Origin of the sequence: Wolbachia endosymbiont (group A) of Acrocera orbiculus (assembly GCF_947250015.1) — a bacterium.
GTDB classification, from domain to species: Bacteria; Pseudomonadota; Alphaproteobacteria; order Rickettsiales; family Anaplasmataceae; genus Wolbachia; species Wolbachia pipientis.
The window spans coordinates 576,716-634,386 of sequence record NZ_OX366272.1; the positions used below are offsets into that span (position 1 = coordinate 576,716).

Consider the following 57,671-nt stretch of genomic DNA (forward strand, 5'->3'; position numbering starts at 1 on the left):
CTTCGGTGTTATCAATGCCAGACTCATCTATATACACTAAGTTTTTAGGTTCTTTTGTCGCTATAATTTTCAAAAATTCAGCACGTTTTTCTTCGTTTCTTTCCTTGTATCCATATGTCTTTTTTTGCGCGTAAATCCAATTTTTTTAAGGGCTCGATAGATCGTTTGGATACTAACGTTGTTCCAAAGTTTAGCCATTTCCGATAGAGTCTTTCCTCCGTGTTCTCTGGCAAATTTGGCAAAGGTATCCCAGTCGGTAATTTTGTGATTGTAACCCCCATTTCCAAGTTTTTTTGATTGAAAGTCTCCTGTTTCTTTTCTTCTTTGCTGCCACTCCCATAAAGTAGTTCGTCCAATCTTAAATCTTGCTGCCACTGTTTCTCTGCTTTCTCCTTCGTCTAGCGCTTCCATTGCTTTTTTTCTTAAATCATAACTATATGCTGCTGGCATTCAACCTCCTTATCATCATCTATCCTTATCCTATCACATCCGGACTTTTATCGAAAGAGCTATAAATCTTCTATTAGCTCGATTGCGGATTACATAAAAACTACCTAACGTCTCAGCCACCCATAAAAATTTGAAGATGTCTGCTTCCCTATCACCAAGGGTAACAAGTTGTACATTTGGAGGAAGGTTGTTTATAGTTTCTTTGAGAGCTGTTATCCACTTATAACTTTCTTTTTCTTCTATGGAGGTACGGTATTTTCTGTTTGCCTTTTCTTGTGCCGTTTCTTCTTCCCTAATAGAACGCGCCCAACATTGTTGGGAAGATAGACCTAAAGGTAATCCGTCTTTGCTAGGCACTATGCAACAGTAAACCCATTTTATGCTTTGTATAAGCTTTAGAAATACTGCCTAGTCTCTTGGTCTTTATATGAGAGTCAAAATCCAAATAACTGGATTCCAGTGTCAAGCACTGGAATGACACCGTTATAAAGGAACCAGTGTCAGCTACTTGAATGACACAGTCTTTGCTTAAACCCGTAACGTTCGTACATTTTGCTAAAAGTTCAAATATCAACATCATGCACGTTGAGTGCATTGCTATTAATAAAATCACGGCGTGGTTCAACTATATCACCCATTAGTATTGAAAATATGGAATCAGCTTCTTCACAATCTTTTATTTCAACCTTTAGTAAAGTTCTAGCCTCAGGATTTAACGTAGTATCCCATAGCTGATCAGCATTCATTTCACCAAGACCTTTAAATCTCTGCAGAGTTAAACCCTTTTTACCATAGTCCATTATTATTTTTGCAAGCGTACTTGGAGAAGTGATTCTTATTTCAGTTTCTTGTGACTTTAAAAATGAATCACCATTAAATAAATTACTTATACCATCAAGCAAACTTAATATGTTTTGCATATCTTTGCCTTCAAGCATACTAAGTGCAAATATATATTTGTCTGCCAATCCTTGAAACAATTTAGAGATATGAATTTCTTTTTCTTCATCTTTTATTTCCACTTCCCAAGTGTATTCGCTGTACATTAACTTCAAATACTTTAATATCTCATCAGCCGATGATAGAGCATTCTTTTTACTTAAAATTAGCAATGACTCTAAGAGATTTTGTGGTATTTCTCTATCATAATTTTTGCTAATATTAGAAGTGCTAACGCATTTATTCAAAATAAGGCGCAAGTTGTTAAATTCTGTAGCTGTACCACTTAGTGTTAATCTTTTAACTGCTGAGTTTATTATATACTCTTCAAAAGTTTCGTCATCTTTAATATAAGTGTCTTTGGCATTCTTTGTAACTTTATAGAGGGGTGGCTGTGCTATGTATAAGTAACCTTTTTCAATAACTTCACGCATATGTCTAAAAAAGAAAGTTAGAATCAAAGTTCTTATATGTGAACCATCAACATCTGCATCTGTCATGATGATAATTTTATGATATCTAGCTTTTTCAATATCGAAGTGTTCACTCCCTATTCCAGCACCAATTGCAGTAATTAAAGAGCCTATTTCTGCAGATGAAAAAATACGATCTAAACTTACACGTTCTACGTTTAGAATTTTTCCTCTTAAGGCAAGCACTGCTTGTGTTTTACGATTACGCCCCTGCTTTGCAGTACCACCTGCTGAATTACCCTCTACTATAAATAATTCCGATAACTCAGGAGCTTTTTCCTGACAATCAGCAAGCTTTCCTGGCAGAGTTGCAATATCAATATTGTTTTTGCTTTTAACTAGCTCGCGCGCTTTTCTTGCAGCTTCTCTTCCTTTTGCTGACCTGATTGCTCTTTCTACTATGCTTGCTGCCAATTTGGGATCAATTTCAAGGATTGTGCTCAATTTATCAGAAACTATACTTTCTACAACTGCACGTGCTTCAGAACTAACTAGTTTATCTTTTGTTTGTGAAGAAAACTTAGGATCAGGCATCTTAAGAGATAAAACACAAGTTAAACCTTCTCTAACGTCCTCTCCAGTTAAATTTACTTTTGCTTTCTTTAAAAACCCTTCATTAGTTGCATAGGTATTGATACATCTAGTTAGTGCAGATCTAAATCCTGCCAAATGCGTACCACCATCTCGTTGCCGTATATTATTAGTGAAACACAACATATTCTCATAGTAGGAATCATTCCATTCCATCGATATTTCCAAGCTGATGCCAAGATCTTCTGCATCTCCTTTCATACTGGCAATTTTAGTTACATGTGTCTTATTCTTATCTAAATACTGCACAAAATTTGCTGTACCAAAATTGTCTTTAGATTGATTGCTCTGATTGAAATGAGATTCTGTATATGGTTCATTGCGCAGATCACGTAAAGTAATGTCGATATTTGAATTTAAAAATGCTAATTCTCTTATACGACTTTCAAGCGTTGAGTAACTGAAATTAATGCCATTAAAAGTCTCTGTTGATGGCATGAACGTGACTTTAGTTCCTCTTTTGTTTGTATTTTCGTTGACTACCTTTAAAGGTTCAATAGACTCACCATCTTCAAAACGCATAAAGTGTTCTTTCTTATTGCGCCAAATAATTAATTCCAACCAGCTTGATAATGCATTCACAACTGAGATTCCAACACCATGTAATCCCCCAGAAACTTTATAGGTATTGCTGTCAAATTTACCACCAGCATGGAGTTGAGTCATTATTACCTCTGCTGCTGATATTCCTTCTTCTTCATGAATGTCAGTTGGAATGCCACGACCATTATCAGTTACAGATACTGAACCATCTTTATTTATGCTAACTTCAATTTGATCACAATATCCAGCTAAAGATTCATCTATTGCGTTATCAACAACCTCATATACCATGTGGTGCAAGCCAGATCCATCGTCAGTGTTACCAATGTACATACCTGGACGTTTCCTTACAGCATCAAGACCCCTTAAGATTTTTATTGCATCGGCATTATAACTATTTTCCATGGTATTGCTTCGTTTATGAATGTTAATTAATATTACATTCATATATGCTGATTAGCAACATTTTTAAACTGATAACCCATATTAAAAGCACAACTTTACGAATGTTTATTTTTGAAGACAGCAAATAGTGTCATTCCGATGTGTCTTCCATAACTGTACGAACATTCATTTTTGAAGGTAAATTGCACAACAGATGATGTCATTCCAGTGCTTGACACTGGAATCCAGAAATTTTGCTTATAACTGAGCTGATGAGCTAAAGGTAGTTGTCTTACGCTAAAACAAACGTTTTTAATTAAGTTGCATAGAAGCTGGATCCCAGATACTGTCTCTGCTGTCAAACAAATTATCCAACAAAATTACAATTAAATGGTTGATTATTTTTAAGAATACCAAAAAAGACATGCATTAATTTTCGCATTAACGCAAGAACTATGACTTTTGGACATTTGCCTTTACTTGCTAGACGCTGACAAAACTTTTGAAAATGATTATTATGGTTTTTGACTACTATAGCTGGCATATAAAGAGCTTTTCGAATACGCTCAGATCCTATTTTGCATATGCAACTTCTCTTACTTACTGACGATCCCGATTGATAATGTCCTGGATTTAGACCAGCAAAAGCTGTAAATTGTTTAGCATTGTCAAAGTTATCAACTGATGGCATTTCTGCGACAACAGCAACAGCAGTAAGATATCCTATACCTTTTATAGTCTTAAGGTTTTCCACCATATTTTTTAGATGTGGATAGTTATTTATATGCTCATTAATTTCTTTTTCGAGAACAATAATTTGCTCCTCTATTGCCAAAATTACTTTAGATATAGCTTCTTTGCAACTGGAATGCATATTTTTGTTTTCCAAGCGATTTGTCTGTTGCACCTTATCATCTTTTAGCGATTGCATGCAACGGTAAAGCTCCCTCAAATGCCTCATTTCAGGTGCAATGGGCTTCCAAAGAGCAGGTTTGTTGGCGATACAAAATCTAGCTATCATAGCTGCATCTGATTTATCTGTCTTATTTCTGAGCAGCTCACTTTTGCCAAAAGCTTTGATTTGGGCTGGGTTTACTATACTGACATTATGTCCTAAATCGTGCATAAAAGTAGCCAAATCTTCTCCATACCAACTAGTTGCTTCAAGACATAAATGAGTAAGATTTGCTCCATGGCCATTGCACCAAACTACAAGTTTTGCAAAACCATCTTGATTATTTTGAAAGACTTTGTGTCGTTTTTTACTGTCCACTAACAAACAAACATCAAATTTCTTTTTTGAAATATCCACACCCAAAATAGCATTTACTTGCATAAAATTGCCTCCAAGACTATAAATAAACTGAGAGTTTAGACTAACCTTGTAATACGGGATATAATTCCAAAAGATACTGTTCAGTCTTTAACTCTATGGGAGGGAAGCAAAATCTGGCTTAATGGCATTAGTGTCGCATCAGCTTCACCCTCCCTGTGAGGTATTTTAGCTCTAATGCCTCACATCATAAAGATACAAGTGTCACGCACTGGGATGACACCCCACTGGTGGGAATTGCTCCCAAACTACAACGTTCGTGCAGTTGTGTGTGTCTTCCCATGGAGATTGCTCTCAAATCATAATGCTCATGCAGTTGCATGCTCGACTAATTAACAGAAAAATCTATAATTCAGTTTACGTATTTTCTTATCTCAGCCAAAATCTTATCAGATTGACTTTCGTCTGAATTTAAATCAGCTGCAAAGTGTGTAACATATTTTCCTCCAGGGCCAATAAGGTACATTATTGAAGAATGGTTGATTTCTTCTTCTCCACCAACTTTGCTAGCATATACTTTATACTTTGCAATTACTTCGTCTATTTTTTCTCTTTCACCAGTTAACATTTGTATTCTGTGGTCAAATTGCTGCTGAAATTCTTTAAGTCTTTCCGTGCTATCGCGCTCAGGATCGACTGTGATGAAGAATGTTTGTAGCTTGTTGTTAGTTTTCTCATCTAACTTTGCAAGTGTTTCTGAAATTATTCCAAGGTTCATAGGGCAAATTCTTTTGCATGAGGAAAACCCAAAGAAAATCATCATGTATTTATCTTTAAAATCACTACTGCGCAAGATCTGTCCGTCCTGATTAATTAAAGAAAAATCTCCGCCTATCTTAACTTCTGCGTTGTGAATCGCTGCTGGGGCAAATATGCCTTTTTTAGTGAAATAACAATAACCTAAAAAAACAACTGCTAATGCTGCTAGCACATTAGATAATAATCTTATAAACCTTACCATTAGAATGCTCTCAGTAAAATTGAATTGTATCTTTATTGGTTAACCTATTCAATATATTTATTCCAAAGTGTATTGTTAATTTTGTCTAACAGTTTCTTATGTTCATCAATTTCTTCACTATTTGGTAAATGTTCTCTGGGAGTTAGATTACGTACTTTATGCTGAACGAATGTGGAGTTACTGTCCTGATTGCATTCATTATCAAACAGAAAGGTTTGTAACCCTCCTGTAAGTTCAACATATACCTTTGCAAGCAATTGAGCATCAACTAGTGCTCCGTGCAATTCTCTATTCTCTAGCGATATATCAAAACGCTTACATAATGCATTCAAAGAAGCAGGTGATCCTGCGAATTTTTTCCTCGCAAGAGGTAATGTATCTAGCACTCTGTCTGAGGAAATTAACCCAGCATTCAGCTTGCTTAACTCCATGTTAAGGAACTTAACATCGAATTCAGCGTTGTGAATTACCAAAATATCATTAGATATAAAGTCAAGAAATTCAAGTGCAACATCTGAAAATAATGGTTTATCTTCTAAAAATTCTTCACTAATACCGTGAATCTTAAACGAGTGATAAGGTATATCTCTTTCTGGATTAAGGTACCGATGGAATACTTTACCTGTTGGAATGCGGTTAATTAATTCCACACACCCTATTTCAATAATTCGATGACCAGATTCAGTGTCAAGACCTGTCGTTTCAGTGTCAAGTACTATTTCGCGTAGCTTGCTTTCCATTTCAAATAAAACTCATCTTACTTATCATTTGTCTTATCGTTACTTGTCTTTTTATAGTGAATAGAAACAAGCAACCAGCTCGGGTCTGATGAATTAACATTTTTTTTGAATTGCCATACATCCTCAACTTTATTAATAGTGGATGTACTACCTGATATTATATCTCCTTCATTGTTCTTAACGAAGTTAATTTGCTCTGAAAGGAAATATACTGCAATAAACACTGCGTTTTTTACTAGCTTTATTTCTAAAATCTTTTGTGAAACGATAGAAACAATTATAGACTCGTGCACCTCTTTACGATGTTTAATCTTCTCTGCAAAATTATCATATAAGTCTTTATCGAGAAGTGGTTTTAACTGAGACAAATTTCCTTGATTGAAACATTTTATTATTAATTCAAAAGCTATGCTTGAACCTTCTATAAAGTGGGAAATAGAAAAATCTTTGTTTTTTTTTAATATTTGTTTATAAGTAACTTTTATTGAATTTTCATCATTGCTATCAATGTAACCCTCAATGTTTTCTACTACATCTTCTCTACTTCGGCTTACATCCAATACATTAGTTAGCTTTTTTAGGTTGAGGTTGGCTGACCTTCCTAAAGAATTATACAAACGTGAAAAAATGAACGCCGCTAATAAAGCATATATTACAAGCTCTATCATAGTAACTCAACTCCTTGGCATATAAAGTATCCGAACATTATTAATTATTAATGAAAATATGTTTTTCATATCAACTTATAATCAGGTTTGCTATTCGTTTGTAAATGAATATATTATATAAGAAAGTATTAAATATCTCAACTTAATTAAAGGAGACGTAAGAAATGCCACAACAAAAAATGAGAATTCACGGTCAATATGTTAAAGATCTATCATTTGAGAATCCGAATTCGCCATTCCTTTCTTCTAGTAAAGCTCCAGATATTAATGTAATGGTTAATATCAATTCAGCAAAATTAGAAGGGACGAAAAACAAAGAAGAAGTGAATGAAGAAAAATCTTTCCATGAAATTACTTTGCATATAGAAGTCAAAGCAAAGGTAAAAGATGAAGGCATAAAGGATGGCGTAGCTTTCATTTGTGAAACGAAATATTGTGGCATTTTTTCAATAGAAAATTTAAAAGAGTTGAGTGAGGAAGAAGTAAGACAAGCTTTGTTTATTGGTGGACCTACTTTTCTTTTTCCTTTTGCAAGAGAAATAATTGCAAGAGTTACAAGTAGTGGTGGATTTCCCCCACTGATGCTAGATCCTATAGATTTTGAAACTATGTATGAGCAGCAAGGTCAACAACAAAAAAGTAACGGTAGTAATTCCAATTTTAACTAATATAGTGTGATAGGATGAACAATTCTTTAAACGCAAAAACGACTTTAAACATTGACGGGAAGTCATACAACTATTTTAGCCTAAGTAGTGCTAGTGAATTTTTAGGGACAGATGTAACTAAATTGCCCTGCTCACTTAAGGTGCTGCTTGAAAATTTATTGCGTAATGAAGATGGAGTAAACGTAAAGCTGGATGACATAAGAGTACTAGCAGACTGCGTTAATAAACACACTAATCACGAAATTAGCTATAAACCAGCAAGGGTGTTGATGCAAGATTTTACAGGGGTTCCTGCTGTTGTTGATCTAGCTTCAATGCGGAGCTATGTTAAGAAAAATGGAGGAAACCCGAGCAACATAAATCCTTCTGTACCGGTTGATCTTGTGATTGACCATTCTGTTCAAGTAGATAATTATGGAAGTGTTTCCGCATTCAGTAAGAATGTTGAGCTAGAAGTAAAAAGAAATTTGGAGAGATATCAATTTTTAAAGTGGGGAGAATCGTCCTTCACAAATTTTAGAGTAGTGCCGCCTGGCACAGGGATTTGCCACCAAGTGAATCTTGAATATTTAGCGCAAGTTGTGTGTAATAATGATGGAGTCATATATCCTGATACTTTAGTTGGTACTGACAGCCATACTACAATGGTTAACGGATTATCAGTTCTTGGTTGGGGTGTTGGAGGCATAGAAGCTGAGTCTGTGATGCTTGGTCAACCAATTAGTATGGTGATTCCAGAAGTAGTTGGATTTAAATTAATTGGCAGATTGTCGGAAGGAGTAACTGCGACCGATTTAGTGCTGACGGTTACCAATATCCTAAGAACAAAAGGCGTTGTTGGTAAGTTTGTAGAATTTTATGGTGATGGTTTAGATTATTTATCTTTGGCAGATAGAGCCACTATAGCAAACATGGCCCCGGAGTATGGCGCAACTTGTGGATTTTTTCCAATTGATCAAAAAACGCTAGATTATTTAAGCTTAACCGGAAGGCCAGAAAAGCTGATTAAGCTAGTTGAGGCTTATGCGAAAGAGCAAGGACTGTGGCGTAGTAGTGACGAGTTAGCATTTTTTGACACACTAGAGCTTGATTTATCAAGCGTGGAGCCAGTAATGGCTGGTCCCAAAAGACCACAAGATAAGGTTTTTCTTTCACAAGTGGCAGAGTCTTTTTCTAAATCATTTTTAGTTAATGAGTCAAAGGAAAGCGATAAACTCCAAGATGGAAGTGTAGTTATTGCAGCAATAACAAGCTGCACTAATACTTCTAATCCAAGTGTGATGATTGCTGCAGGTCTTGTAGCTCGTAATGCAATTAAACTTGGATTAAAATCAAAGCCTTGGGTTAAAACTTCTCTTGCTCCAGGGTCACAAGTTGTAACAGAATATTTAGAAAAGTCTGGATTGCAGGTAGATCTAAATGCTTTGGGTTTTAATCTAGTTGGATATGGTTGCACAACTTGCATTGGGAATTCTGGTCCACTTAATAAAGATATAGAAGATGGCATTAAAAACAAAAACTTAACCGTTGCTGCAGTTTTATCTGGCAATCGTAACTTTGAAGGAAGAATTCATCCGTTAGTCAAAGCTAATTACTTGGCATCTCCGCCACTTGTTGTTGCATATGCACTTGCTGGTACTGTGCAAATTGATCTGACAAAAGATTCAATATGCAAAGATAAGAATGGAAATGACGTCCATCTCAAGGATATATGGCCAACAAACAATGAAATCGAAGATTGTGTTAAAAATGTGGTAACACGTGAGATGTTTATACAAAAGTATAAGGATGTTTTTTCTGGTGATGAACATTGGCGAAAGATAAAGTGTGAAAAAAGTGAAATCTATAATTGGGATGCAAATAGCACTTACATACAAAATCCGCCCTATTTTGATAATTTATCACCTAAAAATAATAAAATCGATATAAAAGGTGCACAAATATTGGCAATGTTTGGCGATAGCGTAACCACTGACCACATTTCCCCTGCTGGAAATATTGCCTCAAGTAGTCCTGCAGGTATATATTTAAAAAATCTTGGAATTGAGCCACAAGACTTTAATTCGTATGGGTCTCGTCGTGGTAACCACAATGTAATGATGCGTGGGACTTTTGCTAACATTAGAATAAAAAATGAAATGGTAAGCATCGAAGGCGGCTATACAAAATATATTCCTTCTCAAGAAACTATGTCGATTTTTGATGCAGCAATGCGCTACAAGGAAGCTCTCATCATTGTGGCAGGAAAGGAGTATGGCACAGGTTCAAGTAGGGATTGGGCAGCAAAGGGTACTTTATTGTTGGGGGTTAAAGTTGTCATTGCAGAAAGCTTTGAGCGTATACATAGGTCCAACTTGGTCGGCATGGGTGTTCTTCCACTTATATTCCAAAATGGAATAACCAGAAAGATATTTGATGGTAGCGAGGTAATAAGCATAAAAGGTGAAATAGTGCCAGGTGGAAATCTAGAATGCATCATCAAAAGAAAGGATAATTCAAAGCAATCAATTCAACTCAAATGCTGTGTACAAACCGCAACTGAGACTAAATACTTGATGTGTGGTGGAGTGTTGAGCTACATACTTGCACAATCTTTTTGATTTAGTGAAGTTATTGCATGGACTTCTTTTAGCCAGCCCTGATCCCTTTGTAAATAGCAATTTGCTCTGCGCAAAGTTATGATATAATTTCACCATACATATGGTGTCGGAGTATTTTTTGGAGATAATTATATATGATAAGCTCTATACAAGAACCTAATGAACTCAGAAAACGTTTACAAGGATTTTATCGTACTGATGAAAAGAGTTATATACGTTATCTTGTAGAAAAAGCAGAGCTTTCGGCTGATTCAAAAAATAGAATTTATAATATTGCAAAACAAGTTATTGAAAAAATCAAACACAATAAATTAAGTATTGTAGATTCCTTTATGCAGCAATACTCGCTTTCCAATGATGAAGGAATAGCATTGATGTGCCTTGCTGAATCGCTACTTAGAATACCAGATGATTATACAATAGACGAGCTAATCAAAGATAAAATTGCCAATCAAGAATGGAGTAAATATTTAGGATATTCTTCTTCATTGTTCGTCAATGCTTCCACGTGGAGTTTAATGATAGGTAGCAGTATATTGAGAGATAATGAAGGCGATTCGAAGTTCTATTACGCAATTTCTAAGTTACTTAAGAATTTAGGAGAACCGATCATTCGCAAAGCAGTAAAACAAGCAATGTCTATGCTTGGTAATCATTTTGTTGTTGGAGAAACCATAGAAGAAGCTTTAAGGTACGCAAAACTAGATGACAATAGTAAGTTTTTATACTCTTTTGATATGCTTGGCGAAGCTGCTCACACAACTGAGGATGCAGAAGAGTATTTTAATTCATACATGCACTCAATAAAAGCTATAGGTGAATCCACTGAAATAAATGATTGTTTTAAATCCCATGGAATTTCAATCAAACTTTCTGCTTTACACCCACGTTATGAATTTAGTCAATTTGGCCGAATTGCTGGTGAGATATTCACTAAGGTTTTAGAGCTCTGCCGCGAGGCAAAAAAATACAACATTTCACTATGCATAGACGCAGAAGAAACAGAAAGGCTTGAAATTTCCTTAATCTTGTTTGAACAATTACGGCTTGATGAATCACTTTCTGAGTGGGAAGGGCTCGGCTTGGCTGTACAAGCATATCAAAAACGTGCTTTATCTGTTCTTGACTTTGTAGAGGATGTTGCTATTCGATCAAAGCACAAAATTATGGTGAGGCTTGTAAAAGGTGCATATTGGGATTCAGAAATCAAGTGTACGCAAGAATTGGGATTAAATGATTACTCAGTATTTACAAGAAAAAGCTATACTGACGTATCTTACCTCGTGTGCGCACAGAAACTTTTGAGTAAACCAAACAGCTTTTACCCATGCTTTGGAACTCATAACGTCTATACTTTTGCTTCTATCATGGAACTTGCTGATAAAAACCACCCTGGATTTGAATTTCAACGCTTACATGGAATGGCAAAAGACTTATATGATTATGCAATGTCAGAGCTTGCAACAAATGTTAGCTGTCGTGTCTACGCACCCGTTGGGGAACATAGTGACTTGTTGCCTTATCTTATAAGACGCCTTCTTGAAAATGGAGCTAATAGTTCGTTTGTTAATCAAATAAGTGATCCTAACGTTAAAATCGATGAGTTAATTTCAGATCCACTGGAAAAAGCTATAAATTTTAATTATGAACCTCATCCAGGCATTCCATTACCACAAGATATTTTGGGACCAGAAAGAAAAAATTCCTTGGGGATGGATATTAGTGATTCTGTGATAGTCTCACAATTTGCAGATGATATAAAGGGTTTTAGTGAAAAAAAGTGGCAAATTGGACCAATAATTGATGGAAAAGCACTATTTGATAATGCTGAATTTATCGAAGTAGTGAATCCTGCACATTTGGAAAATGTAATTGGAGAAGTGTCAAGTGCAACAAGCGATCAAGCTTTAAACGCTCTTGAAATAGCACACAGTGCTTTTGCTAAGTGGCAGAATGTTTCAGCAGAAGAGCGCGCTAAATGCCTTGAAAAAGCTGCAGATTTGCTTGAGGAAAGGATGAAAGAGTTAATTTACATTCTGATTGTGGAAGCAGGAAAAATTTTATCCGATGCAATAGCAGAAGTAAGAGAGGCAATCGACTTTCTGCGTTATTATGCAATGATAGCAAAAAATGAACTGAGCGACTGGAAAAAATTGCCGGGCCCAACAGGTGAAGATAACTTCATCTTTTTTGAAGGCAGAGGAGTTTTCTTATGCATATCACCGTGGAATTTTCCGCTCGCTATCTTCATTGGGCAGGTCTCAGCTGCACTTGCAGCAGGTAATGCAGTGCTGGCAAAACCGGCAGAGCAAACGCCGATTATTGCCTACGAAGCTGTTAAGATACTACATGAAGCTGGGATACCAAAGAATGTGTTACACCTCATTCCTGGAGATGGTGGATATTTAGGCAAAATATTAGTTCCAGACAATAGAATTGCCGGAATAGCTTTTACTGGCTCAACACAAACTGCTCAAATAATCAATAAAATGCTTGCAAATAGGGATGGTCCTATTGTGCCACTTATTGCTGAAACAGGAGGGCTCAATGCTATGATAGTTGATAGCTCTGCTCTTTTAGAGCAAGTGGCTATGGATGCTTTGCTTTCTGCGTTTCGTAGCAGTGGTCAACGCTGTTCTGCACTTAGAGTGCTGTTTATTCAAGAGGACATAGCAGAGAAGCAGATAAAAATGATATGCGGTGCAGCGCAAGAACTCAAGATTGGTGACCCAATACAACTTAGTACTGATATTGGTCCAATAATTGACAAAGCATCTATCGATATGCTAACTCAACATACGCAAAAAATGTCAGAGGACGAAGATTCAAATCTGTTATTTAAAGTACCCATGGATACAAATTCTCATAATGGTTATTTCTTTCCTCCATATATTTATGAAATACAAAAAATTTCGCAATTAAAGCAAGAAGTATTTGGTCCTATTTTACATATCATACGTTTTAACAAGTCACAATTAAATGAAGTTATAAGTGATATAAATAGTACTGGATATGGACTCACGTTTTCTTTGCAGAGTCGTATACAAAGTCAAATTGATACTATAAGTAAAAAAATATCAGTTGGAAATGTCTACATTAACCGTAACCAGATAGGTGCAGCAGTTGGGATACAACCATTTGGTGGTAGAGGACTATCTGGCACTGGGCCAAAAGCTGGTGGTTCTCATTATTTACAGCGTTTTTCTACAGAAAAAGTTGTAAGTGTTAACACTACAGCATTTGGTGGTAACACTACACTTATGTGTTTGGATTAATTTGCAGGCCCTAATTTTTCTTACCCCTAAACTAGACGTTCGTGCAGTTATAGCATTTCTCATAATAGTCCAAACAGGTCATAGGAAGGCAGAATCAACAGCACGAAGAAAGGATTCGAATAGAGGAATGTTTTTCCTGGCTCTGTTTTTTATAGCAAACCAATGATGCTCAATTTTGTTGAAATCTGGAGAATAAGGCGGCAGATACAAAATTTCTGCACCAACCCCTTTAGCAAGCTCGATAATCTTATCAGACTTATGAAAAGTAGCATTGTCAAGAATGACAGTCTGTCCAGGTTCCAAGATCGGTGTCAAAAATTGCTCAAACCATCCATTAAAAACATCCATATTACAGTGGCCTTCAAAGGTTAACGGAACAACTATCTTTCTTCCACTTAAGGCTGCAACCATACTGATTCGTTGAGTTTTCTTTCCAGATTTTAAGGCATAAAACCGCCGTCCTTTCTGGCAATATCCGTAGGGGTAGTCTTCGGTGTTATCAATGCCAGACTCATCTATATACACTAAGTTTTTAGGTTCTTTTGTCGCTATAATTTTCAAAAATTCAGCACGTTTTTCTTCGTTTCTTTCCTTGTATCCATATGTCTTTTTTTGCGCGTAAATCCAATTTTTTTAAGGGCTCGATAGATCGTTTGGATACTAACGTTGTTCCAAAGTTTAGCCATTTCCGATAGAGTCTTTCCTCCGTGTTCTCTGGCAAATTTGGCAAAGGTATCCCAGTCGGTAATTTTGTGATTGTAACCCCCATTTCCAAGTTTTTTTGATTGAAAGTCTCCTGTTTCTTTTCTTCTTTGCTGCCACTCCCATAAAGTAGTTCGTCCAATCTTAAATCTTGCTGCCACTGTTTCTCTGCTTTCTCCTTCGTCTAGCGCTTCCATTGCTTTTTTTCTTAAATCATAACTATATGCTGCTGGCATTCAACCTCCTTATCATCATCTATCCTTATCCTATCACATCCGGACTTTTATCGAAAGAGCTATAACTTTCTCACCACTAAAATTAAATATAGCATTTTCTATCTTCTCCTGGATTGAGTTAGCAGAGTGTTGCTGTTTTTGCCAACCAGAGAAATTACTACCATTATATTCTACCGTTATTTTGTATCGCACTGCATTACATCAAGCTCTATCTAAAATAGTCATTTTCTATCTTAACATAATTTATGGTCAAGCCTACAGTGCTGCCACTCCCATAAAGTAGTTCGTCCAATCTTAAATCTTGCTGCCACTGCTTCTCTGCTTTCTCCTTCGTCTAGCGCCTCCATTGCTTTTTTTCTTAAATCATAACTATATGCTGCTGGCATTCAACCTCCTTATCATTATCTATCCTTATCACATCCGGACTTCTATGAAAAGAGCTATATGTACACAGCGCTAAAATCCGAAAAGGACCAGCTCATGCACTGAAATAAATCGTATCCATTCAGCCAATGACGTCAACTTAAGAATTTTCATTAGCAAACTCTCCTAAAGACATGATGGCGTTTAGGCTTATCTACTTTATTGCGGCTGTCCCGGTCGGATTTTAACTTTAGCACGTATACTTAAAAAGGGCTTGAAAGTTTTTTGGCGCAATAAGTACCTGATAGAGTTTCTGTCTCATTACACTAAATAAAACTGAAAAATTTAAACGATACTCAGTAATTTGATCTGGGTTCCAAGGCCCTTGTGCATCACATATATGAAGCGATAATATATTGCACATGACCAAGTTTGCCCAAAATTCTTGTAATACAGCCTCTCCAGAAAAATTCTCTAACTCTGCTCCTACTTTGAGTCGTTTATAGCACTCCTCTATGTGCCACCTTAACACATAAGCTTTGCTCCAAAGTCTCGGTCAAAAACTCTGTTTCTCAGTTGGCTAATGTCAGCACTATAACTCTTACTTTCTGTCCTTTCATTTTATTTTTTAGCTTTTCATTTTCTAATATAAAATCAAAATCTAATTCGCCAGCGTTCCCATAGCTTACTATAATTTCTTTTTTGCAAGCGAAAAATAAAATCTACTTCCAAATCATAATGCTGCTGAATGAATTTTACTGAAGACGATCATAGATAAATAATAATTTCTCTTGATTTAATAAACGCATTTGAGTGATAACTTCGGGTAATTGCTCTGCCGCCAACGTTTGTTCACCTATATTCCAAGCTGCAAGACGAGCACTGCAAATCAATGAAGTACACAAATCAACAAACAAATTGCCAATGGTGCCTGTTGTTCCATTTGGTTCAAACTCGGATACAATTTCCCCAGAGCTGGGTAATCTCATACCAGAACCATCTGCTGCAATAAGTCTATAGCCTCTCCAACTCAGGTTCATCCTGATAGGCTGTTTGGATGCTTAAATTCTTGAAAGCCTGTATGGCAAATCTTATACCTTGCTTTAGAAAAAGCTTGCTTTGAGGGTACATGTCAATGGCTCCATAAGTTCACATTCTATTCCCAAACTTTTTTTAACTAACTTTAAAATCATAGAAAATACTTTCGAAAAAGGAAGTTTTCTTGTTCGTGTAAAACTCAACACAATGGATTTTCTGAAAAGTTTTCGAGTATATTGCATTTTTAATTTGTAGAATAAGGTTTTTTCCTTTTTGCATGTTTCACCTAAAAAAGACACATTTTAAACTTTTTTGTTGCAATAAAATAGAAACAAAAGTGCTGTTTCTTGCACTCTTTGGATAATTTAATGATAAAAAATTTAGAGAGAAATTTTATACACAATCTCTGACATTTTTCCTTAAGTTGACGCCATTGTGTGAACGGTTACGGTTTCCCGTCTTCACCATGCTATATAGAAAAAAGTCTGGATTCCAATTTGCATGACAATATGGAGTATCTGCTTCTTTCATCCCAGTGGGATCTTTTATTCCATTTTATCAACAGTTTGTTTTGCAGTATCAAACAATTTTAATCCTATAATCCCGAATGTAACTAAAATAAAGCATATTACTTCGAATAAATTAACTGGTTCATCAAATAGGTAAACTCCAAGTATCGAAGCTCCTATAGCGCCCACTCCAGTCCAAATTGCATAGCATACTCCGATAGGTATAGAACGTGTAGCGAGCGAAAGTAAATATGTACTAAGAGCCATGGAGAATATGCTAATTATTGATGGTACGAGATGAGTAAATCCACAACTATGCTTAAGTGTTATGACCCAGAACACTTCAATTAGTGACGATAAGAGTAAATATATCCAATTCATGCATAAACTTTAGGTTTAAATAGAGAGCTTTAGCCCTATGGTTCCTATTACAATTAAAACGATACATAAAACTTGAGATAAATTAATATTCTCTGTGAAAGTGGTTGCACCAATTATAGTTATTCCAATTGTACATATTCCAGAGGAAACTGCATAGCATACTCTAATAGGTAGAAAGCATGCTGCAAGAGATAAAAAATAAATGCTAATGATCATAATTACCAATGTTGCAATCGAAGGCACAACTTTAGTAAAACTGTTACTAAACTTTAGTGTTACAGCCCACAGTATCTCTAGGATACTAGACAGCAACAAATATAACCAGCACATTTTCGTAACACTTCAATCTTGTATTGTAACAGAAATTGTTAGTTAAAACTATACTAAAGTGCAATAGATCTCTCTTTCGAAATTGCTTTAATATTAAACTTAAAATAACATCCTAAAAAACTTTTCTACGAAATTCAATTCCTGCACGTCATTTGCTGCATAAAGTGGTGTAGTTTGTTGCTCAATACCTGGTATTTCTACAAAAACTTTGCCCACTTCTTGACCTTTTTTAATTGGTGCAGGTATCATATCTTTATATTCAATACGCACCTTAATTTGGTCATGCAATTTGCGGTTGTAAGTTATGGTAACATCGTTTGCAACTGTAATAGGCACTTTTTTATCTTTTCCATAGAGAACATTTACTTCCTCAACTACGCTATCCTTAGCGAATATTTTCTTGGTGTTAAAATGATTTAAGGAATATTGTATCAGTCTTTTTGCTTCTTCTATTCGCTCTTTCTCAGTGTTTAAGCCATTTACGACAGCAAAAATTCTCCTATCGTTTCGTTTTGCAGATGCTACAATGCCATAACCACCAGCATTTGTATAACCGGTTTTTAAGCCATCAACCCCAATGTCGTGAAAAAGTAGAAGATTTTTATTCTTTTGTACAATTTCATTATATGTCAAATATTGTTCAGAAAATAAATCATAATATTCAGGAAAATCGGTGAAAATCCTTTTTGCCAGCATTACCAAGTCTTTTGCGTTCATAAAATGATCTTCATCTGGCCACCCGCTTGAGTTGACAAAATGACTGTCATTCAGATTCAAATTTTGTGCAACTTCATTCATTTCAGCCACAAAATTCTCTTCTGATCCTGCAATGCCCTCGGCTAGTGTTATGCAGGCATCATTGCCTGAGACTATTGTAATTCCTTCAAGTAATTCCCTCACCGTAACGGATTGACCTTCTTTCAAAAACATAGAAGAGCCTCTCCTTTCCCACGCTTTTCTACTTACTCGAAATTTATCCTCCATGTGTATTATTCCAGCTTTTAGATAATCGAAGGCTATATATAAAGTCATTAGCTTGCTCATTGAAGATGGGGCCATTTTTTCATCAGAATTATGGTCAAAAATGAATGAGTCTGAAGCTAAATCTAAGACTACTGCTTGCTTTGCTTTGGTTCTAAACTGGTATGAGTATGAAGAAAAAGGAAGTATAAAAACTAATAGCAAAATTACCAATCTGCTTAACATATTTATAATTTTAAATTTACAGTGTACTAATTAATAGTATAATTTTACAGGGGCATTTCAATAGATCTCTTGCATAAAAATTCCTTGACAAACCTCGCCAGCCCCCTTATCATGAAACTGAAGCTATTTATTTATCTTCTCTGTACAGATTAAATGACAAAAAAACTCACGTATCTGGCGTCTCATGTTTAATTTTTTGCACTATGTGCACCTTATGTCTTTATAAAATTTCTAGGTTTTTACCTAATATAAGCTAAAATGCGCTTATAAAGCATTTAAAACATAAAAAAACGCCAACTTAAAAAATGGATAGTGAATAACTAGCTACCCTAGGGTTTCTTTTGCCTTTTTTTCTGTTTAGTAAATTTCTTAAACATTTATGACTAAAGGTTAGTTGCATTAAAAAGCAGCTAAATCGCGGTTATTAAGCGTTTAGAATAAAAAAACGCCATACTTGAAAGTATAATGTAAGTAATTAGCCAACCACGGGGCTTCTTTTGCCTTTTTTTTCGTTTGGTAAATTTCTTAAATATTTATAGCTAAACGACAACCGTCATCCCGCTACGTGTTAGCGGGATCTCTTGTTAGCGGCTGAGATACCGCGAATGAATCGCGGTATGACGGTTCGCGGTGACATGACGATAACCTCGTCATCCCGCTACGTGTTAGCGGGATCTATGTTAAGGTATGGCGGTTAAATAAGGGATCTATGTTAAGAGATACCGCGAATGAATCGCGGTATGACGGTTCGCGGCGGGATTCCAGTGTCTGGGCACTGGGATGACAGGAAAAGGGGCTACTTGGATTACAGCAGATCACCTCTTCACAAAGATTTTATCAGTAATACGCATATCAATAATACTCCAATCGCTGAAAGTAAAATCAGTTGTATTGTGTAAGTGGTTTAAATAGTCCCATGCACTATAAGGGTTATCTTCAGGCAGTTTTACTGTGGAATCGTTATCAAGTATGATATTCCATCTTCTATTCCCTATATAAGCAAAAGAAGAAATGTGGTCTCTTAATTGAGTTTTACTCTCCAACACATCTCTAACAAATTCTAGGTTTGATAACGAGTTTTGTCCTGTAATTACAACAAGATCATCTACTAGATAGTCATCTACGATCACTTTACCTTCAAAATCAATTACCGAGGTTTTGTTATTATCTTTCCAGAGAGCAAACGGTTTATGCTCATCTATATTAATGTGTAGAGTATTGGGCAAAATTCTGTGAACTCTTACGTGTTTTATCCATCTGCTTACGGATTGTATGTTACCGGCAAGTTTTGAAAGTGATATATACAGGATAGGTTGCGTTCTATCTGTCAAACTTAGAATATCCTTTTTGTTTGTAAATTTATTGCCGCTCACGACTACTTCGTCGATTGAAAATCCACTACTGAGTAATAAACTAGATAGGCAGTCATTATACCAAGTAAAGTAGTAATTAAATCGATTTATTATTTTATCAAGTGAGCTGTAAAGTATTAGCGTAAGAAAAAGTGCTGTGATAATAACCAAGGCACACTTACGCAAAAAACTCCTTTGGCTTCTAGTAATACTGCTCAACATGACTTAAATCCCTAATATTTTTGTGCTGCAAACTATCTTCAATAATAATTTTAACTAATTCATTAAAATTGATTCCTTTTGCCAATTTTGCAATTTCTGGCACTAACGATAACTCAGTAAAGCCAGGATGTGTATTAATCTCAAGCATTTTTAAAGTGTTATTTTTGGGATTATAACGGAAATCTGAGCGGGAAATAGTTTTGCATCCTAAAAATTGATGAACTTTCAGTGCGTGTTCCAAGGTCATTTTATATATATTGTTAGGAATTTCAGCAGGAAATATATGTTCTGCAAATCCATCTGTATACTTTGCTTCATAATCATAGAATTTATTTTTTGGTCGTACTTCTATAGTGCCAATTGCTTCATCCAGCAATACAGCAGTATGTAACTCTATGCCCGGTATGTATTCTTCTACGATCATCTTTTCCATTATAGTAGAACTATTATCTTTCAGTTCTAAGTAATCCTCGTGCGAGAAAATTATGTACACTCCAATACTTGAACCTTCATTAATTGGTTTTAAGACGTACGGATAATCAATTTTAATATTATTTTTTAGTAGATCTTCTCGGCTAATTACATAACCTTTTGGAGTATCAATACTAAGGGACCGGAATATATGCTTTGACATTGCCTTGTTCATAGCAACAGCCGAAGCCATAACTCCTGAGTGTGTATATTTTATGCCTAAGATTTCCAATAAACCTTGAATGCAGCCATCTTCACCATAAGGTCCATGCAGAGCTATAAAAGCAAGACCCGGATTAATTTTTTTAAGCTTTTCAGCAATATTGCTGTCAACATCTATTTCTATTGCATTATATGAAAGGCTATCAAGCGCCTTCTTGACTGCTTTTCCGCTCATAAGCGATATTTCTCTCTCACAAGAAAATCCACCACTTAAAATTGCTATAGTTGGAATCATAAGCATTCTATGTTTTGCTATATAGCATACATAATGGTTACATTAAGCTTATTAAATACCTACTTTGGCTAACTATAAACTTTCTTCAAGCACTTTTTTTATCCACTTCAAATAGCGTGCTCGGCAACGGTAGTGGCGTGTTTGCTGCACCTTTATACTGTTCACAGATAAGCTTTTCTAAATCCTCAGCAGATTGTTCTTTTGCTTCTTCTTTTTTCACTACTCCACTAGTTACTAAATCAATTAAGGCTGTAGTGTGTATTATCATTCGATTATTTAGCTCAAATATCTTTTTTGTATCAAGTGAAGAGTTTCTAATTAAGGCAGATAGTGCATGCATATATTTGTCTATATCAGAAAGACTTTTGCTTATATCATAGTTGCTAACTAACATATATTCCTTCAAACGCTCAATTTCTTCTGGAGTAAACTTGTAAACTTCATCAAGTTTCCTTATTAAAGATATAGTAAGTATTCTACTTAGAACTCTCAATTCTCTAATAAATTGTACTCCTTCTCCTTCAGGATAAGACATTTCTTCTTTTTTATATTTCTTAAATAATTCTTGATTATAAGACTTTCTGAGATCTGACGTCATTGCCAATGCTAACTCTTTTGAACCTAGCTTAAAAACTTCGTTGAAGCTGCTTGCGTTGGCATCTTGTGCACCGCCTGCAGTAATTCCACAACTCCAAGAAATCTTTTCAAACAAGCTATGATACTCTTTTATCATCTCTTCCAGCAATATTTTAATATCATCTTCGGTTAACTTTACTGTTGATAATAGATCACATGTTTTTTCAAGATTACCGTTCGCTTGAAAAAGTAACCCTTCAATCTTTTTAATGGTTTCTCTTGTATTTATACTCATAACTTACCCCCAAGATTTAATGCTAACAGCTAGTTTTATAATCAAATATTTCAAAAGTCAATAAGCCTTTTTCCTTAATCCTTAAATTAATCGATACTAATTTATCAGCATAACAACTTAGATAACGCAACTATTTTCAGCAACCAAAAACAATAACCCTGAAATACAAAAAGTTTCTTTTCCTTCAGCAGTATTATTCTAAATTTTCGTCAAAATAAGCTGTTTTATCCTTTTTTTCCTTATACTCTTCTGCAGTATAGAGAGGTTGCTTCTTAGCTGTGATATTTGGCCATTTTTGTGAGTATTCTACGTTTATGTTGTAAAATGATTTGAAGATTTTTTGTTCACTGTTCAGTAACTCTTCATCTAGTTCTAAAATATCTTTTATGGAATCATCAGTTACAATTGCATCTACTGGACACTCAGGTATGCACACTCCGCAATCAATACATTCATCTGGGTTAATCACGAGCATGTTTTTACCTTCATAGAAGCAGTCAACGGGACATACTTCCACACAGTCCGTATATTTACATTTTATGCATTTATCTGTAACAAAATGCGTCATAAAACACTGTATATTTGTATTATCTTGGGTACACTAAATTGGTAAGAAATTCAAGTCTTTTATGAAGATAAATAAATTGAACAACAAAGAATTAGAAGTATGGTTAAGCTTGGCTAGAACTATAGGACCAATAAAGTTTTTTAGTATACTAAGAACACATGGATCGCTAGATGAGGTGTTGAAATATCTCAATAGGGTGGCTAATAATAAGGTGTATGGCATTCAAGATGCACGAGAAGAAATCAATAATGCAGAAAGAATTGGAGCTAAAATTATACCCGCATGTGACCCAGATTACCCTGATCTTTTAAGAAATATCTCTAGTTGTCCTCCTGTAATAACTGCGCTTGGTGATATATCATTATTAAGCCGTGAGATAATTGCAATAATCGGTGGGCGTAACTCTTCAATAAATGGAAGAAATTTTGCCAATAAGTTGGCACTTGATTTAAGCGAAGCTGGTTTTATTATCGTTTCTGGACTTGCAAGAGGAATTGATACTGCAGCAAACAGTGTAATATACAAAGATCATCCCACTATTGCTGTTACAGCAAGCGGGATTGATGTGGTGTACCCAAAAGAGAATTTTGATCTATACAAAAAAATCACCGAGAATGGCGGATTAATAGTTACTGAGCTTCCATTTGCTACTAAACCAAAACCTCAATATTTCCCTCAAAGGAATCGAATTATATCTGGTCTATCGCTGGGTGTTGCAGTGATTGAAGCGTCGAAACATTCTGGCTCTCTAATAACAGCAGATTTTGCTTTAAATCAAGGGAGAGAGGTATTTGCAGTTTCTGGTTTCCCTTTAGATTCACGTTGTAGTGGTAGTAATTATTTAATTAAAAACGGTGCTAAGCTTATCGAGTCCGCTGATGACATAATAGAAAGTGTTAGGTTTAGTCTACCTCCGCAGCAAAAAAAACTATTTGATGTTGAGCACTATGCTGTTAACCAAAAACAAGAAAAATTACAACAGGCAAAATCTGTTATAGTTGATCATATTAACTCTGTACCTGTTGATATAGATGAACTTATATTAGCAAGCGGACTTTCTACCAACATAGCTCTAATGGCTCTTTTAGAACTAGAGTTGGAAAACAGAATAGAGCGTTCCCCGGGGAATAAAATATCGTTAATTTTCTAGATTACTTTAGCTATACTAGATGCTCGTACAGACATATGCTTGACACTGGAATGATGCCATTTGTTATAGGATTCTTAGTTGCTGATTTTAGAATTGATAAGAGAAAACTTTTTTTCAACTTGTTGTATAATTTTATAAAAGTGATCGAAATCTAAGCTTGCACTGCCAATTAAAACTCCTGATAAATTTGAGATACTGAGCAAATTTTCTATATTTTCTGAACTGACTGAACCACCATATATAATGTGTTTTTTACCAGTACACAATTTTATTACCTCTATCACCTCAGTAATTGCATCATTATTTGGCACATGACCTGTGCCTATTGCCCATATTGGCTCATATGCTACGGTATATTCACCGTGTGTTGGCAAGCGGTTTTTACATTGATATTCTATTACTTCTTTTGTTTTTTCATTCTTATAATCTTCTGAATTTTCACCTACACAGATAATTGGGTGTAAGCCTGATTCTATTGCTATTTCCGACTTAAGTTTTATTTCACTATCTTCTTCATTGGCCCTTTCAGAGTGCCCAAGTATTACGTAAGTACACCCTAGTTCTTTTAACATTTCTGCACTAATTTCACCTGTGTAAGAACCGAACTTTTTATAATGGCAATTCTGTGCTCCTATATTAATATTATTGTTCAACTCTATACTGCTTGGAAATGATGTAAAAGGAGGGCAAATTACTAATTTAGAGGTAATTTCGTTGCTCTTGTCGTTAAGTTTGCCTATAAAGTCAACAAATGAAGAACGCATTCCATTCATTTTCCAATTTGCTACTATTAAAAAGGACATCAACTTTACTTATTAGTGAGAGTGCCGGCTGTCGGACTTGAACTGACAACCTCCTGATTACAAGTCAGGTGCTCTACCAATTAAGCTAAGCCGGCATAAACACATTAATAATATACAATTATCAATGGATTTTAGTCAACTGATTTTTAAAATACTATATAATGAAAATAATATGAGAAAATTTTTACTGAAGCCAAAAAAGAGTCTAGGGCAAAATTTTATTTTATCGAGTGAGATAACAAAAAAAATCGTCGCTTTAGCTGGTAGTCTGGAAAATTTTAATGTCATTGAAATTGGTCCTGGATATGGTGCATTAACAAGAGAAATATTGGTGCATAATCCAAAGTCTCTACTTTCTATAGAAAAAGATAGAGATTTAGTAAAACACCATGACCAACTGCTAAATGAGCATCAAGGAAAGTATAGAATTATAGAAGCGGATGCACTGCATGTTACAGAAGAAGAGCTGATAGAGCGCCCAGTTAAAGTTATTGCTAACTTGCCTTACAATATCTCGGTAGTGTTATTTTTAAAGTGGTTAAATAATATAAAATTTTTTACGAACTTGACATTAATGTTTCAAAAAGAGGTAGCAGATCGCATTACGGCAAGACCCAATTCTAAAGATTATGGTTCCTTATCAGTGCTAAGCCAGTTGCTATGTGATATAAAAAAGGAATTTGATATTGAACCTAAAGAGTTTTTTCCAAGACCAAAAATACATTCTTCAGTAATTACAGTAAATCCTTTGCCTACCCCAAAGTTTGCAGTAAATTTGGAAACCTTAACAAGATTAACACGTGTCGTTTTTTCTCAAAGAAGAAAGATGCTGAGAAATAGCTTGCAAAATATAACGAACCACACTGAAACTGTCCTTGAAAACGCTAAATTGAGTGGAAACGAACGTCCAGAAAACTTAACTATTGAGCAGTTTTGTTTGCTGGCAAATAATGTAGAATGCTTATTTTGCAAAAGCCCTATTGCAATTTAATTAATTGGCGTATAAGCTTTAAATAAAGCCTATGAAAAAAATGGAAGCTTGTTATTCGTTTGACGATATACTTCTTTTGCCAGCCTATTCTAATATATTGCCTTGCGATGCAGATACAAAAACTTATTTAACAAATAATATAGAACTAAATATCCCTCTCATATCCTCTGCAATGGATACTGTTACTGAATCGGGCTTTGCAATAGCTATTGCCCAACATGGAGGGATAGGTTGCATACATAAGAATTTATCAATAGATGAACAAGTTTTAGAAGTAAGAAGGGTGAAAAAATATGAAAGTTGGATCGTGTATAATCCAATCACGATTTCACCGAATAAAACAGTTGCGGAAGCAATTTCATTAATGAGAGAGCACAATTATTCTGGCATTCCTGTAGTCAATCAACGCAAGTTAGTTGGAATTTTAACTAACCGAGATGTGAGGTTTATTGAAGACCAGAACATGAATGTAAAAGTTTCCGAAGTGATGACAAAAGATAAGTTAGTGACAGTGCGGGAGCAGGGAGTGAATAGTGCCTCAGCAATGAAATTGTTGCATGAAAATAGAATAGAAAAGCTTTTGGTCGTAGATGAAAATTCTTGTTGTATAGGTTTAATTACGGTTAAAGACATTGAAAAATACAATAGATACCCAAATTCATGTAAAGACAGTAAAGGACGGCTCAGAGTTGCCGCTGCAATTGGCACTGGTAAAAAAGATGGTATAGAAAGATGTGAAGCTTTGATCGGAGAAGAAGTTGATGTAGTTGTTGTGGATACTGCTCACGGTCATTCCGAAAACGTTATCAATACCATTAGGGAAATAAAAAAGATGTATCCTAATACGCAATTAATTGGCGGAAACATTGCAACAAAGGAGGCTGCTGAAGCGTTGATTGATGCGGGTATTGATGCAGTGAAGGTCGGAATAGGACCAGGATCAATCTGTACAACCAGAATAGTTACAGGTGTTGGTGTGCCACAATTCTCTGCAATCAAGAATGTTGCAGAGGCGTGTAGAGCAAGAAACGTCAGACTAATTGCTGATGGTGGGGTAAAATACTCAGGAGATGTTGCAAAAGCTATTGCAGCTGGTGCTGACTCTGTGATGATTGGTTCGATTTTTGCTGGCACTGACGAAAGCCCAGGTGAGATTATCATGTATAAGGGCAGAGCATATAAAGGCTATCGAGGAATGGGATCTATTAGTGCAATGAAACGAGGTTCAGCTAGCCGTTATTTTCAAGATAAAGATTCAAAACTCAAATTAGTTCCACAAGGAGTGGAAGGAAGAGTTCCATTCAAAGGTCCAGCTTCAGGAGTAATCCATCAGTTGATTGGCGGATTGCAAGCTGCAATGGGGTATACTGGTAATAGGAATATAGAAGAGATGAAAAAAAATTGTAAATTTGTTACTATTACTGCATCAGGATTAAGAGAGAGTCACGCTCATGATATAGTCATTACACAAGAAGCTCCAAATTATGCTTATCAAGCGTCCAATTTGTCAACCGATTCGGAGTAGTCCAGAAAAAGTAGAGAGAAAGTTAAGACGTTTTTGGAGTAAAATAAAACGTTTTTTCAAAATATGACAAATAGAAGAGAATATACAGCAGAATTCAAATTAGAAGCTGTTAAGCTGGTTAAAGAAACAGGTCAAGCAAGTACAAAAATAGCAAAAGATCTAGGTATAGATGGCAGTATGTTAAGTAAGAAAATATGATGGAAAAATGTCTGGAGCATACGCATTTCCAGGCAAAGGCTCCTTATGACAAAGAAAGATTTGATCTAAAAAAAGAACTAACAAGAGAAAGAGACATTTTAAAAAAAGCCCTGGGCAAAGAAAAAGAGTAAAGTATTCTTTTATATAGAAATTGCTATAAAACACAGGAACTATGTAGGGTTTTGTACTGGTGGTATTGGTTGCTAAGGAAAAAAGCAGTAAAGAATTAGCAAAAGAAGGGCTTCTAGCAGATATTCAAAAAATACATCAAGCTTCTAAATGCAGATATGGAGCTCCTAAAATTCACGCTGAATTAAAAGCTTTAGGCAAAAATTAAAACAGTACAAAGTGTTATGCAAGAAAATGGCATTAAAACCAAGCTTAGACGAAGGTTCAAAAATAAAAAACAGCAAATAAGCAACCGAGTTGTGGCTCCGAACACATTGGATCAAAATTTTACTACTGATCAGCCAAATAAAGTTTGGGATTACCTACATAAAAACTAAAGAAGGTTGTTGGCGGCAATAATTGACCTATATTCACGCATGGTGGTTAATGAGTAACATGATAATTATAGCTCTTTCGATAAAAGTCCGGATGTGATAGGATAAGGATAGATGATGATAAGGAGGTTGAATGCCAGCAGCATATAGTTATGATTTAAGAAAAAAAGCAATGGAAGCGCTAGACGAAGGAGAAAGCAGAGAAACAGTGGCAGCAAGATTTAAGATTGGACGAACTACTTTATGGGAGTGGCAGCAAAGAAGAAAAGAAACAGGAGACTTTCAATCAAAAAAACTTGGAAATGGGGGTTACAATCACAAAATTACCGACTGGGATACCTTTGCCAAATTTGCCAGAGAACACGGAGGAAAGACTCTATCGGAAATGGCTAAACTTTGGAACAACGTTAGTATCCAAACGATCTATCGAGCCCTTAAAAAAATTGGATTTACGCGCAAAAAAAGACATATGGATACAAGGAAAGAAACGAAGAAAAACGTGCTGAATTTTTGAAAATTATAGCGACAAAAGAACCTAAAAACTTAGTGTATATAGATGAGTCTGGCATTGATAACACCGAAGACTACCCCTACGGATATTGCCAGAAAGGACAGCGGTTTTATGCCTTAAAATCTGGAAAGAAAACTCAACGAATCAGTATGGTTGCAGCCTTAAGTGGAAGAAAGATAGTTGTTCCGTTAACCTTTGAAGGCCACTGTAATATGGATGTTTTTAATGGATGGTTTGAGCAATTTTTGACACCGATCTTGGAACCTGGACAGACTGTCATTCTTGACAATGCTACTTTTCATAAGTCTGATAAGATTATCGAGCTTGCTAAAGGGGTTGGTGCAGAAATTTTGTATCTGCCGCCTTATTCTCCAGATTTCAACAAAATTGAGCATCATTGGTTTGCTATAAAAAACAGAGCCAGGAAAAACATTCCTCTATTCGAATCCTTTCTTCGTGCTGTTGATTCTGCCTTCCTATGACCTGTTTGGACTATTATGAGAAATGCTATAGTAATCCATTGTCATCCCAGCGCGCCGCGCTGGGTCTGACTACGCTAGAACAAAGAATATAAAAGAAACGTTGCCGTCACGTTATATCATAAACCTTTGCTGAAGCTTTCTTTATATCTTCACTTGAAAGTGGAATTAGACCAAGCCTAGATAGGTACCCATCTTCAATGCCGATCGAATCTATAATTTCTTTTATGAATTCTCTTAATCCATCAACAGTATCCAGGTGTTCTTTCTTTATATAAAGGTATAGAGGTCTTGCTAATATATATTTTCCCGATGATATATTTTCGTAAGTTGGCTCAATTCCTGCAATTGTGCTCCCTTGTATTTTATCTTGATTCCTCATTAAAAAGCTAAAACTAAATATCCCTAAAGCGTTCTTGTTACTTTTCAATTTTTGTATTATTATGTTTTCATTAATTCCAACTTCTATATACCTTCCGTCATCCCTTATATTACCACATGCTTTCTTTCTTTCTTCCTGATCTTTATAATTCTCTTTGAAAATTCTCGAGTTCATGCATGAATATTGATCAAGCATAATAGAATTAACCAAAGTTTCGTATGTGCCTGTATTTTGATGTGGACCATAAATTTCAATTTCTGTTTTTGGTAAGGCTTGATTTACATCAGACCAAAACTTCTTATTATTTTTTACTAATTTATCATTTTCTTGAGAATATGCAGATAAAGTTTCAAATAAGTCCTTCTTTGTGAAATCAAATCTATGGCTTTGATTTGAATTTGCAATGACAATTCCATCATAGCCAATGATGATCTCTATCACTTCATTAATTTTATTTCTTTTACATAGTTCTCTTTCTACTTCCTTCATAGGGCGAGATGAAGTGGTGATGTCTGGCGTGTCTTCCCCTATTCCTGAGCAAAACATTTTGAACCCTGATCCACTTCCTATTGATTCCACAACTGGAGTCTTAAAAGGGAATACACGATTGAACTCCTCGGCTATAAACGAGATAAAAGGAAAAACAGTTGAAGATCCAACAATTCTGATGTATTTCCTGGCATCAGCATTTGACGGCGGCGTGAATAATACGAATACAAAAATCAGGAGAAAGTTTCTAAGCATTATTTTTAGTTAAGAACATAAATCTAATTATTGTAACAAAACATCAAACTGAAAAGCTTTAATTGCATGACAAAAGCTACAGTTTACATTTAAATTTTATTTTATATTATTGTAAGTATTACACAACTTTAAGGAACAGTTATGGCAGTTATGCCAGATAAATGGATAAGAGAAAAAGCTGAAAACTTTGGAATGATAGAGCCTTTTGTGAATCACAAAAGCAGCAAAGGTGTTATATCTTTCGGACTATCATCTTACGGTTACGATGCAAGAGTGGATAATAAATTTAAAATTTTTACTAACGTTAATTCAGCCATCGTGGACCCTAAAAATTTTTCTGAGAATAGTTTTATAGATAAAGAAACAGACGTATGCATAATTCCACCAAATAGCTTTGTGCTTGCAAGTACAGTGGAATATTTTCGTATACCAAGGAATGTACTGGTCATTTGTGTTGGTAAATCAACTTACGCAAGATGTGGAATTATAGTAAACGTTACTCCCTTAGAACCTGGATGGGAAGGTCATGTCACACTCGAATTCTCAAACACCACTCCGCTTCCCGCGAAAATTTACGCTAATGAAGGCGCATGCCAATTCGTATTTTTAAGCGGCGAAAGTGAGTGTGAGAAATCATATGATGATATGAAAGGAAAATATATGAATCAGCATGGTATCACTTTGCCGTTAGTTAAGTGATTACTTTAGGTAAAGCGTGATATTGTTTTATTGTACTGAAGATTACTAAAATGAGTTTTAACTAATTTGTCGCATTCTTTATCACCTAAAACTGCACGTGCAGAGTGGTTTTTAAATGACTCTACATAGCTTGAAAAGAAATTTGTAGAAGGATTACTTAAAGCTTCTGCAACTTCTTTTTTTTCTTTATCATTGGAAAGCTGATTAAATAGTTCTTCTCCCTTTTTTTGCAGCTCATTTTCAAATTCCTGCTTTATAGTATTCTTATCTGCTTTTTGCAAGAAGGAAAACTCTTCAAAAGTGTACAAGGAAGAGACAATACTGTTGAAGGTGCCAGTAAAACATGCACTTGAACCACGACCACCACGCACTCCGTATTCTGTTTGCGATTCTACTAAATGTTTAACCAGTTGATATTTTCTCTGTGATATGCGGGTATTAATAGCTATATTATTTGCTCTAGTTTGATCGTTGCAAGCCTTCCAAACTAAATTTAAAACTTGCTTCAATGTTAACCCGCTTCCACTATGTGTACCAGGGTTATTTTTTATACGCTTCAAGCACTCAAGTGCATGTTTTTTCTCATCTTCTGTAAGTTGATCTTTATCTGCAGCTTTTTGTGTGCCATTTGCTATGCACTCTAACTGATCAATAAATCCTTCTATTTCCTCTATAAACTTATCATCAATATCAGGCTCACCGTAGTTTTCTTTTAGCTTTTGAACGTTAATATTAATTGCATCATTTACATCAGTATCATGCGTTGTTTGTGGAATACGTGCTGCCTCCATAAATGCTTCAGCTCTTTGCTCTAACCATTCTGGTGCTTTGCCTCCTGCAAAAAGATATAGCTTACTCAATACATTGGCGATTGAGAGAAACACCAGGAAAGAAATAACAAATATTATCAAAAGTACTACAGATAAACCTATGATTAGCCACCTTACAGGAGCTAGCAGAATTTCTTTTGCTTTTTTTAATTTTGACGGTCTTTGTATGTTGTCTGGTGTATTTACTACTGCTGGCATAATTAGTTTAAGTTAATATCAATATTATTAATATACTATATTTTTTCTTATTTTGTCAACTCAAATTTCTACTTCCGCACTTTCTTATTGTTGCTTACAATGATTATAGCTACATGATTTACTCATGTATTTTTCCTGATTAAAAACTTCAATTATTCATTGTAAGCTGCTGAATTTCCTACTATTTAGTGGCAAATTGTTATCCAAGTGGCTGTAAAACGACAAATTCGTCATTCCGCTACTAGTTAGCGGAATCTATGCTAAGAGATACCGCGAATGAATCGCGGTATGACGGTTCGCGGCGGCATAACGATAAGCTCGTCATCCCGCTGCTTGTTAGCGGGATCTATCCGCGGCGGCATGACGTAGAGCCTACATTAACTATAGAAACAAAAAGGAGGATTATCATGTCTACAATAATTTTATCATCAATTTTCGGTCAAGCAGGCAGCATTTTTGGGCCAATTGGCCGGATTATCGGCTCAGAACTTGGTGCTCTTCTTGGTGCACAGCTAGATGGGGCAATGTTCGGCCTTGAAGCCGAGCAAAAAGTAACGCATGGGGCAAGGCTAAAAAATCTGCAAGTTCAAACCTCAACCTACGGCAGAACGATCCCAATTATCTATGGCACTGCTCGTGTTGCAGGGAATATTATTTGGGCACAGCCAATAAAAGAAGAGGCGATAACCACCAAAAGTAAAATTGGAAGAGGTATGAACGTTACATATAACTACTATGCAACGCTTGCAATTGCGATCTGCAAGGGGAAAGTAGAAAAATTAAACAGAATCTGGGCAGATACAACATCACTTAGCTTTGATGAAATAGATTATACTTTTTACAGCGGCAGAGAAGACCAAAATCCTGATCCATTTATGTCATCAATTGAAGGAGAGGGGAATGTGCCGGCTTATAGGGGAATATCTTACATAGTCATCAAGAATTTTCCTTTAGCAGACTATAATAATCATGTTCCGGTATTTACGTTTGAAGTGCAAACTGCAGTAAAGTCAAATGAATTTTCAGTAGCAAAAAATATTCGGAATATCAATATAATACCAGGCTCAGGAGAGTTTGTATATGATACAAAAATACAGAAGAAAATCGCGCAAGAGAAAATAAGCAGCAACCAATATACCCCATATGGGCTGGCGCAAAGGGTAAATCACAACAACCACACTAAAAAGAGCGATGCAATGCTTTCTTTGGATCAATTAAAGGGAGATTTACCAAATGTTGAGTGGGTATCGGTAGTAGTCAATTGGTTTGTGAATGATCTGAACATTAAAGATTGTAAAATATATCCTGCAGTTGAATTTCAAGATGATTCCGCAATATTACCTGATGATTGGCAAGTAGGGGGTGTAACCAGAGATAATGCTCAGCTAATTTCAAAAGATGCGAGTGGAAACCCAAGGTATGGTGGCACAGTTAGTGATGCAGCGTTGATAAGATATATAGAAGAGCTACACAGCAGAGGCTACAAGGTGATGCTCTATCCAATGCCCTTACTTGATACAAAGAACAAAGAGTGGCGAGGAAGGTTGAGCGGGACTCCTGAAGATATAAGTGATTTTTTTAAGAATCAGTACAACAAATTTATAGAGCATTATGCAAGCATTGCCAAACAAACTAAAGTGGAAGGGTTTATCATTGGTTCTGAATTTGCGCAACTTACCAAAATCAGGGATGAACAAGGGAATTACCCTGCCGTTATAGAGCTGGTCAAGCTTGCAAAGCGAATAAAACTTCAGCTTGGAAAAGAAGTAACGGTAACTTACGCTGCTGATTGGAGTGAATACCATTCATATGATGGTTGGTATAATATGGATGAACTGTGGTCTTCAGAGTACATCGACGTTGTTGGCATAGATGCTTATTTTCCACTGACTGATGGTCCAGAGCCTCCTTTTGGCTATTCTGCGGAAGATGTAATGGGTGGTTGGAGCAGTGGAGTGGGGTATGATTATTTCTATGATTACTCAAAGGGTGAGCCTGAAAGAGTAAAGTATAACGACAGCAGGTATGCGTGGAAAAATATAGAGAAATGGTGGAGTGAAACTCACACAAATCCTGACGGTAGCAAAACGAAATGGCAACCAAAGATGAAAAAAATATGGTTTACTGAGTATGGATTTCCCAGTATGAACGGCTGCACTAATGAGCCAAATGTGTTTGTTGACAAAGGCAGCATAGAGAGCAAATATCCACGATATTCAAACGGAGAGGTGAGCTTTCTTTCGCAAAAAATTGCAATTGAAGGAACGCTAAAAAAGTGGCAAAGCTCAGAAATGGTAGAAAAAATGTTTCTCTGGGCATGGGATGGCTTTGTTGCATCGCTACTTATGAAAGGCTAACTATAGTTAGGATTATAAGCAACCTATTGAAAATCTTGTTTTTTTGCAATCAATCTGATCAAATTTAAGAATAGTAATTTGTTATTTATATTAATAAATTTAATTCTATTGAAAATAGCTAAAGCATTGAAATTCTTGAATTTTAGCCAGATTAGTGAGTGGTAGTGAAATTTCTTTTACTCAAATTTAGGTATTCACTGACCGTTCTTGTTATAAATACCAGAATAATAAGCTACTGATATTCCCTATCTTTTTTATCTTTAATCCATCATAGCTAGCGATGCAACAAAGCCGCATGGGATGCAAGGCCATTTCCTTACTTTCCCAATTTATGTGATGTGTGGGCTGACTGCCATAACTGGCAAACAGGACATTGGATTCAGGGAAAGCTTTCACAACTTAATATTTCCGATGTTTTATCGGATCTGTTACAAAAAACAGGTTTAAAAAGCGATCAGTTCGATACAAGCAACGTCAAAGGGTTATTGTCTGGGTATGTGATAAACGACCAGCAACCCGTACGTTCAATTATTAAAATGCTGCAAAGTTGCTATTTTTTTGATGTGGTTGAACAGGACTCTAAACTGAAATTTGTCCAAAAGGGCAGGGGAGTTACGACTGGAATACCAATTGGTGAAATGGTTTTCAGTAACAATTCAAAACTTGCTAATATCAGTCAATTAGATTTAAACAATAAAGTTAACGTCGTTTATTTTAATCGCAATTTTGGCTATCCAATTGATGTTAAATATGCTGAGTTGCCAAAGCAAGGCGCTGCTATAACAGTTGAAATACCGCTCATTATGGAGGAGGGAGAGGCGCAAAATATAGCTGAGGTTTTATAGCATTTCTCATAATAGTCCAAACAGGTCATAGGAAGGCAGAATCAACAGCACGAAGAAAGGATTCGAATAGAGGAATGTTTTTCCTGGCTCTGTTTTTTATAGCAAACCAATGATGCTCAATTTTGTTGAAATCTGGAGAATAAGGCGGCAGATACAAAATTTCTGCACCAACCCCTTTAGCAAGCTCGATAATCTTATCAGACTTATGAAAAGTAGCATTGTCAAGAATGACAGTCTGTCCAGGTTCCAAGATCGGTGTCAAAAATTGCTCAAACCATCCATTAAAAACATCCATATTACAGTGGCCTTCAAAGGTTAACGGAACAACTATCTTTCTTCCACTTAAGGCTGCAACCATACTGATTCGTTGAGTTTTCTTTCCAGATTTTAAGGCATAAAACCGCCGTCCTTTCTGGCAATATCCGTAGGGGTAGTCTTCGGTGTTATCAATGCCAGACTCATCTATATACACTAAGTTTTTAGGTTCTTTTGTCGCTATAATTTTCAAAAATTCAGCACGTTTTTCTTCGTTTCTTTCCTTGTATCCATATGTCTTTTTTTGCGCGTAAATCCAATTTTTTTAAGGGCTCGATAGATCGTTTGGATACTAACGTTGTTCCAAAGTTTAGCCATTTCCGATAGAGTCTTTCCTCCGTGTTCTCTGGCAAATTTGGCAAAGGTATCCCAGTCGGTAATTTTGTGATTGTAACCCCCATTTCCAAGTTTTTTTGATTGAAAGTCTCCTGTTTCTTTTCTTCTTTGCTGCCACTCCCATAAAGTAGTTCGTCCAATCTTAAATCTTGCTGCCACTGTTTCTCTGCTTTCTCCTTCGTCTAGCGCTTCCATTGCTTTTTTTCTTAAATCATAACTATATGCTGCTGGCATTCAACCTCCTTATCATCATCTATCCTTATCCTATCACATCCGGACTTTTATCGAAAGAGCTATACTTTATTCTTCGTGGCAAGAGAGAAATATATACAATTTCAAGCTGCCGATAAAATATGCGTGGCTTGTGCCAAGTGATGTAATAACGATTTTAGACGGTGAGAAAAAGCATACGGTGAGAATTATAAAAACAAAATTCGAAAGCATGTCCATTCAAGTAATTGGCGTTGGTTATGATCACTCTATATATAAGCTTTCTTTTCCTTCAACAAGGTCACTTATGCTGAAGGAATACCCTTCCTCTCACATTAGCAAAACCATCGTAGAAATGATAGATTTACCGGATATTAAAGGTAATAGTGCAAGCTTTACTTTAATTAGTGAGGAAAAGAATTGGAAGGGAGCAACACTCTTTATTTCGTACAACGATAAGGATTATAAGCCTATTGCAAGCACAAACAAGCAGTCTACTTACGGATATGTAATGGAATCTACCGACGAGGGGCTTATAGTAGTGTTACGTTTTGGAAACATAACTTCAATTGCGGACTCAAATTTAGCACTGGTTGGAAAAGAGATAGTAAAATTTCAGAGTGCCGAACTTATAGATAAAAATAAATATAAGCTTAGCAATCTAATTAGAGGGCAAGAAGGCACTAAAGAGTATCAGCACACTGCAGGTGAAAAATTTGTTCTACTTGATGATTCAATAATATCTTTCGAAGTGCAAAGGGGAAAAAAGTTTTACCTAAAAGCAGTGACTTACGGTGACTCGCTGGAAAATACGGAAGTGAAAGTGATAAATTCATTTAGTAATTGAAATTTAATAAAGTAAGTGCTAGAATTAATATACAGGTATTAATGGTAGAGATATAACATGTCAAAGGAAATGGTCAATGCGTTGAAAGCTGAAGTGAAGAAGCTCAAATATGCTGATTTCAAAGCTAACACTTGGGACGAAGTAATTTTTGGTGAGGGAACATATAAGGATCTTAATAGAACACACGGCCTTGCTATTAACGGACAAAAAATAACTAACGAATTTATTAACGATCTGTATTCAAACCATAAAAATCTAATTCTACGGGATGAAAACGGAAAAGGGAATTATCGTCCATTTCTCAGACAAATTTTTACAGAAATGTTTAAACACGTTGGTGCAACAATTCCCAATAACTCTATTATTGAGGAGTTAATAAATAACTATTATCAGGGCGGATATACTCATTTTCTTCCTAATGATATGAGTCAAGCTCTTGGATCTTTTCATTTGTCAACGCAAAGCAACTGTATGACAAGAGAGTATATTATGGATTGTCGTGAACCCAATTGTATAAAGCTTAGTTTTAGCATGAAATATACAAAAATGCTTAACTATGATGATTATACATATATCGAAACACCAGGTTTTTGCAGTTCAGCGGAGTTTAAACTGAAATGTGAAGATAAAAATGTAACATATGAAGATGGTAAAGTACTTCTTACCATTCCTAAAGAGCTAAAAAACTACAAAGTAAGTGGTAAGAATTTGTTTGATGTTATTGTTGAATATTTTCAGAAGCTTTGCGAAAAATTGGGCTTTAAATTTGAGACAAAAGTGGAACATAGCCTTGGTGAACCACTAAAGGTAGTAAGTGAGGCAAATGCATCTTCTGTTGAAGACTTAAAGCTTAAAGTGAATAATTGAAGATAAGGTATTGAAATTCGTGCTTTTCATGATTTTAGCTTAAGATTTCAGTGTCCGCTACTCGAATGACATCATTTACTATGTAACATTGTACTTATACTAATGAAAAAAATACATTATAATTAAGTATATTTAATCCAGTAAATCATTAAGTGAAAACAGCTCTTTCGCAAAATATCATCTCTCTTATTATGATATTGTCTGTAGCAATTGTCGATATGGCAACTGACCTATACTCAGTTGCACTACCAAGCATTGCCAATTATTTTAAAGTAGAAGGCAGTGTAGTGCAGCTTACAATTAGCTTGAATCTAGTTGGATTTGCGGTGTCTGGATTAATTTATGGTCCATTATCGGACCATTATGGTAGGCGTCCAATGATGCTGATTGGTATGACAATTTTTACTTTGGCAAGTGTCATGTGTTATATAGCCGACAGTATTGCGCTTTTGATACTAATTCGCTTCATACAAGGAACAGGGGCTGGTGTTGCAGGTGTTGTTGGGTATGCAGCAATAAGGGATATGTACTCGGGTAGTGAATACTCGAGAGTAATTTCAAAATTAAATATGGTTGTGGCACTCTCACCTGGAATAGCTCCAGTGGTGGGCAGTTATATAATTTCACATGGTTATCATTGGAAATTTTTGTTTTTTATTATGTCACTCGCAGCAATTGCTATACTTATTTTTATCTACTTTAAGTTACAAGAAACACTCACTGTAAATAAAAATGAAACCAGTATAACTAACATAACTACTAATATCTTCAAGCAATATATATCAATATTTAGAAATTATCGTTTCCTTGGGTTTTCAGCCATTCATGGATTAACTTTCATGTGGCTTTGGGCATACATTGCTAACTACCCGTTCATATTTGAATCGATGGGCATTGAAGTACAGTATTTTGGCTACCTCATATCGATCATAGTCATATTTTACATAATTGGAACTTTAATTAATAGAAGGTATGTACCAAAAGTAGGGGTTAGCAAAATGCTAATAATAGGTTTGGTGTTACCGATAATATCCGATAGTTTATTGGTATATTTTTATTTCGCGGACAAGTTGAATATATTAATTCTTCAAACTGTTTGGATTCCAGCCAATATCGGATTTGCATTAATAATAAGCAATAACGTAACCTCTGCTTTAGAAACGATCAAAGGTATAGGGCTTGGTAGTGCAGTCCTCTCATTCTGCAATATGATATTTGGGGCTATTGGAATATATATAGTAGGAAAATTTTTTCGCTATGGTATTTTACCAAATTTACTATTAACAATAGCATGCTCTACAATTGCAATTCTTATGTACAGCCAGCTCAAATGTACTGAAAAACACAGGGAATAACCATTATTTGCGTGATCCAGAGCTCATGGGTTATTAATGACTTTATCATGATAATATAATTTTACAGGGGGTGAGAGCTCATAGATTATTAACGACTTTATCATAACAATATAGTTTTACAGAGAGGTGTAGGATGAGTAGTTCACAAAGTATAGATGATTTGTTTCAGGCTGTTGAAAGAGGTGATATTGATGAAGTAAACCGTCTAATAAGTGAAGGAGCAGATGTTAATGCAGTAAAAGATAACAACACTCTTTTACATTGTGCTGCTATGTATGACCACGCAGAGATAGTAAAAGATCTATTGGATTAAAGGGGCAGATGTTAATGCAGTAGGTCAAGGTAACAGGACTCCTTTACATTGGGTTGCTCAAAGTGGTAATAAGCAGATAGTGCAAGATCTATTGGGCAAAGGGGCAAATGTTAATGCAACAGATCACGAAGGAAAGACTCCTTTATATTGGGCTGTTGAAAATGGCCATAAAGAGGAAGTAGAAATTTTACTAAGTAATGGGGCAAATGTTAATGCAGTAGATAAAGGTGGAAAGACTCCTTTACATTGGGCTGTTGAAAATGGCCATGCAGAGATAGTAAAGGATCTATTGAACAAAGGGGCAAATGTTAATGCAAAAGATGATGATGGAAACACTCCTTTAGATTTTGCCGTTAATCATCAAGACATAGAAACTCTATTACGAAACACAGCTGAATTACTTGAGGCTGCTAGAAGAGGTGATATTGATGAAGTAAAACGTCTAATAGATGAAGGAGCAAATGTTAATGCAACAGATCAAGATGGAAAGACTCCTTTACATTCGGCTGCTAACAAAGAAACACGAACTCTATTAATAGATACTGCTTTACTTGAGGCTGCTAAAAGTGGTAATATTAATGAAGTAAAGCGTCTAATAAGTGAAGGAGCAAACGTTAACGCAGTTGAAGATTTGTATACTCCTTTATATTGGGCTGCTAAAAATAATCATTTTAATATAGTAGAAGTTCTATTAGATAATGGAGCATATGTTGATGGTGTCAATTATTCTATGGAACGTGATGTGTTGACTCTATTACAAGAAAAAGAAGCTGAATATTGCAAGAGCTCTTTACATCTGGCTGCTAGGCTTGGCAACTTGGAAGCAGTAAAAGATCTATTAGGGAAAGGGGCAAATGTTAATGCACAAGATAAATATGACAGCACTCCTTTACATCGGGCTGCTAAAGAGGTCCATAAAGATGTAGTAGAAGCTCTATTGGACAAAGGGGCAAATGTTGATGCAGAAGATGAAAATGGAGACACTCCTTTAGATTTAGCCACTACTCAAGATATACGAACTCTATTACAAAACACAGATGAATTACTTAAGGCTGCTGGAAGAGGTGATATCGATACAGTAAACGATCTAATAAATCAAGGAGCAAGTGTTAATGCAACAGATCAAGATGGAAAGACTCCTCTACATTGTGCTGCTAAAAATAGCCATGAAGAGGTAGTAGAATCCCTATTGGGAAAAGATGGAATCGATGTTAATTTAGCAGATAAGAATAAAGATACTCCTTTACATTCTGTTCTTAAAAAGGGCAACATAGATATAAATGTATTGAACGCTCTACTTAGAAAAGAGGGAATTGATGTTAATTTAGCAGATAAGAATAAAGATACTCCTTTACATTCTGTTCTTAAAAAGGACAACATAGATATAAATGTATTGAACGCTCTACTGGGAGCAAAAGAAATCAATGTTAATGCACAAGATAAAGATGACAGGACTCCTTTGCATTTGGCTGCTAAAAAGGACAACATAGATATAAATGTATTGAACGCTCTACTGAGAGCAGAAGGAATCAATGTTAATGCACAAGATAAAGATGACAGGACTCCTTTGCATTTGGCTGCTAAAAAGGACAACATAGATATAAATGTATTGAACGCTCTACTGGGAGCAGAAGGAATCGATGTTAATATAAAAGATAAACTTGCAGAACAGACTCCTTTACATTGGGCCGTTGTAAAGGGCCATAAAGAGGCAGTAGAAGCCCTATTGGGAAAAGATGGAATCGATATTAATATAAAAGATAAACATGGAGACACTCCTTTCAAATTAGCCACTGATGAAGGAATAAAAACTCTATTGCAACCCGCAGAAAAATCTGATGATGGTTCAGCGGGTGGATCATCGACAGATAGTGAAGGGGGTCAAGAGGAAGAAAAACGAGTAGGTGATGATACTGAACTACAATCAGATAATAGCAAAGAAGGGGAAAAAACCAGCACCACCAGTGCAGAACAAGGAACTGGTGTAAGCAACGGTAGTCAACCTACAGGATCTACACAAAATAATGGAGGACAAACCAGCACCACCAGTGCAGGACAAGGAACTGATATAAAAGCTGAAGGTGTAGAGCCTGTTGCTCCCACAGAACCTACACAAACAGAAGAACAGCCAAGCTCTTTTTTTGGTAGTTTGTTTAGTATACTTATGAAGCCTTTTTCATTAATAGGATCATTTTTTAGTGATTTTTTTTCATGGTTATTTGGGTCTGATGAGCCAACACAATCATCATCTGAATCTGATCAACCAGTTGTGTTAGAACCACCGAGTAATTCAGGAGACAATGACATAATATAGCTAAAGGTTTACTAGATTCCAGCGTCACGCGCTGGAATGACATCCTCTCTAAGTAGCCTCCTTCTCCTGTCATCCAAGTAGCGTGACACTGGGATGGCTTTGTTGCATCGCTACTTATGAAAGGCTAACTATAGTTAGGATTATAAGCAACCTATTGAAAATCTTGTTTTTTTGCAATCAATCTGATCAAATTTAAGAATAGTAATTTGTTATTTATATTAATAAATTTAATTCTATTGAAAATAGCTAAAGCATTGAAATTCTTGAATTTTAGCCAGATTAGTGAGTGGTAGTGAAATTTCTTTTACTCAAATTTAGGTATTCACTGACCGTTCTTGTTATAAATACCAGAATAATAAGCTACTGATATTCCCTATCTTTTTTATCTTTAATCCATCATAGCTAGCGATGCAACAAAGCCCACTGGGATCCAGGAATTTTAATTATAGGTAATGCATTGGGTTTGGTGAGTATGGGTTTTGCGTTATAGAATGAAACACTTTTGGTGAATTTGTAAAGAAAACTGGATCCCAGTGTCAAGCACTGGGATGACACCGTTTTGGATGGAAAACTGGATTCCAGTGGGCTTTGTTGCATCGCTCAAGTGAAAAGAACTGGCAGTTACTGACAAAATTCATTATAAATAGCCATTTAACTGTTGAAGAAAAAATATGCCACAAAAAATGAGAGTCAGTAACTGCCATGAATATAACAAATTTCTCCAAGAAAGAGGAAGCATTTTTTGTTATATCAATGACGCCATAGAAAATTGGTACGAGAATTGTCCAAAAATGCAGGGCGGCAACTATATTTATAGTGATAAAGTTGTGATTTTGGTGCATATAATCGTCAGTTTCTTTAGAATTGGTTTAAGACAAACAGTCGGGTTTATAAAAGGGTATTTGCAACAAATAGGAAGAGATTTGGCAGTTATCAGCTATTCACAAGCATCAAGAAGGTTTAAGAAACTTAATATTAAGATAAATGATTGCAGAATTGATAAAAATAATATGGAAGATATCGAAATTGCTATAGACAGTACAGGAATTAGTATATACAACAACACTCCTGGTCACAGCAAGGAAAATAGCACTGACAGAAAATATCGTGGCTATGAGCAAACGAGAAAATTGCACGTAATGTTGAATATAAACAACAAAAAAGCCATAGCTGTAAAATACAGTAACGGTGTCTACTCTGATCACTATGGAGCTTGTGATTTGCTAAAAGAAGTTGATTTTCAGCATGCCATAAAAGCACTATATGCAGATAGAGCATGTGATAGGCACAAGTTTTATAAGTTGTGTAACAAATATGATATAAAGACAAAAATTCCACCAATAAACAATGCGGCAGAACATCCAGAAATAGATTATATGTCTGACAGGAATGCTGCTATTAGGTTAATAAAATTATACGGTGAAGATGGCATGAAAGAATGGAAAAAAGAAGTAAATTATGGGAAAAGATCTTATATTGAAGGGTTTTTCTCAAGATTAAAGCAAATATTCGGATTTAGTTTTAGGAATAAATCTGAGATAAATCGAGAAAAAGAACTGCTAATCAAATGCTATTTGCTTAATAAATTCACTGATATTGGTATGGCTAAATTTGAGATAGTTACATGAATTTACCATAAATCACCATCTCATAAAGTGTGATGCAACAAAGCCATCCCAGTGTCACGCACTGGCATGACACCCTCCTTATGGGCCAAAATCACAATGTTCGTACAGTTGTGGATTCATTCGCGGCATAGATTCCGCTAACAAGTAGCGGAATGACGAATTTGTCGTTTTTTAGATTGTTGTAAGTCAGTTTAGCTATAGCATAATGCTATGTTAATAAATAATCTGTATAATGCTATTAAATATAATAATTAAAATCTAAATCACTTTCTCTATAAAAGGAGAAATTTACCTTAATGAAAATACATATATATTTAATATTGTTTTTATTTTTTTCTTGCACTCAACTATATGCTGACGAGGAAATTGCAAAATTTGATTTACTTATTGGCGAGATAAATGAAGCAAGCTTCACTCTTAAAGGTGCAATAAAGGTTACAGTAGAACCAGGCTGGCACATATATTATAAAGATTCTGGAGATTTTGGCCTTCCCACGTCTATTAGTTACAAAGGTAATGCATCAGATATAAATATTCACTGGCCTATTCCAAAGGAACATAAAGATAAAGTAGGGAGAGAGACGTTTGTAAGTAACGTATATGAGGATATGGTATTATTTCCCTTTAAGATGAATATATTTTTAAATCAAGGGTATATTGACCTTAACTTCCATATAAATTATGCGATATGTAAAGATAGGTGCATCCCTAAAAATGTTGAGATAAAAATCAGGCAACCATTAAAGGATTTTATAGATTCTGATATCAATAAACTTATAAATGAGTGGTATGAAAAATAGAGTTCTCATGGGGTAGGTGTCATTCCAGTGCGTGACGCTGGAATCTAGCTATGGTCAAACCCACATCTGTACAAACTTGTGGTATAAGGGAATTCCTCCAAAATGGCGTCATCCAAGTAGCTGACACTGGGATCTATAATAAAAAAATTTAGATCCCAGTGTCACGCACTAACTGTACGAACATTGAGATATAAGAGTAATTTGTACCAAGAAAAAAGATGTCATCCCAGTGCCCAGACACTGGGATGACATCATCATAAGGTGAAGCTGGATTCCAGTGTCAAGCACTGGAATGACATCGTCTTAACATTGTACCATATTACAATGTTCGTACAGTTATGTGTCACGCTACTTGGATGACAAGAAAAGGTTCCTAGAATGACGGAAACGAAGTCATACATAGAAAATAGGTTAGGTATTTTCAATTTTTGTTGTATACTCAAATAAAAATCTCACTTTTACAGATGGATACAGTAAAGTTTGTTTTATTACTGCCAACAATATTACTCATGCTAGTTGCTGGTGTTTACCTATCGATTAAACTAAAATGGCTACAGGTATTTAGATTACCATACGCCCTTTCACTACTTGGAGCTAAAAAAGGAGAAAATAAATTTTCTTCTATAGCCGCTCTGTTTACAATTTTAGGGGGAAATTTAGGAGTAGGAAATATTTCAGGAACTGCTGTTGCTCTAAAAACCGGAGGACCGGGCTCTATCTTGTGGATGGCGATAATTATTGTTATCACTTCTGTGATAAAATATGTCACTTGTTATCTAAGTATAAAAACCAGAAAGGAAAAGAACGGACGGTTTATAGGTGGCCCTGTAGCCTACATGGCTGATGCATTTAATTCTAGAAAAGCTACAATTGTGTTTCTGGTTGTTATGATGATGGTTTCAATAACAGTTGGTAACCTTGTTCAGGTAAATTCTCTATCAATACCACTTAACATGATAGATGTGCCTGTAGTCATTGGTGGCATTGTAATGGCCATAATATTTTTTGTTGTTGCAGTTCTCAGCTTAAAAAAGATTAAAATTTTTATATCGGCTATGATACCGATAATGACGGTAAGTTACCTCATACTTTGCGGTATCATATTATTTAAATTTAGTGAAAATATTCTTCCTTCTCTAAAACTAATAACAAGCAGTTTTTTTACAACCAGTAGCTTTAACTCTGGTTTATCTCTAGGTTTGATTCTAGAAATGTTGACTATTATTCAAGTCGGAACTTTGCGAGGTATTTTTGCAACAGATATAGGGCTTGGCCTTGAAGGAATCGTACATTCTTCAATTGTTCCTAAGAAAAATAATAATAAATTTATTATTGAGCAGAGTCTAATTACGATAATATCGCCTTTTATAGTTGCGTTTATAGTGTTTATTACAACAATGGTACTGCTTGTCACAGATTCTTGGGTCACTGATTTAGAGAGCACTAACATGTGCATATTTGCTTTTAGAAAGGCAATGAATTGGCCTTATATTGACTATTTAATTATGGCCATAATGTTTTGTTTTGCTTTTACTACTATTTTTACTTGGTTTTTTTGCTCAAAACAGACAATACGCTATGTGTCTATGGATAATAAATACACTAAAATCTGGATTGTAATTTTTACCATGATCATTCCGCTTGGTGCGATAGGTAAAGTCCGGTTGCTATGGGATGTTGCTGATATCTCGATTGCTGCTTTGTTGTTTATCAACATACTCGCTATGCTCAAGCTAACCTCTCAAGATCCAGGAGTGTTTACTATGAGTAGCAGATATTTGAAGTTGCAAAAACAGAGCTATAGCTAAAGCAATTTAGGCTATGCAGCTGTTGTGATATAAGAGTGATTTCCGCCAAGAAGGATGTCATCCCAGTGCCCAGACACTGGGATCCAGGAATCTTGATTGGCACTAAATTAGTGAGCATAAAAGTAGCTAATCTTATGTTAAAACACAACATTTTTGATGGGGTTCGTGAAAGGCTGGATTCCAGACTGGAATGACAACTTAAATCGTTTGATGTTACCATAAAATAGCTTGTGTCATCACATTAGTAACACAACCTTCCTTAATAAAAATTCAACCAATGCTTGTGATAATTATATTAGCTAGTATTAGCTAGAACTAAAGGCAGAGGGTTATTAGTGAGGGATATATGGGCACTAACGATACACAACAAGAACACATTTATAATGAGCGCATTCAAGAAATTTTTCCTTTATTTGATAAAATAAAAAAGGAAGACGACCCAATTTATAATGCTAGAGTTGATTTTAACACAGTAAAGTTTTTAACAAAACACGCCAACTGGAATTGGGACGAAGAAGAAAACAAAGATAAAGCATATGGAGTTATTCTTCAGAAATGCGACAAGACAAAGAAAGCTGGACAAGAGCTTGAAAGTGAAGTTAAAGAAAGGTTGAAAGAGTATGTTGATGATGTTGCAGGAGTTTCAATATACGGTAATCACGCAAGTATTACGCTGGGAGATAACAAAAAAGAGTTTAAAATTAGCGAATTTTTAAATAGTGATTTTTGTGAGAAGAATGAAATCTCAGGATTTTCAACATTGCATAGTGATGGAAAGAGCGGAATGCATGGTTTTGTTGCCGAGGAAGAAGGGAAAAAAATAAGACATTATGTCGTAACTGATGGTTCATATGAAATGACTTTAAAGTGGTATGCGGAGGGGAAGGAATGTAAGATCAAAATTAAGATTGATGCTAACGGTGTAGACCTTGTTAAAGGTGATGATTTTTCTCTAGAACGGTTAGAAGTAAACAGAGATGTAAAAATAGGTGGTTTATTCTTGCATGAAATACAATTCAGGGAGAAAGGACAAGGAAAAGCGAATGAGATGCAACATAATAAAGACAGTAACGAGCTATCATCTGAAACTACAACAAGAATTGATGTTAATAGAGGTGTTAGCGTTCAAGCTACTGATATAACTCAAAAAAAAGAAGACCACCTTTCACATTTTGGACTACAATCTAACAGCAGAAGGCAGTCTTACGATAGCGGAATTGGAAAAGATTTTGACGATAAAATTAATTCTCAGGAGGCTAAAGAAAAGCGTGAGCTTAGACAAGCAGCACGAGAAGCAAATTCGGGAGGTCAAGTTTATAACCTACAATCGCTTTTTGAGGAGAATCCTCAGAACAAAAAAACTCCTCCGCCACTTCCACCTAGAACTAGTTCACTACCACCTAAAAAAGGTGTTTTCGATGAGCAAGGGGGAGCCAAATCTGGAAGCCAAAAACCAGATGACTTGCGCGAAAATGAGCAAACACCTAATAATCAGCAAAAAGGTGCAACTTCTGATTCTTCAGATAGTTCTACTTTCACCAAGTCTGTAAGCCACAATCAAGATAATAGGCAAGAAGATGAACGGTATGACAATCCTACATTTGGACATGCTGTACCTGGAAGCCAAAAACCAGATAGAAGTGAGCAAACACCTAATGATCAGCAACAACCTAAAACCCAGCAACAAGAAGGAAATAGCAAAGGTGATCTGTTACAAGACATCAGAAATTTCAAGAAAAACAACTTACGGCACATTGATGTTGATGATAGAAAAGCATCAATTGCAGGAAGTAGAAAAAATAACCCATCACCGTTAGAGACATTAAAGGACAGAATTCCTTATTCATCTTCTCCAGATAACAGTGATAACCAAGATGCTAGTGATGCTAAGTGGAAAGAAAGTGAACAGCCGCTCTCTGCTACAGCACTCAATAATAAAAGTGACTCGGGCTATTCATCTCCAACTCATGACAATAATGAACAATCTCAAGTAAATCCTGGACAGTTAAAAGCGAGCCTAATGAATGTTGAACAAAGAGATGATACTCTACTTACGGAATTTACCAGTAAGTTGGATAAAGAAACTCAGAAGTTTCCACTAAAACCAGTGGATCAAAGAGGAATTAGTGAACAAACCAAAGAACATTTATTAGCAGCCGGGTTGCTAAAAGACAGCTCAACAGATGTAAAAACAGTGGCAGAACGAGAAAATGCTGACACTAATCCAACCGTAGATAAAAATAGCGAACTATATAAATTACTAGAGAAAGATGAAGCACAACTGAAAGCTGGAGTAATAGAAGAAGAAAGAGGAGATACTTTAACAGAACACACTGATGGTTATGATCGCAATAGAATTGCATTAGCTAACAGAAATAAAAGACCACTAGATTGGGCTAAACAGGTTGCTGAGTCACAACAAAAAAAAGATACTAATAAAGGTATTTCAATATAAATTGAAGTTAAAATAATTGCTTAGCAAACAATAGGTTTCATGTAATGGTAACCCTATAACGGAAGAGTAGGAGCCGCGTAAGAACAATACGAACACTCCAGCTAGGCCTTGTATATTGCATCCCCCCGCCCTATTTTTCCACTCTTCTGATGCTAAATAATACTTAATTTCTTGTTCACTGAGACGTTTAAATTTCACTATTGTAACCACAGTCCTGATATGTTGTTTAGATTGATCGGGAGTTAATAGACATACACTGGTGTATACTCTATGCCTTCTTCCTGATAACAAGCGGATACATTTTTCTGCTTGCTCAACGTTTTCAGCTTTGAGCAATATCCTTCTACCACAAGCAACAACTGTATCAACACCAAGCACAAAGTAATTTGGATTTGAGCTTTGTATTTTCTCCGCTTTACTTTTTGCCATACGGATTGAGTAATCCTTCGGAAGTTCCTTTTTTAAAGGGGCTTCATCTATATCTGCTGGCAAAATTAAACCTGGCTCAATGTTTATTTGTTTTAGTAAGGCTATACGCCTTTTCGATGATGAAGCAAGAATAAGATTATTTAGAGATCGTTCTGTCACTTGTACCTTTAAGCCTTCTAATGATCCTACCCTTTCTCGCATTCCTATCGTAAATGCTCATCTCAACTAACACCCTATCCCCTATAATGATGCGTATTTTACTTCTTCTCACTTTCCCTGATACATGACAGATAATCTCATGTTCATTGTCCAGTTTCACTCTAAATTCTGCTGCAGGTAGTAAAGCAGTTACTGCCCCTTCCACTTCAAAAATTGTTTTCGATTTCTCGTCTTTTATCATATGTTATATTATAATTTAATAATCTTTTTTAGTCTACTATAGATTTTAAATTATTATCAACACAAAAGACCTTTTGCGCCCCACTTAAGTTGCAACTTAACCCCAACCATCTTCACAATGATACCCTACCTACGTTTCTACTCTCTGCCACCTTCTCAATAGAACTTATAGGACTTATGTTGAAAGATAAATCATTATCACAATTTTCTTCATCGCTATCAAGTCCACTATCAACGCTTAAAGATCTGAGTAATGTTGTCTTCTCTCTCAGTGGAACATAAGACTCATTATCAATGCTTGAAGATTTGGATAACCTTTTCTTCTGTCGTGGAGCATTACCAGACTCATTAGAAATTTCTCCCGTTAATTGATTGTTGAAGCTCCTTTGTTCATCAGCACGAATTTTTTCTTCCAGTCCATCAAGCATTCCTACCAATTCATCACCCCATTCATTTTCTTCTTCTAATAATTGTTTACACTTTTCTTTCTCACGCTCTAGCTCGTTTCTTAACTCTTCGACTTTATCTTCATCTTTAGTGAGTTCAAGTGTAAGCACCTTATCTCCTGGAAATTCCTCGTACTCGTTTTCTAGCTCTTCAATGTTGAGTTTTAGTCTCTCTTCTCCAAGTGTATCTTGTAAATTGCTATCCTGCCTATCTGATTCTTTAATCTTTTGCTCAATTTCTACTTGTACCTTATATTCCTGATCTAATTCTCTTAGCTGATCTTTCAAGCGCTCTTTCTGCTGGCGTCGTTCAACCATTATCTGTTCCGCATCTTCTCGTGCTTGATTTAGCTCTTTTTCCAAATTCTTCTTTCCTGCATTAACAATTTTCAGCTCTTCCTTTAGCTTTCTTTTTTCTTCATATACACCTTTAAGTTCTTGTGCTTTCCCTTGTAGCTCTTTTAACACACCTGCTAATTCTTCATTTTTTTGTGCCAGTTCAGTTTGCAATTCCGTGTTTTTTTGCTCCTCTTTTTCAAACCTGTCTTGTAAATCGCTATTCTGCTTCTCTAACTTTACAATTGTTTGATTAGCTTCTTCTTGGGTTGTTTCTAGTTTCTCCTGTAGTAGCTGATTTTCTTGTATTAATTCATGGTGCTTTTTATTTATCACTTGCAACCCTGCTTCTATTTTTTGCTTCAATTCAACAGCTTCTTTTTTCAAATTTGACATTTCTTGCTTCAATTCAACGTTTTCTTCGGACAGCATCTGATTATTTAAAATCAATTCATCCATTTGTTGTGAAGCAACTTCTGTTTGAGTTTCAGTGTGTTGTAAATTGACTTCCGTTTGAGTTGATGCATTGCTATTAATAGAAGGAGAAAGGCTATTGTCAGCATCAACTTTAGGGTCTAATTCCCCCTCTGGTTCTTCGCGATAGGCCGCTATAGACTCATTTTGAAAATTATTATTAGCAGTAGGTACAACATCAGCAGCCTTACCTTTTTCTAGTACAGCATCATATAAGGAGAGACCTTGAATATATAATTCATCGTTTTGCTTTATTAATTCTAAGATCTCATCCGATAGCACAAAATCTTCATCATTAAATTTTAGTACTTCAGTTATGCCATCGCTACTCACATTCATAATCATGGTACACATTTCGGATCCATCCTTTACAGGCCATAATTAGACAGTTCTGCGTTGTTGCAACACCCCAGAAACAACCGGGTCCGAGCTTTTCGTATTTGGGCTTTCTGATTTCTCACAAACTCCTCCAATATAAGCTAGTACAGCCAATGCTGAAACTGCTAAAACTTCTAAAACTAATGCAACTACAGGATATGCCAGCACATAGGCTGCAATAGCACCAACTACGCATAGTCCAACAACGCCCAGAGCGATCTTCCCTTTGTGTTCACTCCAGAAGTTTGTATCGTTTTTTTCTGGGGTTTTGTTGTCTGCAGTTGGTGCAGAGTTTACGGTGTTTTGATCTAGATCAGTGTCATCTATAAAGTTAAGATCATCATTCTCAGACGGATCCTGATTGATTTCTTGTGAAAATCGAGTCGCATACTCTTTATCCCATGCTATCTGATCATTAATCTTGGCATTATCTAGTTCATTTTTACTAAGTTTTTCCTCAAATTCTTGAATCAAATCTTGAAAGCATTGCTCACCTACTCCAGGTATTTTAGCAAAACGTTTTTGTGCACATGTAAGTTTATCCATTACATAGTTATTTCCATTGGGCTCGAACCCAAGGAGCCCTGGAGAAGCAGCATCAAACATTAATTTAAAGCTTTCTTTTATCTTTTCCACATCTTCTTGGTTCAATTCTTCACTATATTCAACTTTCAGAGGATAAACTAAAAGGGCATCTACTCTTCCACTACTCCAATATACCTCTCGCTCTAAAACCCTTTCTACATCTTCACCACAATTCTCTAATGCTGCTTTAACTTGATCAATATCAAGGTTTTCTATTGCTTCTTGTAAGTTGGAATCAAGATCCATTACCCACTTGTGATCTTCTATTTTTTGAACAACTTGTACAAGAGCAAAATATTCTGTGCTATGAGGGTCAAATTTTCCTTGAAAGCGTTTAAGATCATCTATTGTATCCGTAAAATATGGTTGATCTTCAAAAGATTTTGTTACCTTGTAATCACACAAAAAATCACGAGTTTTTTGATCAGCTTCCTTCCAAATTAGTTCAATGATCCCTACTTTAGTGTTAACGCTAGTTTTAGTACAGCCAATAACATCATTTAAATGGTACCTTTGTCACTAGTCAGAGTCCCCTCGTGGCTCAAAACTGCTTGTATATCATTATGTTCCTTATTGTTGAGTACGTTCTGGACTTCTTGAAAATTGTCATTCCTGACTGCCTGTCTTAATGAACCTAGAATTTCTTCTTGTGCATCAGTTAATTCAACCATATCTTACCTCTAATAAAAATTTAATTATCATACATATTTACAAGTAAATCAAGTATATTGTTAATAACTGTTAATAAAGGCCAACAAAATGCTTGACGTTAGAGTAGCTTTTATGGCTTTGTATAGCGAGGAAGTAACTCTATGAAAAATCATCAACGTTTACAAACTTTACGTTCAATTGCATTTATTGTGGGAATATTCCTATTGCTATTTAGCTTAGCAATGCTTATTCCTGCTATTACCAATAAGTATCTCAGCTACGAATGGAAAAATTTTTTCGCTGGATTCATAATTACCTGCACATCTGGCGCAATTTTTATTTTACTCGGTAAATTAAGTAGATTGCATGGAATGCCAGCAATTTTTGCGATTACTAGTTGCACCTGGATTGCCTTGTCTCTGTTTGCAGCTATTCCTTTCTATTTTGATAATCTGAGCTATGTTGATGCATTGTTTGAAACGATATCTGGCATCACAACCACAGGGGCAACTATATTTAATGATATTGAAAAACAATCTCCAGGAATACTGCTGTGGAGAGCAATGCTACACGGCATGGGGGGTTTTGGTGTAATCACTTTAGGAATTGCAGTTTTTCCTATGTTTAAGGTTCTCAGCCTAAATAATTTACTTTATTCTGAATATTCAGATGCTACCAAAAGGAAGTTGCCGAACACGCGAAGCGTAGTGATTCATGTTACGGCAATATATTATGGCTTAATTTTGTTATGCATATTTTCCTATTATCTAGCTGGTATGCCACTATTTGATGCAATATGTCACGGAATGTCTGCTGTATCAACTGGTGGATTTGCTAACTATAATGATTCTATAGGGCACTATAATAATCCCATACTAGAAGCCATAACGATCGTTTTTATGATTTTGGGTTCTCTGCCTTTTCTTAGCTATTTAAAAATTATAAGACGGTTAGACATTTGCTATGATGAACAGGTCTCTTACTTTGTTAAGATAGCTACTATCTCATCTTTATTTGCTTGTTTTTGGTTGTATAAAAATGTTAATTTAGGAGTGTCATTATCATTTAGATGCAGCACATTTACCATCACTTCCTTGATTACGTCAACTGGTTATGCAATCTGTAATCATATAGATTGGAGTTTCATTTCAGTCTTAGCTTTTTTTCTAACCTTTGTTGGTGGATGTAGCGGTTCTTCAAGTGGTGGTGTCAAAATCTTTCGTTTGATCATTTTTCTAAGATCTATAGAAAATCACTTTCGCCTTTTATTGAACCCAGGCGCAGGCGATAGGGTAAAATTCAATGGAAAAACCCTGGAGAATGATGAAGTTCACTCTGTCTTTATATTTTTTGCAATTTTCATGTTAACGTTTACCATTTCATCAATAGTGATGTCTTACTTAAGCAATGCAGACTTTATAACTAGCATCAGTTCAGTCTCTGCAACGCTTACAAACTCTGGCCCGGGATTTAGTAATTTAATAGGTCCTTCGGGTAATTATTCCTCTTTCAGTAATGAAGTAAAATTATTTCTATCGTTTTTAATGCTGCTTGGCAGACTTGAAATATTGCCAATCTATTTTTGTATAGGTAATTTATTCTTATTTAATAGAGAGAAATAGTTGGTGAAACTTGATATTATAGCTAAACTGACTTACGACAATTTGAAAAACCGTCATTCCGCTACTCGTTAGCGATATCTATACCGCGAATAAATCCACAGATGTACGAACATTGTGATTTGGGCACACCAGGAAGAATGTCATCCAAGTAGCCCCTTTCTCGTCATCCCGCTACTTGTTAGCGGGATCTATGCTAAGAGATACCGCGAATGAATCGCGGCATGACGGTTCGCGGCGGTATAGCTATAGATAGTATTAGCTATTTAATAAAAAGATCGTAGCTAAACCAAGAAATATAAAAGCTGAGAGAATATCAGTTGTTGCCGATGTTAGGATTGAAGAAGAAACGGCAGGGTCAGACTTTAAACGGTGAAGCATTATAGGAATGAAAGTTCCGATGAACGTTGCAATAATTGACATCATAATCATGGAGACCACAAAAATCATCTCCACTTTGAAGTTGTGAAACCTTATTGCTAACACTACTAATGAAATAGTAGATAAGATCACCCCGTTTATAAGACCTATTAAAAATTCTTTCATCAGTATTCTTTTTGCATTTTGCTCAGTTAGATATTTTGTTGCGATTGCCCGGATGGTTAGCGTTACTGTTTGGGATCCTGCATTTCCGCTCATTGATGCAATTATCGGCATGATTATTGGTAGTACTATAAAACTTTTTATTACATCATCGAAAAAGCCAACTACTATGGAACACATTGTTGCAGCTAAGAGGTTAAACAGTAACCAAGGTAGCCTTTTAATTATAGTTTTATGTATAGGGGCATTTATATCGGCTTTAGAAGATACACCGCTTATTTTGAGTACATCCTCTTCTGTTTCTTGTTGAACAACTTTTATCACATCTTCAATTAAGATCACACCAATAATTTTACCATTCTTATTTACTACCGGAGCCGATAATAGAGAGTAATCTTTAAATATTCTTGCTACTTCCTCTTGGTCTATTCCAGTTTTAATGATTTTTATGTCATGATCCATTATCTCTTTTATTATTGTGTCTCCTGAGTGAGATATTACCTTATTTAAATTAACACTGCCTATAGGCTCTAATTTTGAGTTGATAATGAATATCTGGTGAAATTTTTCTGGTATTTTTTTATAGTTGCACACAAATTCTGTCAGTTGATTTATTGTCCAATAATATGGAGCTATAACCATATCTTTATGTATTAACCTTCCTGCACTTTCTTCTGGATATGATAGCAACTCCTCTACCGATTTCTGAGTTTTGCTGGGCAAATAGTAAAGTATATTTTCTACAGACTTTCTATCTAAATCTTTCACTATGGTTACTATATCTTCTACATCAAGGAGCATTAGTAACTTTGCTGTATTTTCTATTCCCAATATTTCTATGATCTCTATTTGTAAATCTGGCACTACATGCACTAGGGCATCACTTAACAAATGTTGATCGAGGATATTAACTAATTTCTCCCTGTGATCACTGATCGAAGTAGATAAAAAATAAGCTAACTGAACACTGTCTATCGTTTTTACAATATTACGAACATTCTCTAGCTCCTCGTTATCAAGTGACTCTATTAAGTCATCAATAGCCTTTTTGTCTAAACCATAATGGGAACTTATTTCAATATTCATTACTTTACCTTGTTTTTTAATAAATATACGCGCTTGATTTCCTTAAACATTAAAGTATAATGAAATTATTTAAATTAACTATCATATGGTTAAATTTCTATTTTGTTTACTGTTATTGTTATTGATAGTAAATATATTAAAATCTAAAGTATAATGAAAACTTATCCAGAAATTCTTGAACACTTTCAAAGCTTAAACAAAAGTATTTCTCTTATCAGGAGGTGTCTTTGACATAGAAAAATTAAAGTTGCGCCTTGAAGAGCTTGACTCCCAAGCGTCGAATGATGACCTATGGCAAGATAACCAAAAAGCACAAGAAGTTTTAAAAGAACGTTCTAAAATTAAGAATGACGTAGAGTCGTTTTTAAAGCTGGAAAGCGATTACAACGATGCCATCAGCTTAATGAAGTCTGCTATTGATGAAAATGATGAAGAATTTTTCTCTGAAGTTGAAAATGAATTAGCTAAGCTAGAGAAATTAATCAAGTATAAAGAAACAGAGTCCTTATTTACTGGTGAAGCAGATAATAATAACTGCTTTTTAGAAATCCACTCAGGAGCTGGCGGAACCGAGAGCAATGATTGGGCTGAAATGCTGATGCGCATGTATATAAGGTGGGCAGAAATTTATCACAACTTTAAAGTTGAAGTTGTAGAAAAATTAGAAGGAGAGTCAGTTGGTATAAAGTCTGCAATGATAAAAATCGTTGGAGAAAAAGCTTATGGGTGGGCAAAAAGTGAAAGTGGAATTCACAGGCTGGTTAGAATATCGCCATTTGATGCAAATGGTAAACGTCATACCAGTTTTGCAAGTGTAGGAGTAACTCCAGTGATAGAAGATTCAATTGATATTGCTGTGGATGAAAAGGATCTAAAGATCGACACCTACCGTGCTTCCGGAGCAGGCGGTCAGCATGTGAACAAAACTGAAAGTGCAGTACGCATTACGCATATTCCAACTGGTGTTGTAGTTCAATGCCAAAATGGTCGTTCTCAACACAGAAATAAAGATGAGGCATTGAAATTACTTAAAGGACGTTTATACCAAATTGAACTGGAAAAAAAAGAACAGAAAATGGCTGAAGAATATGGTAAAAAATGCGATATAGGCTGGGGCAATCAGATCAGATCGTACGTTATGCATCCATATCAAATGGTGAAGGATTTAAGAACCGGACATGAAGTGGGCAATATAAATTCTGTTTTTGATGGTAATATAGATTGTTTCATAGTTAGTGTGCTTACTAAGCAAAATTAAGAATTCATTTGGAGTTGACTTTACTTGCTGTGATAGGTGATAATTAAAAATACTATTTAAAATTAGAGGTAAAGTTATGGCAATGAACTATAAGCAATGGGAAGAAATATTAAGTACAGTTAATAAAGAAGTGACCTTACCCAGAAAAAGTGGAGAGAAAGTGTGGAATGTTTTTTACAAAAAGAATGATGCATCAAATTGTTCTGGAATGCAATAGTTAATAGTGACGTTGTTTGTTATAAAAAATTTCTATGTATTCAAATATTGCAGTTCTAGTTTGTTGAGCAGAGTGTTGTGAAGTATCAATAAGTATTTCTCTTTTCAATGAGCTAAAGAAGCTTTCTGCAACAGAATTGTCGTAACAACAGCCTTTATTACTCATCTATATTCTTTACAGCTAAGAGATATTGATACCCTTGCGCAGTATATTGTGAACCTTGGTCACTGTGCAGCAGTAGATTTTTAACAGGTTTACGCCTATTAATGGCCATTAATAAAGAGTTCATAACCAATTGTTTATTTATTGCACTACTCATTAACTACCATACGTGAGAATTATTGCTGCCAAATATAGCCATCCCTCCTTGGTTTTGATGTAAGTAATCCCATACTTTATTTGGTTGATCAACAATAAAGTTTTGATCTAGTATATTGGGAGCTACAGCTCTATTATCTGTTTGTTGTTTTTTAATTTTAAACTTTCTTCTCAGTATAGCCCTGATGTCATTTTTCTGCATAATACTTTGCACCGTTTTCAAATTGCAACTTTTACCCAAAGCCTTTAATTCAGCATGAATTTTAGGAGCTCCATATCTACATTTAGAAGCTTGATATATTTTTTGAATATCTGCTAATAACTCTTTATTTGCTGATTCTCTACTGCTTATTTTCCTTGTAGTCCACTTATAGTAGCCACTAGCAGAAAATCCTACATAATTCCTGTACTTTATAGCAGTTACTATATAAAAAAATATTTTACTCTTTTTGACTGGCCAGGGCTTTTTTTTAAATGTCTCTTTCCCTTGTTACTCTTGCTTTGTAAATCAAACCTCTCTTTGTCGTAAGGAGCCATGTTACCTCTACCTGGAAATGCATCTGCTGCCGACTTTTTTTCGTTGTGTTTCTTTATCCATTTTCCTAATAAACCACCCTTTATTCCTAAATCCTTTGCTGTTTTTGTAATTGTTTGACCTACCTTTCTTTGTTCATTTGCCAGCTTAACAGCTTCCAATTTGAATTCTGCCGTATATTCTCTTGCCATTTCTAATCCTCCAAAATTTTATTTTACCCAAAAAAACTCTTTTCTTTCTCTCCACTTTTTCTGGGTAAGGTCAGAAATTTAATGATCCAGGATATACTCCTTTGTTAAGGGAGATTGAGCATTTTCGAATATTTCTTGAGTGCTTCCAGACTCAACAATTCTGCCATTATGAAAGAAAATTACACTATCAGATAACTTTTTAGCTTGCTTCATTGAATGAGTCACCATAATTATAGTAAATCTTAATTTCAGCTCTTGTATAAGATTTTCGATTGCATTGGTTGCCATTGGATCAAGAGCAGAGCACGGTTCATCCATTAATAAAATAGTTGGCTTCACTGCAATTGCGCGAGCGATGCATAGCCTCTGTTGTTGGCCACCGGATAAATTGAGTGCGCTATCTTGCAATCTG

At 35.5% G+C, this 57,671-nt stretch carries 50 protein-coding genes, 1 tRNA gene and 5 pseudogenes (2 of these 56 running past the window's edge); 23 read left to right on the forward strand and 33 right to left on the reverse strand.

Translation table 11 applies throughout. The features are described from left to right. The 8 genes from OOL03_RS02895 to OOL03_RS02930 all read right to left on the reverse strand — a co-directional run. Nucleotides 1–450 (reverse strand): IS630 family transposase gene (locus OOL03_RS02895; protein ID WP_264707034.1). Its coding sequence is split into 2 segments (ribosomal slippage): nucleotides 1–126 and nucleotides 126–450, totalling 861 coding nucleotides; it reaches 410 nt to the left of the window's first position; the frame shifts between segments, so codons are not numbered across the junction. Between the two features lie 33 nt (nucleotides 451–483). After that, complete coding sequence (locus OOL03_RS02900; RefSeq protein WP_264707602.1) at nucleotides 484–807, reverse strand: hypothetical protein; 324 nt, start codon at nucleotides 805–807, stop codon at nucleotides 484–486. 206 nt (nucleotides 808–1,013) lie between these two features. Next, nucleotides 1,014–3,401: a DNA topoisomerase (ATP-hydrolyzing) subunit B gene (gene gyrB / locus OOL03_RS02905; RefSeq protein WP_264707603.1), complete on the reverse strand. Its 2,388-nt coding sequence runs from the start codon at nucleotides 3,399–3,401 to the stop codon at nucleotides 1,014–1,016. Between the two features lie 95 nt (nucleotides 3,402–3,496). After that, a complete protein-coding gene (locus OOL03_RS02910; RefSeq protein WP_264707604.1) occupies nucleotides 3,497–3,742 on the reverse strand; it encodes a hypothetical protein in 246 nt (81 codons plus the stop codon). Nucleotides 3,743–3,747: 5 nt separating this feature from the next. Further along, complete coding sequence (locus OOL03_RS02915) at nucleotides 3,748–4,716, reverse strand: IS110 family RNA-guided transposase (RefSeq protein ID WP_236514440.1); 969 nt, start codon at nucleotides 4,714–4,716, stop codon at nucleotides 3,748–3,750. A 349-nt stretch (nucleotides 4,717–5,065) separates the two neighbouring features. Then, complete coding sequence (locus OOL03_RS02920) at nucleotides 5,066–5,674, reverse strand: SCO family protein (protein WP_010962368.1); 609 nt, start codon at nucleotides 5,672–5,674, stop codon at nucleotides 5,066–5,068. A gap of 44 nt (nucleotides 5,675–5,718) precedes the next feature. Continuing rightward, nucleotides 5,719–6,414, reverse strand: a complete 696-nt coding sequence (gene dnaQ, locus OOL03_RS02925; RefSeq protein WP_065094937.1) for a DNA polymerase III subunit epsilon — start codon at nucleotides 6,412–6,414, stop codon at nucleotides 5,719–5,721. Between the two features lie 17 nt (nucleotides 6,415–6,431). Continuing rightward, nucleotides 6,432–7,082, reverse strand: a complete 651-nt coding sequence (locus OOL03_RS02930) for a Tim44/TimA family putative adaptor protein (RefSeq protein WP_010962367.1) — start codon at nucleotides 7,080–7,082, stop codon at nucleotides 6,432–6,434. A gap of 164 nt (nucleotides 7,083–7,246) precedes the next feature. Between OOL03_RS02930 and secB the strand changes: the two genes are divergently transcribed. The 3 genes from secB to putA all read left to right on the forward strand — a co-directional run bounded on the left by secB (nucleotide 7,247) and on the right by putA (nucleotide 13,625). Further along, entirely contained in the window at nucleotides 7,247–7,750 is a 504-nt protein-coding gene (gene secB, locus OOL03_RS02935; protein WP_038250204.1) for a protein-export chaperone SecB, read from the forward strand. Nucleotides 7,751–7,764: 14 nt separating this feature from the next. Continuing rightward, complete coding sequence (gene acnA / locus OOL03_RS02940) at nucleotides 7,765–10,350, forward strand: aconitate hydratase AcnA (RefSeq protein WP_264707605.1); 2,586 nt, start codon at nucleotides 7,765–7,767, stop codon at nucleotides 10,348–10,350. Between the two features lie 134 nt (nucleotides 10,351–10,484). Beyond that, the gene (gene putA / locus OOL03_RS02945) at nucleotides 10,485–13,625 is read left to right on the forward strand and encodes a bifunctional proline dehydrogenase/L-glutamate gamma-semialdehyde dehydrogenase PutA (RefSeq protein WP_264707606.1); all 3,141 of its coding nucleotides are present in this window, start codon (nucleotides 10,485–10,487) and stop codon (nucleotides 13,623–13,625) included. 78 nt (nucleotides 13,626–13,703) lie between these two features. Here the strand turns inward: putA and OOL03_RS02950 are convergent. From OOL03_RS02950 to OOL03_RS03000, 11 genes and pseudogenes are all read right to left on the reverse strand, one after another. Then, a protein-coding gene (locus OOL03_RS02950) for an IS630 family transposase (protein WP_264707019.1) occupies nucleotides 13,704–14,563 on the reverse strand; the annotation gives its coding sequence in 2 pieces (ribosomal slippage) (nucleotides 13,704–14,239 and nucleotides 14,239–14,563; 861 coding nt in all). A 75-nt stretch (nucleotides 14,564–14,638) separates the two neighbouring features. After that, nucleotides 14,639–14,755: pseudogene (locus tag OOL03_RS02955) on the reverse strand (tRNA pseudouridine(38-40) synthase TruA); the annotation flags it as partial. 71 nt (nucleotides 14,756–14,826) lie between these two features. Beyond that, nucleotides 14,827–14,949 (reverse strand): annotated as a pseudogene (locus OOL03_RS02960) (IS630 transposase-related protein); the annotation flags it as partial. Nucleotides 14,950–15,099: 150 nt separating this feature from the next. Next, nucleotides 15,100–16,243 (reverse strand): annotated as a pseudogene (locus tag OOL03_RS02965) (transposase). A 266-nt stretch (nucleotides 16,244–16,509) separates the two neighbouring features. Further along, the gene (locus OOL03_RS02970) at nucleotides 16,510–16,854 is read right to left on the reverse strand and encodes a DMT family transporter (protein WP_007548372.1); all 345 of its coding nucleotides are present in this window, start codon (nucleotides 16,852–16,854) and stop codon (nucleotides 16,510–16,512) included. Nucleotides 16,855–16,869: 15 nt separating this feature from the next. Next, nucleotides 16,870–17,184 carry a DMT family transporter gene (locus OOL03_RS02975; RefSeq protein WP_007548371.1) on the reverse strand — a complete coding sequence of 105 codons (315 nt, stop codon included), beginning with the start codon at nucleotides 17,182–17,184 and terminating at the stop codon, nucleotides 16,870–16,872. A 99-nt stretch (nucleotides 17,185–17,283) separates the two neighbouring features. Next, complete coding sequence (locus tag OOL03_RS02980) at nucleotides 17,284–18,390, reverse strand: D-alanyl-D-alanine carboxypeptidase family protein (RefSeq protein ID WP_264329766.1); 1,107 nt, start codon at nucleotides 18,388–18,390, stop codon at nucleotides 17,284–17,286. An 815-nt stretch (nucleotides 18,391–19,205) separates the two neighbouring features. Then, the gene (locus OOL03_RS02985) at nucleotides 19,206–19,964 is read right to left on the reverse strand and encodes a cell division protein FtsQ/DivIB (protein WP_006280710.1); all 759 of its coding nucleotides are present in this window, start codon (nucleotides 19,962–19,964) and stop codon (nucleotides 19,206–19,208) included. Beyond that, complete coding sequence (locus OOL03_RS02990; protein ID WP_264707607.1) at nucleotides 19,945–20,898, reverse strand: D-alanine--D-alanine ligase; 954 nt, start codon at nucleotides 20,896–20,898, stop codon at nucleotides 19,945–19,947. The genes OOL03_RS02985 and OOL03_RS02990 overlap by 20 nt, the downstream gene beginning before the upstream one ends. A 79-nt stretch (nucleotides 20,899–20,977) precedes the next feature. Then, nucleotides 20,978–21,763 (reverse strand): hypothetical protein, encoded by a 786-nt coding sequence (locus OOL03_RS02995; RefSeq protein WP_264707608.1) that lies wholly within the window; start codon nucleotides 21,761–21,763, stop codon nucleotides 20,978–20,980. A gap of 193 nt (nucleotides 21,764–21,956) precedes the next feature. Then, nucleotides 21,957–22,331, reverse strand: a complete 375-nt coding sequence (locus tag OOL03_RS03000; RefSeq protein ID WP_077188509.1) for a ferredoxin family protein — start codon at nucleotides 22,329–22,331, stop codon at nucleotides 21,957–21,959. A gap of 61 nt (nucleotides 22,332–22,392) precedes the next feature. Between OOL03_RS03000 and dprA the strand changes: the two genes are divergently transcribed. Beyond that, the gene (dprA, locus tag OOL03_RS03005) at nucleotides 22,393–23,481 is read left to right on the forward strand and encodes a DNA-processing protein DprA (RefSeq protein WP_264707609.1); all 1,089 of its coding nucleotides are present in this window, start codon (nucleotides 22,393–22,395) and stop codon (nucleotides 23,479–23,481) included. A gap of 74 nt (nucleotides 23,482–23,555) precedes the next feature. Here dprA and OOL03_RS03010 read toward each other — a convergent pair whose 3' ends face one another. After that, nucleotides 23,556–24,284 carry a triosephosphate isomerase gene (locus OOL03_RS03010; protein WP_182320816.1) on the reverse strand — a complete coding sequence of 243 codons (729 nt, stop codon included), beginning with the start codon at nucleotides 24,282–24,284 and terminating at the stop codon, nucleotides 23,556–23,558. Between the two features lie 22 nt (nucleotides 24,285–24,306). Next, nucleotides 24,307–24,379: transfer RNA gene (locus OOL03_RS03015), tRNA-Thr, on the reverse strand. Between the two features lie 77 nt (nucleotides 24,380–24,456). On the opposite strand from OOL03_RS03015, the gene rsmA reads away from it, so the two are divergent. The 4 genes and pseudogenes from rsmA (at nucleotide 24,457) to OOL03_RS03045 (ending at nucleotide 28,494) form a co-directional block, all read left to right on the forward strand. Then, a complete protein-coding gene (rsmA, locus tag OOL03_RS03020; RefSeq protein ID WP_264707610.1) occupies nucleotides 24,457–25,275 on the forward strand; it encodes a 16S rRNA (adenine(1518)-N(6)/adenine(1519)-N(6))-dimethyltransferase RsmA in 819 nt (272 codons plus the stop codon). 31 nt (nucleotides 25,276–25,306) lie between these two features. After that, nucleotides 25,307–26,800, forward strand: a complete 1,494-nt coding sequence (guaB, locus tag OOL03_RS03025; RefSeq protein WP_264707611.1) for an IMP dehydrogenase — start codon at nucleotides 25,307–25,309, stop codon at nucleotides 26,798–26,800. Between the two features lie 63 nt (nucleotides 26,801–26,863). Then, nucleotides 26,864–27,552: pseudogene (locus tag OOL03_RS07145) on the forward strand (IS3 family transposase); the annotation flags it as partial. An 82-nt stretch (nucleotides 27,553–27,634) separates the two neighbouring features. Continuing rightward, nucleotides 27,635–28,494 (forward strand): IS630 family transposase gene (locus OOL03_RS03045; protein ID WP_264707034.1). Its coding sequence is split into 2 segments (ribosomal slippage): nucleotides 27,635–27,959 and nucleotides 27,959–28,494, totalling 861 coding nucleotides; the frame shifts between segments, so codons are not numbered across the junction. A gap of 106 nt (nucleotides 28,495–28,600) precedes the next feature. Here OOL03_RS03045 and OOL03_RS03050 read toward each other — a convergent pair. Then, nucleotides 28,601–29,617, reverse strand: a complete 1,017-nt coding sequence (locus OOL03_RS03050) for a substrate-binding domain-containing protein (RefSeq protein ID WP_015589083.1) — start codon at nucleotides 29,615–29,617, stop codon at nucleotides 28,601–28,603. A gap of 141 nt (nucleotides 29,618–29,758) precedes the next feature. On the opposite strand from OOL03_RS03050, the gene dcd reads away from it, so the two are divergent. Continuing rightward, a complete protein-coding gene (dcd, locus tag OOL03_RS03055; protein WP_006280485.1) occupies nucleotides 29,759–30,316 on the forward strand; it encodes a dCTP deaminase in 558 nt (185 codons plus the stop codon). A 5-nt stretch (nucleotides 30,317–30,321) separates the two neighbouring features. Here dcd and OOL03_RS03060 read toward each other — a convergent pair whose 3' ends face one another. Continuing rightward, complete coding sequence (locus tag OOL03_RS03060; protein WP_141456986.1) at nucleotides 30,322–31,344, reverse strand: hypothetical protein; 1,023 nt, start codon at nucleotides 31,342–31,344, stop codon at nucleotides 30,322–30,324. Between the two features lie 407 nt (nucleotides 31,345–31,751). Between OOL03_RS03060 and OOL03_RS03065 the strand changes: the two genes are divergently transcribed. Both OOL03_RS03065 and OOL03_RS03070 read left to right on the forward strand, forming a co-directional pair. Next, nucleotides 31,752–33,701: a baseplate megatron protein TIM-barrel domain-containing protein gene (locus OOL03_RS03065; RefSeq protein WP_264707612.1), complete on the forward strand. Its 1,950-nt coding sequence runs from the start codon at nucleotides 31,752–31,754 to the stop codon at nucleotides 33,699–33,701. Nucleotides 33,702–34,039: 338 nt separating this feature from the next. Next, nucleotides 34,040–34,546 carry a phage tail protein gene (locus OOL03_RS03070; protein WP_264707613.1) on the forward strand — a complete coding sequence of 169 codons (507 nt, stop codon included), beginning with the start codon at nucleotides 34,040–34,042 and terminating at the stop codon, nucleotides 34,544–34,546. A gap of 25 nt (nucleotides 34,547–34,571) precedes the next feature. On the opposite strand, the gene OOL03_RS03075 is transcribed toward OOL03_RS03070, so the two are convergent. Further along, nucleotides 34,572–35,431, reverse strand: a protein-coding gene (locus OOL03_RS03075; RefSeq protein ID WP_264707019.1) for an IS630 family transposase whose coding sequence is annotated in 2 segments (ribosomal slippage) — nucleotides 34,572–35,107 and nucleotides 35,107–35,431 — 861 coding nt in all. Because the reading frame shifts where the segments join, the coding sequence is not laid out codon by codon here. A gap of 61 nt (nucleotides 35,432–35,492) precedes the next feature. Between OOL03_RS03075 and OOL03_RS03080 the strand changes: the two genes are divergently transcribed. The 5 genes from OOL03_RS03080 (at nucleotide 35,493) to OOL03_RS03100 (ending at nucleotide 41,103) form a co-directional block, all read left to right on the forward strand. Then, the gene (locus OOL03_RS03080) at nucleotides 35,493–36,254 is read left to right on the forward strand and encodes a phage tail protein (protein WP_264707667.1); all 762 of its coding nucleotides are present in this window, start codon (nucleotides 35,493–35,495) and stop codon (nucleotides 36,252–36,254) included. Nucleotides 36,255–36,311: 57 nt separating this feature from the next. Continuing rightward, a complete protein-coding gene (locus OOL03_RS03085) occupies nucleotides 36,312–37,121 on the forward strand; it encodes a hypothetical protein (protein ID WP_264707614.1) in 810 nt (269 codons plus the stop codon). A 152-nt stretch (nucleotides 37,122–37,273) separates the two neighbouring features. After that, complete coding sequence (locus tag OOL03_RS03090) at nucleotides 37,274–38,476, forward strand: multidrug effflux MFS transporter (RefSeq protein WP_458694001.1); 1,203 nt, start codon at nucleotides 37,274–37,276, stop codon at nucleotides 38,474–38,476. 133 nt (nucleotides 38,477–38,609) lie between these two features. Then, nucleotides 38,610–38,789 (forward strand): ankyrin repeat domain-containing protein, encoded by a 180-nt coding sequence (locus tag OOL03_RS03095; RefSeq protein WP_264707615.1) that lies wholly within the window; start codon nucleotides 38,610–38,612, stop codon nucleotides 38,787–38,789. Further along, complete coding sequence (locus tag OOL03_RS03100) at nucleotides 38,785–41,103, forward strand: ankyrin repeat domain-containing protein (RefSeq protein ID WP_264707669.1); 2,319 nt, start codon at nucleotides 38,785–38,787, stop codon at nucleotides 41,101–41,103. The genes OOL03_RS03095 and OOL03_RS03100 overlap by 5 nt, the downstream gene beginning before the upstream one ends. A gap of 402 nt (nucleotides 41,104–41,505) precedes the next feature. Here OOL03_RS03100 and OOL03_RS07085 read toward each other — a convergent pair whose 3' ends face one another. Continuing rightward, nucleotides 41,506–41,700, reverse strand: coding sequence for a hypothetical protein (locus OOL03_RS07085; protein WP_264707616.1), 195 nt, complete (start codon nucleotides 41,698–41,700; stop codon nucleotides 41,506–41,508). Nucleotides 41,701–41,774: 74 nt separating this feature from the next. Here OOL03_RS07085 and OOL03_RS03110 point away from each other — a divergent pair, with 74 nt between their 5' ends. The 4 genes from OOL03_RS03110 to OOL03_RS03125 all read left to right on the forward strand — a co-directional run bounded on the left by OOL03_RS03110 (nucleotide 41,775) and on the right by OOL03_RS03125 (nucleotide 47,794). After that, nucleotides 41,775–42,731, forward strand: a complete 957-nt coding sequence (locus OOL03_RS03110) for an IS5 family transposase (RefSeq protein WP_253303014.1) — start codon at nucleotides 41,775–41,777, stop codon at nucleotides 42,729–42,731. A 296-nt stretch (nucleotides 42,732–43,027) separates the two neighbouring features. Further along, on the forward strand, nucleotides 43,028–43,531 hold the full coding sequence (locus OOL03_RS03115) for a protein-disulfide reductase DsbD domain-containing protein (RefSeq protein WP_264707617.1): 504 nt from the start codon (nucleotides 43,028–43,030) through the stop codon (nucleotides 43,529–43,531). 464 nt (nucleotides 43,532–43,995) lie between these two features. Continuing rightward, nucleotides 43,996–45,339 (forward strand): alanine:cation symporter family protein, encoded by a 1,344-nt coding sequence (locus OOL03_RS03120; RefSeq protein WP_264707618.1) that lies wholly within the window; start codon nucleotides 43,996–43,998, stop codon nucleotides 45,337–45,339. 346 nt (nucleotides 45,340–45,685) lie between these two features. Further along, nucleotides 45,686–47,794: a hypothetical protein gene (locus tag OOL03_RS03125; RefSeq protein ID WP_264707619.1), complete on the forward strand. Its 2,109-nt coding sequence runs from the start codon at nucleotides 45,686–45,688 to the stop codon at nucleotides 47,792–47,794. Here the strand turns inward: OOL03_RS03125 and OOL03_RS03130 are convergent. The 5 genes from OOL03_RS03130 to OOL03_RS03150 form a co-directional block, all read right to left on the reverse strand. Next, nucleotides 47,786–48,382, reverse strand: a complete 597-nt coding sequence (locus tag OOL03_RS03130) for a Maf family nucleotide pyrophosphatase (RefSeq protein ID WP_007550161.1) — start codon at nucleotides 48,380–48,382, stop codon at nucleotides 47,786–47,788. The genes OOL03_RS03125 and OOL03_RS03130 overlap by 9 nt on opposite strands. Continuing rightward, on the reverse strand, nucleotides 48,360–48,623 hold the full coding sequence (infA, locus tag OOL03_RS03135) for a translation initiation factor IF-1 (protein WP_007550159.1): 264 nt from the start codon (nucleotides 48,621–48,623) through the stop codon (nucleotides 48,360–48,362). The genes OOL03_RS03130 and infA overlap by 23 nt, the downstream gene beginning before the upstream one ends. A 112-nt stretch (nucleotides 48,624–48,735) precedes the next feature. Next, complete coding sequence (locus tag OOL03_RS03140) at nucleotides 48,736–50,217, reverse strand: hypothetical protein (protein WP_264707620.1); 1,482 nt, start codon at nucleotides 50,215–50,217, stop codon at nucleotides 48,736–48,738. A 42-nt stretch (nucleotides 50,218–50,259) separates the two neighbouring features. After that, a complete protein-coding gene (locus OOL03_RS03145) occupies nucleotides 50,260–51,246 on the reverse strand; it encodes a hypothetical protein (protein ID WP_264707621.1) in 987 nt (328 codons plus the stop codon). Between the two features lie 95 nt (nucleotides 51,247–51,341). Further along, nucleotides 51,342–51,512 carry a hypothetical protein gene (locus tag OOL03_RS03150; RefSeq protein WP_167482803.1) on the reverse strand — a complete coding sequence of 57 codons (171 nt, stop codon included), beginning with the start codon at nucleotides 51,510–51,512 and terminating at the stop codon, nucleotides 51,342–51,344. A gap of 141 nt (nucleotides 51,513–51,653) precedes the next feature. Here OOL03_RS03150 and OOL03_RS03155 point away from each other — a divergent pair, with 141 nt between their 5' ends. After that, complete coding sequence (locus OOL03_RS03155) at nucleotides 51,654–53,114, forward strand: TrkH family potassium uptake protein (protein ID WP_264707622.1); 1,461 nt, start codon at nucleotides 51,654–51,656, stop codon at nucleotides 53,112–53,114. 255 nt (nucleotides 53,115–53,369) lie between these two features. Here the strand turns inward: OOL03_RS03155 and mgtE are convergent, their stop codons facing one another. After that, nucleotides 53,370–54,740 carry a magnesium transporter gene (mgtE, locus tag OOL03_RS03160; protein ID WP_264707623.1) on the reverse strand — a complete coding sequence of 457 codons (1,371 nt, stop codon included), beginning with the start codon at nucleotides 54,738–54,740 and terminating at the stop codon, nucleotides 53,370–53,372. Nucleotides 54,741–54,893: 153 nt separating this feature from the next. Between mgtE and prfB the strand changes: the two genes are divergently transcribed. Together prfB and OOL03_RS03170 are read left to right on the forward strand one after the other, a co-directional pair. Beyond that, a protein-coding gene (gene prfB / locus OOL03_RS03165; protein ID WP_141456981.1) for a peptide chain release factor 2 occupies nucleotides 54,894–55,998 on the forward strand; the annotation gives its coding sequence in 2 pieces (ribosomal slippage) (nucleotides 54,894–54,968 and nucleotides 54,970–55,998; 1,104 coding nt in all). A 76-nt stretch (nucleotides 55,999–56,074) separates the two neighbouring features. Beyond that, entirely contained in the window at nucleotides 56,075–56,215 is a 141-nt protein-coding gene (locus tag OOL03_RS03170) for a hypothetical protein (protein WP_264707624.1), read from the forward strand. On the opposite strand, the pseudogene OOL03_RS07150 reads toward OOL03_RS03170, so the two are convergent. Next, nucleotides 56,173–57,259, reverse strand: a pseudogene (locus OOL03_RS07150) (IS3 family transposase). The gene OOL03_RS03170 and the pseudogene OOL03_RS07150 overlap by 43 nt on opposite strands. Nucleotides 57,260–57,337: 78 nt before the next feature. After that, nucleotides 57,338–57,671, reverse strand: the 3' portion of a protein-coding gene (pstB, locus tag OOL03_RS03195) for a phosphate ABC transporter ATP-binding protein PstB (protein ID WP_006280935.1). The gene runs 425 nt beyond the window's last position; 334 of the gene's 759 nt are visible here — the last part of the coding sequence; its start codon lies beyond the right edge, outside the window; the stop codon is at nucleotides 57,338–57,340.

What these genes read in the sequence shown, in the direction of transcription:
- infA (WP_007550159.1), bottom strand. Translation starts at nt 48,623, where the DNA reads ATGATAAAAGACGAGAAATCGAAAACAATTTTTGAAGTGGAAGGGGCA.
- OOL03_RS03140 (WP_264707620.1), bottom strand. Translation starts at nt 50,217, where the DNA reads ATGAATGTGAGTAGCGATGGCATAACTGAAGTACTAAAATTTAATGAT.
- guaB (WP_264707611.1), top strand. Translation starts at nt 25,307, where the DNA reads ATGAAAAAAATGGAAGCTTGTTATTCGTTTGACGATATACTTCTTTTG.
- dprA (WP_264707609.1), top strand. Translation starts at nt 22,393, where the DNA reads ATGAAGATAAATAAATTGAACAACAAAGAATTAGAAGTATGGTTAAGC.
- OOL03_RS03150 (WP_167482803.1), bottom strand. Translation starts at nt 51,512, where the DNA reads ATGGTTGAATTAACTGATGCACAAGAAGAAATTCTAGGTTCATTAAGA.
- putA (WP_264707606.1), top strand. Translation starts at nt 10,485, where the DNA reads ATGATAAGCTCTATACAAGAACCTAATGAACTCAGAAAACGTTTACAA.
- OOL03_RS03110 (WP_253303014.1), top strand. Translation starts at nt 41,775, where the DNA reads ATGCCACAAAAAATGAGAGTCAGTAACTGCCATGAATATAACAAATTT.
- OOL03_RS03010 (WP_182320816.1), bottom strand. Translation starts at nt 24,284, where the DNA reads ATGTCCTTTTTAATAGTAGCAAATTGGAAAATGAATGGAATGCGTTCT.
- OOL03_RS02920 (WP_010962368.1), bottom strand. Translation starts at nt 5,674, where the DNA reads ATGGTAAGGTTTATAAGATTATTATCTAATGTGCTAGCAGCATTAGCA.
- OOL03_RS02970 (WP_007548372.1), bottom strand. Translation starts at nt 16,854, where the DNA reads ATGAATTGGATATATTTACTCTTATCGTCACTAATTGAAGTGTTCTGG.
- OOL03_RS03170 (WP_264707624.1), top strand. Translation starts at nt 56,075, where the DNA reads ATGGCAATGAACTATAAGCAATGGGAAGAAATATTAAGTACAGTTAAT.
- OOL03_RS03155 (WP_264707622.1), top strand. Translation starts at nt 51,654, where the DNA reads ATGAAAAATCATCAACGTTTACAAACTTTACGTTCAATTGCATTTATT.
- dnaQ (WP_065094937.1), bottom strand. Translation starts at nt 6,414, where the DNA reads ATGGAAAGCAAGCTACGCGAAATAGTACTTGACACTGAAACGACAGGT.
- OOL03_RS03050 (WP_015589083.1), bottom strand. Translation starts at nt 29,617, where the DNA reads ATGCTTAGAAACTTTCTCCTGATTTTTGTATTCGTATTATTCACGCCG.
- mgtE (WP_264707623.1), bottom strand. Translation starts at nt 54,740, where the DNA reads ATGAATATTGAAATAAGTTCCCATTATGGTTTAGACAAAAAGGCTATT.
- OOL03_RS03065 (WP_264707612.1), top strand. Translation starts at nt 31,752, where the DNA reads ATGTCTACAATAATTTTATCATCAATTTTCGGTCAAGCAGGCAGCATT.
- gyrB (WP_264707603.1), bottom strand. Translation starts at nt 3,401, where the DNA reads ATGGAAAATAGTTATAATGCCGATGCAATAAAAATCTTAAGGGGTCTT.
- OOL03_RS02985 (WP_006280710.1), bottom strand. Translation starts at nt 19,964, where the DNA reads ATGTTGAGCAGTATTACTAGAAGCCAAAGGAGTTTTTTGCGTAAGTGT.
- OOL03_RS03120 (WP_264707618.1), top strand. Translation starts at nt 43,996, where the DNA reads ATGGATACAGTAAAGTTTGTTTTATTACTGCCAACAATATTACTCATG.
- acnA (WP_264707605.1), top strand. Translation starts at nt 7,765, where the DNA reads ATGAACAATTCTTTAAACGCAAAAACGACTTTAAACATTGACGGGAAG.
- OOL03_RS03000 (WP_077188509.1), bottom strand. Translation starts at nt 22,331, where the DNA reads ATGACGCATTTTGTTACAGATAAATGCATAAAATGTAAATATACGGAC.
- OOL03_RS03060 (WP_141456986.1), bottom strand. Translation starts at nt 31,344, where the DNA reads ATGCCAGCAGTAGTAAATACACCAGACAACATACAAAGACCGTCAAAA.
- OOL03_RS07085 (WP_264707616.1), bottom strand. Translation starts at nt 41,700, where the DNA reads ATGCAACAAAGCCCACTGGAATCCAGTTTTCCATCCAAAACGGTGTCA.
- dcd (WP_006280485.1), top strand. Translation starts at nt 29,759, where the DNA reads ATGGCAGTTATGCCAGATAAATGGATAAGAGAAAAAGCTGAAAACTTT.
- rsmA (WP_264707610.1), top strand. Translation starts at nt 24,457, where the DNA reads ATGAGAAAATTTTTACTGAAGCCAAAAAAGAGTCTAGGGCAAAATTTT.
- OOL03_RS03125 (WP_264707619.1), top strand. Translation starts at nt 45,686, where the DNA reads ATGGGCACTAACGATACACAACAAGAACACATTTATAATGAGCGCATT.
- OOL03_RS02930 (WP_010962367.1), bottom strand. Translation starts at nt 7,082, where the DNA reads ATGATAGAGCTTGTAATATATGCTTTATTAGCGGCGTTCATTTTTTCA.
- OOL03_RS03085 (WP_264707614.1), top strand. Translation starts at nt 36,312, where the DNA reads ATGTCAAAGGAAATGGTCAATGCGTTGAAAGCTGAAGTGAAGAAGCTC.
- OOL03_RS02990 (WP_264707607.1), bottom strand. Translation starts at nt 20,898, where the DNA reads ATGCTTATGATTCCAACTATAGCAATTTTAAGTGGTGGATTTTCTTGT.
- OOL03_RS02975 (WP_007548371.1), bottom strand. Translation starts at nt 17,184, where the DNA reads ATGTGCTGGTTATATTTGTTGCTGTCTAGTATCCTAGAGATACTGTGG.
- OOL03_RS03115 (WP_264707617.1), top strand. Translation starts at nt 43,028, where the DNA reads ATGAAAATACATATATATTTAATATTGTTTTTATTTTTTTCTTGCACT.
- OOL03_RS02915 (WP_236514440.1), bottom strand. Translation starts at nt 4,716, where the DNA reads ATGCAAGTAAATGCTATTTTGGGTGTGGATATTTCAAAAAAGAAATTT.
- OOL03_RS02995 (WP_264707608.1), bottom strand. Translation starts at nt 21,763, where the DNA reads ATGAGTATAAATACAAGAGAAACCATTAAAAAGATTGAAGGGTTACTT.
- OOL03_RS03095 (WP_264707615.1), top strand. Translation starts at nt 38,610, where the DNA reads ATGAGTAGTTCACAAAGTATAGATGATTTGTTTCAGGCTGTTGAAAGA.
- secB (WP_038250204.1), top strand. Translation starts at nt 7,247, where the DNA reads ATGCCACAACAAAAAATGAGAATTCACGGTCAATATGTTAAAGATCTA.
- OOL03_RS02980 (WP_264329766.1), bottom strand. Translation starts at nt 18,390, where the DNA reads ATGTTAAGCAGATTGGTAATTTTGCTATTAGTTTTTATACTTCCTTTT.